At 65.4% G+C, this 56,760-nt stretch carries 54 protein-coding genes (1 of these 54 only partly in view); 26 read left to right on the top strand and 28 right to left on the bottom strand.

The genetic code is table 11. From position 1 onward, the window contains the following. A protein-coding gene (gene dnaA, locus V5F77_RS16390) for a chromosomal replication initiator protein DnaA (RefSeq protein WP_429006465.1) crosses the window boundary here: on the bottom strand, nt 1-102 show its start. 1,326 nt of this gene lie to the left of the window's left edge; 102 of the gene's 1,428 nt are visible here — the first part of the coding sequence; its start codon is at nt 100-102; its stop codon lies off the left edge, out of view. Nucleotides 103-1,286: 1,184 nt separating this feature from the next. Further along, on the bottom strand, nt 1,287-1,553 hold the full coding sequence (gene rpsT, locus V5F77_RS16385; protein WP_429006431.1) for a 30S ribosomal protein S20: 267 nt from the start codon (nt 1,551-1,553) through the stop codon (nt 1,287-1,289). A gap of 332 nt (nt 1,554-1,885) precedes the next feature. On the opposite strand from rpsT, the gene V5F77_RS16380 reads away from it, so the two are divergent. The 9 genes from V5F77_RS16380 to V5F77_RS16340 all read left to right on the top strand — a co-directional run bounded on the left by V5F77_RS16380 (nt 1,886) and on the right by V5F77_RS16340 (nt 10,582). Next, a complete protein-coding gene (locus V5F77_RS16380; RefSeq protein ID WP_429006430.1) occupies nt 1,886-2,260 on the top strand; it encodes a hypothetical protein in 375 nt (124 codons plus the stop codon). Between the two features lie 169 nt (nt 2,261-2,429). Then, nucleotides 2,430-3,422, top strand: a complete 993-nt coding sequence (locus V5F77_RS16375) for a complex I NDUFA9 subunit family protein (protein WP_429006429.1) — start codon at nt 2,430-2,432, stop codon at nt 3,420-3,422. A 52-nt stretch (nt 3,423-3,474) separates the two neighbouring features. Then, nucleotides 3,475-4,179: a phosphoribosylanthranilate isomerase gene (locus V5F77_RS16370; protein ID WP_429006428.1), complete on the top strand. Its 705-nt coding sequence runs from the start codon at nt 3,475-3,477 to the stop codon at nt 4,177-4,179. Beyond that, nucleotides 4,176-5,387: a tryptophan synthase subunit beta gene (gene trpB / locus V5F77_RS16365; protein WP_429006427.1), complete on the top strand. Its 1,212-nt coding sequence runs from the start codon at nt 4,176-4,178 to the stop codon at nt 5,385-5,387. The genes V5F77_RS16370 and trpB overlap by 4 nt, the downstream gene beginning before the upstream one ends. Then, nucleotides 5,384-5,740, top strand: coding sequence for a hypothetical protein (locus tag V5F77_RS16360; RefSeq protein ID WP_429006426.1), 357 nt, complete (start codon nt 5,384-5,386; stop codon nt 5,738-5,740). Before trpB ends, V5F77_RS16360 begins: the two co-directional genes overlap by 4 nt. Nucleotides 5,741-5,819: 79 nt before the next feature. Next, nucleotides 5,820-6,659, top strand: a complete 840-nt coding sequence (gene trpA, locus V5F77_RS16355; RefSeq protein WP_429006425.1) for a tryptophan synthase subunit alpha — start codon at nt 5,820-5,822, stop codon at nt 6,657-6,659. Between the two features lie 157 nt (nt 6,660-6,816). Next, nucleotides 6,817-7,902 carry a linear amide C-N hydrolase gene (locus tag V5F77_RS16350; protein WP_429006424.1) on the top strand — a complete coding sequence of 362 codons (1,086 nt, stop codon included), beginning with the start codon at nt 6,817-6,819 and terminating at the stop codon, nt 7,900-7,902. Between the two features lie 407 nt (nt 7,903-8,309). Continuing rightward, a complete protein-coding gene (accD, locus tag V5F77_RS16345; protein WP_429006423.1) occupies nt 8,310-9,203 on the top strand; it encodes an acetyl-CoA carboxylase, carboxyltransferase subunit beta in 894 nt (297 codons plus the stop codon). Between the two features lie 53 nt (nt 9,204-9,256). Then, nucleotides 9,257-10,582: a bifunctional folylpolyglutamate synthase/dihydrofolate synthase gene (locus V5F77_RS16340; protein WP_429006422.1), complete on the top strand. Its 1,326-nt coding sequence runs from the start codon at nt 9,257-9,259 to the stop codon at nt 10,580-10,582. 95 nt (nt 10,583-10,677) lie between these two features. Here the strand turns inward: V5F77_RS16340 and V5F77_RS16335 are convergent, their stop codons facing one another. Continuing rightward, on the bottom strand, nt 10,678-10,872 hold the full coding sequence (locus V5F77_RS16335) for a CsbD family protein (protein WP_429006421.1): 195 nt from the start codon (nt 10,870-10,872) through the stop codon (nt 10,678-10,680). Between the two features lie 217 nt (nt 10,873-11,089). Here V5F77_RS16335 and ilvD point away from each other — a divergent pair, with 217 nt between their 5' ends. Continuing rightward, nucleotides 11,090-12,943, top strand: coding sequence for a dihydroxy-acid dehydratase (ilvD, locus tag V5F77_RS16330; RefSeq protein WP_429006420.1), 1,854 nt, complete (start codon nt 11,090-11,092; stop codon nt 12,941-12,943). 383 nt (nt 12,944-13,326) lie between these two features. Here the strand turns inward: ilvD and V5F77_RS16325 are convergent, their stop codons facing one another. Next, a complete protein-coding gene (locus V5F77_RS16325) occupies nt 13,327-13,800 on the bottom strand; it encodes a CVNH domain-containing protein (protein ID WP_429006419.1) in 474 nt (157 codons plus the stop codon). 958 nt (nt 13,801-14,758) lie between these two features. Here V5F77_RS16325 and V5F77_RS16320 point away from each other — a divergent pair. Then, on the top strand, nt 14,759-15,094 hold the full coding sequence (locus V5F77_RS16320) for an STY0301 family protein (protein ID WP_429006418.1): 336 nt from the start codon (nt 14,759-14,761) through the stop codon (nt 15,092-15,094). A gap of 11 nt (nt 15,095-15,105) precedes the next feature. Here the strand turns inward: V5F77_RS16320 and V5F77_RS16315 are convergent, their stop codons facing one another. From V5F77_RS16315 to phnF, 6 genes are all read right to left on the bottom strand, one after another. Continuing rightward, entirely contained in the window at nt 15,106-16,365 is a 1,260-nt protein-coding gene (locus V5F77_RS16315) for a glycosyltransferase (RefSeq protein ID WP_429006417.1), read from the bottom strand. Continuing rightward, on the bottom strand, nt 16,362-17,285 hold the full coding sequence (locus V5F77_RS16310; RefSeq protein ID WP_429006416.1) for a phytoene/squalene synthase family protein: 924 nt from the start codon (nt 17,283-17,285) through the stop codon (nt 16,362-16,364). The genes V5F77_RS16315 and V5F77_RS16310 overlap by 4 nt, the downstream gene beginning before the upstream one ends. Next, complete coding sequence (locus V5F77_RS16305; protein ID WP_429006415.1) at nt 17,282-18,817, bottom strand: phytoene desaturase; 1,536 nt, start codon at nt 18,815-18,817, stop codon at nt 17,282-17,284. Before V5F77_RS16305 ends, V5F77_RS16310 begins: the two co-directional genes overlap by 4 nt. A gap of 137 nt (nt 18,818-18,954) precedes the next feature. Further along, complete coding sequence (crtY, locus tag V5F77_RS16300; RefSeq protein ID WP_429006414.1) at nt 18,955-20,094, bottom strand: lycopene beta-cyclase CrtY; 1,140 nt, start codon at nt 20,092-20,094, stop codon at nt 18,955-18,957. Nucleotides 20,095-20,173: 79 nt separating this feature from the next. Then, the gene (locus tag V5F77_RS16295; RefSeq protein ID WP_429006413.1) at nt 20,174-20,785 is read right to left on the bottom strand and encodes a pyridoxamine 5'-phosphate oxidase family protein; all 612 of its coding nucleotides are present in this window, start codon (nt 20,783-20,785) and stop codon (nt 20,174-20,176) included. 6 nt (nt 20,786-20,791) lie between these two features. Continuing rightward, complete coding sequence (gene phnF / locus V5F77_RS16290) at nt 20,792-21,556, bottom strand: phosphonate metabolism transcriptional regulator PhnF (RefSeq protein ID WP_429006412.1); 765 nt, start codon at nt 21,554-21,556, stop codon at nt 20,792-20,794. A 150-nt stretch (nt 21,557-21,706) separates the two neighbouring features. Between phnF and phnG the strand changes: the two genes are divergently transcribed. From phnG to phnN, 9 genes are all read left to right on the top strand, one after another. Next, nucleotides 21,707-22,162, top strand: coding sequence for a phosphonate C-P lyase system protein PhnG (phnG, locus tag V5F77_RS16285; protein WP_429006411.1), 456 nt, complete (start codon nt 21,707-21,709; stop codon nt 22,160-22,162). Then, nucleotides 22,162-22,761, top strand: coding sequence for a phosphonate C-P lyase system protein PhnH (gene phnH, locus V5F77_RS16280; protein ID WP_429006410.1), 600 nt, complete (start codon nt 22,162-22,164; stop codon nt 22,759-22,761). Before phnG ends, phnH begins: the two co-directional genes overlap by 1 nt. A 3-nt stretch (nt 22,762-22,764) precedes the next feature. Beyond that, nucleotides 22,765-23,898 (top strand): carbon-phosphorus lyase complex subunit PhnI, encoded by a 1,134-nt coding sequence (locus tag V5F77_RS16275; protein WP_429006409.1) that lies wholly within the window; start codon nt 22,765-22,767, stop codon nt 23,896-23,898. 5 nt (nt 23,899-23,903) lie between these two features. After that, nucleotides 23,904-24,803, top strand: a complete 900-nt coding sequence (locus V5F77_RS16270; protein ID WP_429006464.1) for an alpha-D-ribose 1-methylphosphonate 5-phosphate C-P-lyase PhnJ — start codon at nt 23,904-23,906, stop codon at nt 24,801-24,803. Next, nucleotides 24,800-25,276 carry a GNAT family N-acetyltransferase gene (locus V5F77_RS16265; RefSeq protein ID WP_429006408.1) on the top strand — a complete coding sequence of 159 codons (477 nt, stop codon included), beginning with the start codon at nt 24,800-24,802 and terminating at the stop codon, nt 25,274-25,276. Before V5F77_RS16270 ends, V5F77_RS16265 begins: the two co-directional genes overlap by 4 nt. Beyond that, complete coding sequence (gene phnK / locus V5F77_RS16260; RefSeq protein ID WP_429006407.1) at nt 25,273-26,064, top strand: phosphonate C-P lyase system protein PhnK; 792 nt, start codon at nt 25,273-25,275, stop codon at nt 26,062-26,064. The genes V5F77_RS16265 and phnK overlap by 4 nt, the downstream gene beginning before the upstream one ends. Nucleotides 26,065-26,072: 8 nt before the next feature. Next, entirely contained in the window at nt 26,073-26,822 is a 750-nt protein-coding gene (phnL, locus tag V5F77_RS16255; RefSeq protein ID WP_429006406.1) for a phosphonate C-P lyase system protein PhnL, read from the top strand. A gap of 68 nt (nt 26,823-26,890) precedes the next feature. Next, nucleotides 26,891-28,051 carry an alpha-D-ribose 1-methylphosphonate 5-triphosphate diphosphatase gene (locus tag V5F77_RS16250; protein ID WP_429006405.1) on the top strand — a complete coding sequence of 387 codons (1,161 nt, stop codon included), beginning with the start codon at nt 26,891-26,893 and terminating at the stop codon, nt 28,049-28,051. Next, nucleotides 28,048-28,635 (top strand): phosphonate metabolism protein/1,5-bisphosphokinase (PRPP-forming) PhnN, encoded by a 588-nt coding sequence (phnN, locus tag V5F77_RS16245; protein ID WP_429006404.1) that lies wholly within the window; start codon nt 28,048-28,050, stop codon nt 28,633-28,635. Before V5F77_RS16250 ends, phnN begins: the two co-directional genes overlap by 4 nt. An 8-nt stretch (nt 28,636-28,643) precedes the next feature. Here the strand turns inward: phnN and sciP are convergent, their stop codons facing one another. The 4 genes from sciP to V5F77_RS16225 all read right to left on the bottom strand — a co-directional run bounded on the left by sciP (nt 28,644) and on the right by V5F77_RS16225 (nt 33,898). Beyond that, nucleotides 28,644-28,919: a CtrA inhibitor SciP gene (gene sciP, locus V5F77_RS16240; RefSeq protein ID WP_348847339.1), complete on the bottom strand. Its 276-nt coding sequence runs from the start codon at nt 28,917-28,919 to the stop codon at nt 28,644-28,646. 327 nt (nt 28,920-29,246) lie between these two features. After that, the gene (glyS, locus tag V5F77_RS16235) at nt 29,247-31,481 is read right to left on the bottom strand and encodes a glycine--tRNA ligase subunit beta (RefSeq protein ID WP_429006403.1); all 2,235 of its coding nucleotides are present in this window, start codon (nt 31,479-31,481) and stop codon (nt 29,247-29,249) included. 129 nt (nt 31,482-31,610) lie between these two features. Next, the gene (locus V5F77_RS16230) at nt 31,611-32,924 is read right to left on the bottom strand and encodes an MFS transporter (RefSeq protein WP_429006402.1); all 1,314 of its coding nucleotides are present in this window, start codon (nt 32,922-32,924) and stop codon (nt 31,611-31,613) included. Between the two features lie 38 nt (nt 32,925-32,962). Next, the gene (locus V5F77_RS16225; protein ID WP_429006463.1) at nt 32,963-33,898 is read right to left on the bottom strand and encodes a glycine--tRNA ligase subunit alpha; all 936 of its coding nucleotides are present in this window, start codon (nt 33,896-33,898) and stop codon (nt 32,963-32,965) included. A gap of 259 nt (nt 33,899-34,157) precedes the next feature. On the opposite strand from V5F77_RS16225, the gene V5F77_RS16220 reads away from it, so the two are divergent. Beyond that, nucleotides 34,158-34,571: a hypothetical protein gene (locus V5F77_RS16220; protein WP_429006401.1), complete on the top strand. Its 414-nt coding sequence runs from the start codon at nt 34,158-34,160 to the stop codon at nt 34,569-34,571. A gap of 206 nt (nt 34,572-34,777) precedes the next feature. Here the strand turns inward: V5F77_RS16220 and V5F77_RS16215 are convergent, their stop codons facing one another. From V5F77_RS16215 to V5F77_RS16200, 4 genes are all read right to left on the bottom strand, one after another. Further along, nucleotides 34,778-35,869, bottom strand: coding sequence for a TRAP transporter substrate-binding protein (locus V5F77_RS16215; RefSeq protein ID WP_429006400.1), 1,092 nt, complete (start codon nt 35,867-35,869; stop codon nt 34,778-34,780). Between the two features lie 157 nt (nt 35,870-36,026). Further along, the gene (locus V5F77_RS16210; protein ID WP_429006399.1) at nt 36,027-37,151 is read right to left on the bottom strand and encodes an Mrp/NBP35 family ATP-binding protein; all 1,125 of its coding nucleotides are present in this window, start codon (nt 37,149-37,151) and stop codon (nt 36,027-36,029) included. Nucleotides 37,152-37,303: 152 nt separating this feature from the next. After that, nucleotides 37,304-38,005 carry a uracil-DNA glycosylase family protein gene (locus V5F77_RS16205; RefSeq protein WP_429006398.1) on the bottom strand — a complete coding sequence of 234 codons (702 nt, stop codon included), beginning with the start codon at nt 38,003-38,005 and terminating at the stop codon, nt 37,304-37,306. 116 nt (nt 38,006-38,121) lie between these two features. Beyond that, nucleotides 38,122-38,607 carry a thermonuclease family protein gene (locus V5F77_RS16200; protein WP_429006462.1) on the bottom strand — a complete coding sequence of 162 codons (486 nt, stop codon included), beginning with the start codon at nt 38,605-38,607 and terminating at the stop codon, nt 38,122-38,124. A gap of 143 nt (nt 38,608-38,750) precedes the next feature. Here V5F77_RS16200 and V5F77_RS16195 point away from each other — a divergent pair, with 143 nt between their 5' ends. After that, a complete protein-coding gene (locus V5F77_RS16195) occupies nt 38,751-39,908 on the top strand; it encodes a sensor histidine kinase (protein ID WP_429006397.1) in 1,158 nt (385 codons plus the stop codon). 42 nt (nt 39,909-39,950) lie between these two features. Here the strand turns inward: V5F77_RS16195 and cobT are convergent, their stop codons facing one another. From cobT to V5F77_RS16150, 9 genes are all read right to left on the bottom strand, one after another. Then, a complete protein-coding gene (cobT, locus tag V5F77_RS16190; protein WP_429006396.1) occupies nt 39,951-40,976 on the bottom strand; it encodes a nicotinate-nucleotide--dimethylbenzimidazole phosphoribosyltransferase in 1,026 nt (341 codons plus the stop codon). Between the two features lie 43 nt (nt 40,977-41,019). Next, entirely contained in the window at nt 41,020-44,226 is a 3,207-nt protein-coding gene (locus tag V5F77_RS16185; protein WP_429006395.1) for an efflux RND transporter permease subunit, read from the bottom strand. A 12-nt stretch (nt 44,227-44,238) separates the two neighbouring features. Next, on the bottom strand, nt 44,239-45,432 hold the full coding sequence (locus V5F77_RS16180) for an efflux RND transporter periplasmic adaptor subunit (protein ID WP_429006394.1): 1,194 nt from the start codon (nt 45,430-45,432) through the stop codon (nt 44,239-44,241). Nucleotides 45,433-45,571: 139 nt separating this feature from the next. Further along, nucleotides 45,572-47,140, bottom strand: coding sequence for a murein biosynthesis integral membrane protein MurJ (gene murJ, locus V5F77_RS16175; RefSeq protein WP_429006393.1), 1,569 nt, complete (start codon nt 47,138-47,140; stop codon nt 45,572-45,574). 193 nt (nt 47,141-47,333) lie between these two features. Beyond that, complete coding sequence (locus V5F77_RS16170) at nt 47,334-48,488, bottom strand: DegT/DnrJ/EryC1/StrS family aminotransferase (RefSeq protein ID WP_429006392.1); 1,155 nt, start codon at nt 48,486-48,488, stop codon at nt 47,334-47,336. 23 nt (nt 48,489-48,511) lie between these two features. Then, complete coding sequence (locus tag V5F77_RS16165; RefSeq protein ID WP_429006391.1) at nt 48,512-49,504, bottom strand: Gfo/Idh/MocA family oxidoreductase; 993 nt, start codon at nt 49,502-49,504, stop codon at nt 48,512-48,514. 249 nt (nt 49,505-49,753) lie between these two features. Beyond that, the gene (locus tag V5F77_RS16160) at nt 49,754-50,383 is read right to left on the bottom strand and encodes an outer membrane protein (RefSeq protein ID WP_429006390.1); all 630 of its coding nucleotides are present in this window, start codon (nt 50,381-50,383) and stop codon (nt 49,754-49,756) included. Between the two features lie 210 nt (nt 50,384-50,593). Continuing rightward, nucleotides 50,594-51,292, bottom strand: coding sequence for an outer membrane protein (locus V5F77_RS16155; protein WP_429006389.1), 699 nt, complete (start codon nt 51,290-51,292; stop codon nt 50,594-50,596). Between the two features lie 206 nt (nt 51,293-51,498). After that, nucleotides 51,499-52,107, bottom strand: a complete 609-nt coding sequence (locus tag V5F77_RS16150; RefSeq protein WP_429006388.1) for an outer membrane protein — start codon at nt 52,105-52,107, stop codon at nt 51,499-51,501. Between the two features lie 192 nt (nt 52,108-52,299). Between V5F77_RS16150 and uvrC the strand changes: the two genes are divergently transcribed. From uvrC to V5F77_RS16130, 4 genes are all read left to right on the top strand, one after another. Further along, nucleotides 52,300-54,384 carry an excinuclease ABC subunit UvrC gene (uvrC, locus tag V5F77_RS16145; protein WP_429006387.1) on the top strand — a complete coding sequence of 695 codons (2,085 nt, stop codon included), beginning with the start codon at nt 52,300-52,302 and terminating at the stop codon, nt 54,382-54,384. A 90-nt stretch (nt 54,385-54,474) separates the two neighbouring features. Beyond that, a complete protein-coding gene (gene pgsA / locus V5F77_RS16140; protein ID WP_429006386.1) occupies nt 54,475-55,113 on the top strand; it encodes a CDP-diacylglycerol--glycerol-3-phosphate 3-phosphatidyltransferase in 639 nt (212 codons plus the stop codon). Further along, a complete protein-coding gene (moaD, locus tag V5F77_RS16135) occupies nt 55,110-55,361 on the top strand; it encodes a molybdopterin converting factor subunit 1 (RefSeq protein ID WP_429006385.1) in 252 nt (83 codons plus the stop codon). Before pgsA ends, moaD begins: the two co-directional genes overlap by 4 nt. Nucleotides 55,362-55,365: 4 nt before the next feature. Continuing rightward, nucleotides 55,366-55,881 (top strand): molybdenum cofactor biosynthesis protein MoaE, encoded by a 516-nt coding sequence (locus V5F77_RS16130; protein ID WP_429006384.1) that lies wholly within the window; start codon nt 55,366-55,368, stop codon nt 55,879-55,881. Nucleotides 55,882-55,935: 54 nt separating this feature from the next. Here the strand turns inward: V5F77_RS16130 and V5F77_RS16125 are convergent. Then, a partial coding sequence (locus V5F77_RS16125) for a cation:dicarboxylate symporter family transporter (protein ID WP_429006383.1) occupies nt 55,936-56,760 on the bottom strand: 825 nt, incomplete at its 5' end.

Genomic DNA, 56,760 nt, shown 5'->3' with positions numbered 1-56,760 from the left:
AAACCAGCTGGTATAGGATTCCTCGCCGATCTCTTCGCGCAGGCGCTGGCGAACCCGGTCCCATTGCTGTGCGCAGAAATCGGCCGCCGAAGGCGCCGTCATAGTGGGGCGAAACTGCGCGACATCAACGGATTCCGGTTTCAACATGAGGGTCTCTCCCGCCCGGGGCGGTTCCCTGGTTGCGACGCAGAGAGCGTTCGCGCCGAGGACGGCGCGTCTCCAAGTCCAAGTGAGTGCAAAGGTGAAGAGTGAAGCGACGAAAGAAGGCTACGCCTCGCCGTCCGTCATGAGGGCGCCCGGCTCGCCGGGGCTCCCTCGGCGCGATCGCGAAGTCGTTCATCCCGGTCACGGCTCACAGCCCCGAAAGGCAGCATGCGACAGAAACGACGAGCGTCTTCGCTAGATCTAGCGCCTGTAAGAGAAGTCATGGCCGCCCCATTTGCCGCTGGCCCAAACACCAACGGACTTTTAAACAGATAGAATAGTTTTTTGCTTGTTTCGCTGTCTTGGATCAAATTCCAAGGATCTAAGACAGATGTTCCCAAACATCAGGATAATACGCCGGTAAAATGTACACGCAGCACGAGAGGGGAGGTGAGACGCTAACGCACATAATACACCCTCCCTCCATCCACGAAGAGTCGTGAAACTGCTGCTCTATTGATGATTTCCTCGGGATGTCCCTCAGAGGTGAGATTGAACATACACAGGGCATGGGGACGGTGCAACGGCTTTCCCGGTCGCATCCGAATCCGGTGGAAAGCGGGTGACAAGTGGATTTCCCTCTACGGTTTAGTTCAGCCGGCAAACCTCTGACTCGACTGCAAGATTCCCAAACGACAGGGCCGCAGGCCCCAGTCCTAGGACTTCAGTCAAGATGTATTACCGTACCTCAACCCACACCTGCCGGAAGGCTCCTTCTAAGCTTGGCCCGTAACCCTTTCAAGCTCATCAGTTTTTCCTGAGCGGTGGGAAATGTAGGCAACTTGCAGCCTGGAAGTGCTGCTGCTTGACCTGGGGAGGCTTAGGGGCTAGCGGCCCAATCCTGGAAGAATCATCACCCGGCGGGAAATGACGCTCATCGATCTTCGCCGGCTAAACCAAGGAATCTGGGGGCTTTTGGTGCGGACCGGTTGAAGGCACGCGGCCCGAGGACCGCATTTTCAGCCGCACGTTCAATGGTGCATGGATACTTCAAATTTCGAAATAAAAAAGCCCGGCAAAGCCGGGCCTTCTTTCGCTAAGCTTAGCCATGACGCGTGCACCGCGGCATCGCCAGCTTTAGATCACGCACTCAGCTTGCTGACGCGGGTCGCAAGGCGGGAAACCTTGCGAGACGCCGTGTTCTTATGAAGAACACCTTTGGTGACAGCACGCATGATTTCCGGCTCAGCTGCCTTGAAGGCCGCGCTTGCGGCCGTGGCATCGCCGGTGGCGAGCGCATCTTCAAGCTTGCGCAGGAACGTACGAACGCGCGAGCGGCGGTTCCGGTTAACCTCGGTGCGCCGCTCGATCTTCCGCGCCGCCTTCTTGGCGGAGGGCGTATTGGCCATCGGCCGTCCTCTATCACGTTATCGCACGCCAAACATAGCCAATAGGCCCGTCTGCACTGCGTCTGAATGGCTGAACACGCCGGCAACCTCGGTCGCCAGCGAAGTGTTGGCGCTTATAGGAGCAGGAAGCAGCGCAGTCAACTGTCTCCGACGCAATGACGGCGCATTGTGCAGATGAGCGCCCCACTTCATCGCAACATTCTCAAAAATGCGCGTTCTCGTCTGGTCAGGCTTGCGCCGCGCTCCGTGGTCCACAAAATACGCGCCGATGGCGCAAGCGCACCGAACAATCGTGCGGGCCGCCGCATCGTCATCGTTCCGGAGGAAAAATCATGGCCGCATTCACCCCGATCTATCCCACCCGCAAGTTCCCGCCGGAGCATGCGGTCTCCGATCTCCTCGGCAAAGTGGACGCATTTCTAAAGGCCGACCAATATCGCGAGCTTTCGGAAGCGTTTGTCGCCTTCCATGCGGCAAATCCCGGGCTCAACTTCTTCGTCGAGGAAGCTCTGCCCGCCCACGTGGCCGACCACGTCCTGAGCAAAACCGGCGCTGCTTCCGCCTTTACCACCTTCACCCTGCAGAATCCCAATTGGGCGGTAGACCTGCAGCGTGCAGCGTTCGACCCGAAGGCATTCTCCGACCAGATCGTCGCCATTGAGGAGACGGTTGCGGCTCTCGTCGCCGCCGCAAAAAAGCCGGCCTGACCGAACGGACGGACCCCCGTGCGGATCGCTCAAGGCGGCGGTCTGCACCGGGGTGGACGATCCGCCCCGCGACGCCGAGGCAACTGGACGGCGCCCGGCACAATCGCGTATGTCACGCACAAACCTACAGGATAGGTCGCGGCGAGCGCGCGAGCCGGAGGAAGTGGGCATGAGCGAAGTGACGGTGGCCGATCGGCCCGTGACGGACAGCCTGGTGACGGTGTTCGGCGGATCCGGCTTTCTCGGCCGTTATGTGGTGCGCGCCCTTGCCCGCAGAGGTTATCGCATCCGCGTGGCCGTGCGCCGCCCGGACCTTGCCAACTTCCTTTTGCCCTATGGCTATGTCGGCCAGATTCAACTCGTGCAGGCGAACGTGCGTTTCGGCGAATCGGTGAGGCGAGCGGCCGAGGGTTCCGACATTGTTGTCAGTCTCGTGGGCGTCCTTGCCCCGCGTGGCCGCCAGAGCTTCGATGCCGTTCATGTCTATGGTGCACGCGCGGTTGCAACCGCAGCTGCCGAAGTCGGCGCACGCGTGGTTCACGTCTCCGCCATCGGCGCCGATTCGACAGCCGCCGCCGGTTATGCGCGCACCAAGGGTCTGGGCGAAGAGGTGGTTCGCGCGGCGGTCCCAGACAGCATCATCCTGCGCCCGTCGCTGTTGTTCGGCCCCGAAGATAACTTCTTCAATCGTTTCGCGGCCATGACGCGCTTCGCCTTCGCGCTGCCGCTGATCGGCGGCGGCAAGACCCGCTTCCAGCCGGTGTTCGTGGCCGATGTCGCCGCGGCAGTGGAGCGCGCAGTGGACGGGAAGGCCAAGGCCGGCACCACCTACGAACTCGGCGGTCCCGAGGTGCGTACGTTCCGGGAGCTGATGGAGCTGCTGCAGCGCGAGATCGGCAGCCACCGACTGCTTATGGACCTGCCCTTCGGAGCGGCCGATCTGCTCGCCCGCATTCTCGGATGGGTGCCGGGCGGCAGCAGCCTGCTCACGCGCGACCAGGTGGCGATGCTGCATTTCGACAATGTGGTGTCGGATGCCGCAGTTTCAGAACACCGCACGATCCAGGACCTCGGCATTCTACCCGCCGCCATGGCGAGCGTGCTGCCGAGCTATCTTTGGCGATTCCGCAAGGCGGGCCAGTTCACCCGCATCGAGACCTGAGCCAAAGCAGAAACGAGACAGGGTGCGGCGCGCCGCACCCGATGGTGATGAAATGGGCGCGTTGGTTACGGGTGGTTCCAAGCCGAGCATCGAAGTGAAGATCTGCGGCGTCACCAGCGCCGCCGCGCTTGACGCCGCGCTGCAAGCCGGGGCCGATCTTGTCGGCTTCGTCCATTTCGCCAAAAGCCCGCGCCATCTTTCTTTCGATGCCGCAGCCGCCCTCTCCGCGCAGGTGAACGGCCGCGCCCTCAAGGTGGCGCTGCTCGTCGATCCGGACGACGCGCTGGTGCGCGATACCTTGGAAGCGATGAAGCCCGACATCCTGCAACTGCACGGTCGCGAGACCCCTGAACGGGTTGCAGCCATCCGCGCGGCGTTCGGACTGCCGGTAATGAAAGCGCTCAGCATCGCCCGCGCCACGGACCTGGACATCGTACCGGCCTATGCCGCGGTTTCCGACCGCTTGTTGTTCGACGCCAAGCCCGCCCCTGACGACTTGTTACCGGGCGGCAACGGCCGCCCGTTCGACTGGTCTCTGCTGGCCGGCCTTGACCCCGGTCGCCCGATCATGCTTTCGGGTGGTCTAGACCCCGATAATGTGGCGCAGGCAATCGCCCGCACCCGTGTCGACGGCGTCGATGTTTCCTCGGGCGTTGAAAGCGCGCCGGGTGTCAAGTCGGCGGAAAAGATCTTTGCCTTCGTCCGCGCCGCGCGCGCGGCGTCCCTTGCCTCCAAGGTGGAAAGCCAAGCCCAGTGACTGCGTTGAACTCCTATCGCACCGGCCCGGACGATCGCGGTCATTTCGGCATCCATGGGGGACGCTTCGTCGCCGAGACCCTCATGCCAGCGGTGCTCGAGCTGGAGCGCGCCTACGAGGCCGCCAAGGCCGACCCAGCCTTTCGCACGGAGATGGATGGTTACCTCACCCATTATGTGGGCCGCCCCTCCCCGCTCTATTTCGCCGAACGTCTCACCGAGTATCTCGGCGGCGCGAAAATCTATCTGAAGCGTGAAGAGCTGAATCACACCGGCTCCCACAAGGTGAACAACGTTCTCGGCCAGATCCTGCTCGCCCGTCGCATGGGCAAAAAGCGCATCATCGCCGAGACTGGAGCCGGCCAGCACGGGGTGGCTACGGCGACGCTTTGTGCGCGCTTCGGGTTGGAATGCGTCGTCTATATGGGCGCGGTGGATGTCGAGCGGCAAAAGCCGAACGTGTTCCGCATGAATATGCTGGGCGCCACCGTCGTGCCGGTTCAATCCGGCACGCGCACGCTGAAGGACGCCATGAACGAGGCGCTGCGCGATTGGGTCACCAACGTGCATGACACCTTCTATTGCATCGGCACCGTGGCTGGCCCTCATCCCTATCCAGCGATGGTGCGCGATTTTCAGTCCATCATCGGCACCGAGGCGCGCGCGCAGATCCTCGAGATGGAGGGCCGGCTGCCCAATTCACTGGTTGCGGCTGTGGGCGGCGGCTCCAATGCCATCGGTCTGTTCCATGCCTTCCTCGACGATCCCGAAGTGGAAATTTTCGGCGTCGAGGCTGCAGGGCGCGGCATTCCCAGCGGTGAGCATGCGGCGGCGATCCTCGGCGGACGGCCGGGCGTGCTGCACGGCAACCGCACCTATCTGATCATGGACGACGACGGCCAGATCAAGGATGCGCATTCCATCTCCGCCGGCCTCGATTATCCCGGCATCGGCCCCGAGCATTCCTGGCTGCACGACGTGGGCCGCGTGAAATACATCCCTTGCACAGATCAGGAGGCGCTCGATGCCTTCGTGCTCCTGTCGAAGCAGGAAGGCATCATCCCAGCGCTGGAAAGCGCGCATGCCATCGCCAAGGCGACGGAAATCGCGCCCACCAAGCCGAAGGATCATGTCATGATCATCAATCTGTCGGGCCGCGGCGACAAGGACATCTTTTCCGTGGCTGAACATCTGGGGGGCCAGATATGAAATTTGCAACTGCTTGCGCGAAGGCTCTGAGCCTTGCTCTTCCGCTCTCTCTCGCCGCTCCGGCCGTCCTGCCCGCACTCGCGGAGCCGGCCGGCTTGAACCTGACCACCGGCGCGGTGGTCACTGATCCGTCGGGCGCCTTCATCAGCGTGCAGGTGGCCAACAGCGGCACCATCATGTTGAACCAAATCGTCGTGACCTGCGATTTCTTCTCCAAGAGCAAGAAGAAGCTCGGCACGTCGTCCACGACGCTGTTTTCCACCTTCCCCGGCATCACGGGGTCGGATCAGGTGCGCCTGATGGGCGCCACCAGCGCCGTCTCTGCGACCTGCGCCATCACCAGCCCGAACTGAGCGGGTTTCCCCCTTAGCCTCCCGGCCGCCGGCGGCCGATCCTCCTTCCGTTCCGGGGGAGACAGAATAAAGACGGACCATGACCACCCGCATCACCGCCCGCTTCGCCGATCTTGCCGCCGAGGGCCGTCCCGGCCTCGTCACCTTCATCACAGCGGGCGATCCCGATGCCGCAACCTCGCTGGCGGTGCTGAAAGCCCTGCCTGCGGCCGGCGCGGACCTGATCGAGCTGGGCGTGCCGTTCACCGATCCCATGGCGGATGGCCCTGCCATCCAGGCGGCCGGTTTGCGGGCGCTCAAGGGCGGGCAGACCCTCGCCAAGACGCTCGGCATGGTCCGTGCGTTCCGCGAAGGCGACCACAAGACCCCTGTCGTTCTTATGGGCTATTTCAATCCCATCTATGTCTACGGCGTCCCGCGCTTTCTTGAGGATGCTAAGGCAGCGGGCGTGGATGGCCTGATCGTGGTTGATCTGCCGCCGGAGGAGGATGACGAGCTATGTCTTCCGGCGCTCGCTGCCGGGCTCGACTTCATCCGCCTTGCAACGCCGACCACGGACGACAAGCGCCTGCCGGCTGTGCTCGCTCACACGGCAGGCTTTGTCTATTACGTTTCAATCACCGGCATCACGGGCTCCGCGACGCCGGACGCTGATCTGGTCTCCGCAGCCGTAGCCCGCATCAAGGGTCACACCGACCTGCCGGTGGCAGTGGGCTTCGGGGTGAAAACCCCGGCCCAGGCGGCCGCCATCGCGGCAGGTGCGGATGCGGTGGTGGTGGGTTCGGCGCTGGTCGATGTCGTACGCGCCTCGCTGGACGAGAACGGCGCCGCTACCCCCGGCACGGTCGCCGATGTGGAGGCATTGGTTCGCGAGCTTGCCGGCGCGGTGCGTGGTGTGCGCCGCCGGACCGCTGAATAGGCATCAGTCAGTCGGATCGCGTCCACGCCGCAGGAGGCCGATAGCAATACCGTGATCGAGCCGCCGGGTTCTTCATACGCCCGGATCTTGATCCACCTCATGGCGCTGGCGGCCCATACCATTCAATGCTCTTCCCAATCCGAATGGGAGGATCGATATGGCCCGCTCGCGCACCACCCGCTTCATTGCCGCTCTGCTCGCGGGCGCCTCACTGGCAGCAGCTCCCGCCAGCGCCTGCACGCGCGCGCTTTATACCGGCGCGGACGGCATGGTCATCACCGGCCGGTCTATGGACTGGGCCGAGGATATGCGCACCAATCTTTGGGTGTTTCCCAAGGGGATGGCGCGCGACGGTGCGGCTGGCCCCACCGCGCCAAAATGGGTCTCCAAATACGGCAGCCTCATTGCCTCAAGCTATGATGTCGGCACCGCTGACGGCATCAATGAGGCGGGTCTGGTGGTGAACCTGCTGTATCTCGACAAATCCGACTACGGGCAGGACACCGGCAAGCCGCCCATGTCCATCTCCCTTTGGGCGCAGTATGTGCTGGACATGTTCGGCACCGTCTCGGACGCGGTTGCGGCGTTGGAGAAGGAGCCATTCCACATCGTCGCGCCGGTACTGCCCAATGGCGTGCCGGCGCAGCTCCACCTTGCGCTTTCCGATGCCAGCGGAGATTCAGCGATTTTCGAGTATATCGGCGGGAAGCTCGTCATTCACCACGGCAAGCAGTATCAGGTGATGACCAACTCCCCGACCTTCGATCAGCAATTGGCGCTCAACGCCTATTGGGAGGAGATCGGCGGGCTGACCTTCCTGCCTGGCACCAACCGCGCCTCCGATCGCTTCGCCCGCGCCTCATTCCTGATCCACGCGGTGCCGAAGCAGGCCGATCCGCGCTTCATCTCGGCGGTGCCGGGGCAGAGCTTCGCCAATCAAGCCGCGCTCAGCGTGCTTGGGGTGATGCGCAGCGTCGGCGTGCCGCTCGGCATTACCACGCCGAACCAGCCCAACATTTCCTCTTCCCTCTGGCGCTCGGTCGCGGACCAAAAGAACAAGGTCTATTTTTTCGATTCTTCCACCAGCCCAAATGCGTTCTGGGTCCCACTCGCGGATCTGGACCTGAAGGAGGGCGCGCCCGTAAAGAAACTCACCCTGGAAGGTGGGCGGATTTATTCCGGTAATGCGGCGGCCGAGTTTGCCGTCGCCAAGCCTTTCATTTTCTTACCCGCCACACCGTAGCTGAACAAACGATACTCTCTGAAAATTAACGGTACAAAAAATATCCATAAAGCAGGAAAAATCGAAATTTTCCATATCAGTCAGGCAATTTTTATATATTAAAATCAAATAATTCCACAAATAACTATCTAAAAATGATGTTGATATTATAAATTTGCCAGAATTGAATCAAAAATTCAGATTGTCAGCTTAGGATACTTCGTAAAAATAAAATCTCGTACATATTCTATTTCCCTTACGGAATAATTGGACCTTGCCGTGGTTTCGCCACCATGGGCGCCCAAGCCCTAAGGCTGGGATGAGGCGATGATGGCTACGCGCCGGCGTTTGCGCGGCGCTGCACAACCGCACTTCCGTTACCGCGCGCTCGGTATTACATGGAGCACGCCACAGCCGGAGCATCCTCCTTGAATTGGATTTCCAACGTCGTCCGCCCGAAGATCCGAGATTTCCTGGCGCGCCGGGAGGTACCAGAGAATCTGTGGGTGAAGTGTCCGGAAACCGGGCAGATGGTGTTCCACAAGGATCTGGAAGCCAATCTGTATGTGATCCCGGGCTCCGGCTATCACATGCGAATGGATGCGGTGCGCCGCTTGAAGGCCACCTTCGACGACGGGGCCTATGAAGAAGTTGCCCTCCCCGAGGTCGCCATCGATCCGCTGAAGTTCCGCGACGAGCGGCGCTATGCCGACCGACTGAAGGATGCCCGCACCAAGACCGGCATGCAGGATGCCGTAAAGGTTGCGACCGGCCTGCTGCAAGCGCTCCCGGTCACAATCGCGGTGCAAGATTTCGGTTTCATGGGCGGCTCGCTCGGCATGGCCGCAGGCGAGGCTGTGGTGAAAGGTCTGCAGACAGCGGCCGAGAAGGGCACGCCCTTTATCATGTTCGCCGCCTCGGGCGGCGCGCGCATGCAGGAAGGCATCCTCTCCCTCATGCAGATGCCGCGCACCACGGTCGCGATCCAGGAATTACGTGAGGCCAAGAAGCCGTACATCGTGGTTCTCACCAACCCCACCACAGGCGGCGTTACAGCCTCCTACGCCATGCTGGGCGACATTCAGATCTCAGAGCCCGGCGCCCTGATCGGCTTTGCCGGGCCGCGAGTGATCGAGCAGACCATCCGCGAGAAGCTGCCAGACGGCTTCCAGCGCGCCGAATATCTGCGCGAGCACGGCATGATCGACATGGTGGTGCATCGTCACCAGATGCGAGAGACACTGGGACGGATCTGCCGCATCCTGGTAAAGGCGCCGGCCGCCCCCCCCCAAGGGCGCCTGCCGCGTCCTGCCGCCGCTTGATGCCCGCCCGATCTTTCCGCCGCGCGGCCGCAGCCGCGCAGGGGTAGCTTCCAATGTCCCTCCCCCGCCCCGCCGGCGGACCCGACGCAATCCTGGAGCGCCTTGCGGCACTCCATCCCCAGCGGATTGATCTTTCGCTGGACCGGGTCCACCGCCTCCTTGCCGCCCTCGACCACCCCGAGCTGCGCCTGCCGCCGGTCATCCATGTGGCCGGCACCAATGGCAAGGGATCCACCATCGCCTTCCTGCGCGCGGCGCTGGAGGCGGCGGGCAAGCGTGTGCACGTCTATACCTCGCCCCATTTGGTGCGCTTCAATGAACGCATCCGCCTTGCCGGCGTCCTGGTCAGCGATGGGGCCCTTTCGGACGCGCTCGACAAGGTCGAGAGCGCCAATGCCGGCCAGCCCATCACGCTGTTCGAGATCACCACGGCGGCAGCTTTCGTATTGTTCGCCCAGGTGGCCGCCGATGTGTTGCTGCTCGAGGTCGGTCTCGGTGGTCGCCTGGACGCCACGAATGTCGTCGATGCACCCTTGGCCAGCGTCATCACACCATTGTCCATCGACCATGTGGATTTTCTCGGCCCGACACTCGAGCAGATCGCGGGAGAAAAAGCCGGCATCATTAAGCGCCGGTCGCCGGTGATCGTCGCGGCGCAGCCGGATGAAGCCCTCGACGTGATCGAGCGCGCAGCGGCTCGCAACCTCGCGCCAGTGTTCGTGCGCGGCCAGCATTGGACGGTCCATGAGGAAGCAGGCCGCCTGGTCTATTCCGACGAGGCCGGGTTGCTGGATCTGCCGCGGCCGCGCCTCATGGGCGCGCATCAGATCGACAATGCGGGACTTGCGGTCGCAACCTTGCGGGCATTGCCGCAATTGGGCATCCCTGCCGCCGCCCTCGAATCCGGCCTCAAGGCGGCAGAATGGCCGGCACGGCTGCAGCGCCTCGCCCCGGGCCCGCTCGCCGCGCGCGCCCCGGCGGACGTGGAAGTCTGGTTGGACGGCGGACACAATGCCGCCGGCGGCGCGGCGCTGGCGAGCGCCCTGGCCGAACTGGAAGAGCGCTATGCCCGACCTCTGATCATGGTGGTTGGCATGCTCGGCTCCAAGGACATCGCCGCCTTCCTCGCGCCGTTCGCCGGACTCGTTCGCGAAGTCATCGCCGTGCCAGTGCCGGGCGAGCACAAGGGCCTCGCTCCGGACGAGGTCGCAGCCGCTGCCGCCACGCTTGGCATGTCCAGTTCGGTGGCACGCGATGTGGGGACGGCCCTGGACAGCCTCGCAGCTTTCCCATTGGTGCCGCCGCCACGTGTGCTGATCGCCGGTTCGCTCTATCTGGCAGGCGCCGTGCTGCAAGAGAACGCCACCGCTCTCACCTGATTTTTCACGCCGAGACCACCCTATCTCGTCGTGTCACAAAAATGTGGGCGGCCGGACGACATCGCCCGACCGCCCGCGGTCATTCAAACAAAAGCTCAGAGGTTGCGGTTGACGGTGCCCTTCACCGCATCCTTAGCCTTGCCCACGGCCTGCTGGCCTTCACCCTTGATTTCCTGCACCTTGCCCTCGACCTGAAGGCGATCATTGCCGACCGCCTTGCCAATGCCCTGCTTGGCATTGCCGATGGCTTCGTTTGCGGTGCCCTTGATCTTGTCGCCAGTGCTACCCATGAGATATTCCCTTCGTCTCGGTGAGCTTGCATAGACAACGGCCAGGGAGGCCTTACGTTCCCTCGGTCCGGAAAAAGCAGGCATTGATGCCCTGGGCGCATGGCCTATCGGGCAGCTCCTGCACGGAAACGATTCCGTTCAGCCTAAATTCGCTCTAAGAGAACCGTCACAATGTTGCGCAGGTTACCCCTGTCGCTGATATAAAAGGTAAGAGGACATGCCCGCCTATCGTTCCCGCACCTCCACCCACGGCCGCAATATGGCCGGCGCCCGGGGCCTGTGGCGCGCCACTGGCATGAAGGACGGCGATTTCGGCAAGCCCATCATCGCAGTGGTCAATTCCTTCACCCAGTTCGTCCCCGGCCATGTTCACCTGAAGGATCTCGGCCAGTTGGTGGCGCGGGAGATCGAAAAGGCGGGCGGTGTTGCAAAGGAATTCAACACCATCGCGGTGGATGACGGCATCGCCATGGGCCATGACGGCATGCTCTATTCACTGCCCTCGCGCGAGATCATCGCCGACAGCGTGGAATATATGGTCAACGCGCACTGCGCCGACGCCATGGTGTGCATCTCCAATTGCGACAAGATCACGCCCGGCATGCTGATGGCCGCCATGCGCCTCAACATCCCCGCGGTGTTCGTCTCCGGCGGCCCCATGGAGGCCGGCAAGGTGATCCTCTCCACCGGCGAGCGGAAGGTGGATCTGATCGACGCGATGGTCGCGGCCGCGGATTCTCGCGTGTCCGACGAAGATGTGAAGGTGATGGAGCGGTCCGCATGCCCCACCTGCGGGTCCTGCTCGGGCATGTTCACGGCGAATTCCATGAACTGTCTCACGGAGGCCCTCGGTCTCGCCCTGCCGGGCAATGGCTCGGTGCTGGCGACCCATGCCGACCGCGAGCGCCTGTTCGTGGAAGCCGGCCACCTGATCGTCGATCTCGCCCGCCGCTATTACGAGCAGGACGACGAGCGCGTGCTGCCGCGCAAGATCGCGACCTTCAAGGCATTCGAGAATGCCATGACGCTGGATATCTCCATGGGCGGCTCCACCAATACGGTGCTGCACCTGCTCGCCGCGGCCAATGAGGGCGAGGTGCCGTTCACCATGGCCGACATAGACCGCCTCTCGCGGGGCGTTCCGGTGCTGTGCAAGGTCGCGCCCGCCGTCGCCAATATCCATATGGAAGACGTGCACCGCGCCGGCGGCATCATGGCCATCCTCGGCGAACTCGACCGCGCCGGCCTGCTTCATTCCGACCAGGGCACGGTGCATGCGCCGACCCTCGGCGATGCCCTGGATCGCTGGGATGTGAAGCGCACCAGCTCGGAGAGTGTGCAGACCTTCTATCGCGCTGCCCCCGGCGGCGTACCGACCCAGGTCGCCTTCAGCCAGGCGCGCCGCTGGGACGACCTCGATACCGACCGGGAAAGCGGCGTGATCCGCGATGCTGCTCATGCCTATTCGAAGGATGGCGGCCTTGCGGTGCTGTACGGCAACATCGCGGAAGAAGGCTCGATCGTGAAAACGGCGGGAGTCGATGCCGCCTCGCTCACCTTCTCCGGTCCCGCGCGCATCTTCGAGAGCCAGGACGCGGCTGTGGAGGCAATCCTCGCCTCGCAGCGCATTGTCGCCGGCGATATCGTACTGATCCGCTATGAGGGGCCGCGCGGCGGACCCGGCATGCAGGAGATGCTCTATCCGACCTCCTATCTGAAGTCGAAGGGCCTCGGAAAGGTTTGCGCGCTAGTCACCGACGGGCGTTTCTCGGGAGGCTCCTCGGGCCTGTCCATCGGCCACGTCTCCCCGGAAGCGGCCGAGGGCGGTGCCATCGGGCTTGTGGAAGAAGGCGATATCATCGAGATCGACATCCCCAACCGCCGCATTCATCTGGCGGTTTCGGACGAGGTGCTCGCCCATCGCCGCGCCGCCATGGAAGCGAAGGGCGATGCCGCCTGGAAGCCGGCGACGCGGACCCGCGTGGTCTCCCAGGCGCTCCAGGCCTATGCGGCGCTCACCACCTCCGCCGCGCGCGGCGCCGTTCGCGACGTGAAGGCCCTGCGCCGCTGAGCAGCCGCCGCGCCTGATCCCCTCTCGCCCCCGGTCCCCCTCTCCCACTTGCGGGGGAGGGTCAGGGAGGGATGCGACCGGCACGGCGGACCTGTTCATCTTCGGAGCGCGGCATTCACCTCCCCTCACCCCAACCCTCTCCCCCTCGGGGAGAGGGGGAACGGGCGGGATTTCCACCGTCATCGGTGCCAGGCCTTGGCCCTCACCTCTCCCCGGGGGGCGAGGTCGACCGCGCAGCGGGCGGGTGAGGGGGCGAGCCGCACGGAACAGATTCGCAGCGGTCGCTACAGAGGCCCGCCGGCTGAGCTCTCGCCTCTATCCTCTCTCCCTGGGGGAGAGGGGGCATTCATGCTCATGGAATGAGTGTCGAGTCCCGATGCCCCTCACCGGCAAGTGAGCCGCCCGTCTATATTGGCGATATCACGACCAGCGCTGCACCAGCTTGCCGCAGTCGTGGCATCCACCCAGCGCCCGCGCGAATCCTGGCAGCTTGCCTTCAGCCAGCCCGCCACCATCCGGACCTCCCGGCACGTGGCCATATAGGAGCCGGACGGAATCTTTTCGCCATAGCTGGATGACGCGGACGGGCCGCCAAATCCGGCGGAGGCCGCCTTGCAGACGAGACGCCCATTCTCGTTCGCGATGTCGCTGCCGAGCGAGCACCAGCCCGGAACCGTGCTTGCCTCGGCCCAGCCACCATATCCGTTCTGGCAGGTCGCCTTTAGCCATCCAGCCTCCTCACGCACATTCACGCAGGTCGCAAGATAGCTGCCCTGCCGAACCTGTGCGGCGGCCGGCCCCGCAACACAGGCGACGAGCAAGAACGCGGCAGAGAAAAGCCTTCCAAACATCGGCATGTTCGCTCCTGTATCGTGAGCACATGCCGATCAGCTCGCACCACAAGCTGATCGGGTCATGCGTGCGTCGGATTTAGCGGCAGGCGAACTGCCCATTTATGTTGGCGATATCCCGGCCTCTGCAAAAATTCGGGAAAATGCTGGTTTCGCGCCACCGCCCACGTTCATCCCGGCAGAGGGCGTTCAAGGTGCCGCCGGCCATGTTGATGTCCCGGCACGAGGCCATATAGGAGCCCTGTGGCAGCGGCGACGGCCCGCGGCCGCCCGGGTTGTACCCGGGGCCGGGATTGTAGCCAGGTCCAGGAGGGTAGCCGGGGCCAGGGTTATAGCCAGGTCCGGGGTTGCGACCGGGGCCTGGTGGGTAACCAGGGCCGCCACCATTCCTCACTTGGCAGGTGAGCGTCCCATTCGAATTGGCGATGTCGGAGCCCGGCACGCACCCCGGCAACATGAGGAACGCGGGAACAGAAACGCCAAGTTGGTTGCGACAGAAAGCCGTGAGCATCCCGTTGGAGACACGCGCCTTTTGGCAGGTGTACAGATAGCTCCCCGGCGGCGCCTGCTGGGCCTCGGCGAGAGTGGAAAGAGCCGTAAGGCATAGCAGCCCGGCCGCGATACCTAAAAACTTCGCACGCACCCGCATGATACGTCACACTCCAATCAATCGACCTGATAATCTACAGAAGGTGCCACCGTGCCGCTGGTGAGCGACTCTCGCCCACCTCTCCAGCAACCGCACCCCGCTGGTGTGCTTTGACACCATATTTCGAAGCTGCGGCAGAGTGATTTCCATATTCCCTGCACAATATTACACCGGCCTGACAAGGCGCTTAAAAATCCCTCGGGTGGCGCACAGGGCGCTGACCATGGCGCGAGGGTGAGTTCACGCATATAAGGCGCATCATGCTTGCCAACGGCCATTTCCGGCAGCGCGCGGGCCGGACAGGAGCGGGCATTGATGTGGCGCACGTGTCTTTCCCTCGCGATCCTGGTGAGCGCGAGCGGCGCGGCTTTGAGCGCCGTGGAATGTCCCTCGCACCTGCACAGCCAAACGCTAGGAGCGGTCTCGGTGTTCGATGGCCCGCCCGAGGAGATGGTCGACCTCGCCCCTGAGCAAACCGGCAAGCGCGACACTTGGAGCGGCCTCGACCGGACCGGCCGGCCGGCATTTCTGATTTGCCGATACAAGGGCACGAGGGAGATTAGGGAATTCGCGCTTCCCGCCGGCACCAAGGCCTGCGCCGGTATCCGAACGGCCGACGATAGCGGCTATAAGCGCATGAGATGCGAATAGGGGCACGGATCTCAGCCGCGCAGTGACTCGACCGCCCCGAGGATCAGGTCCGCCGCTTCGGTCACACCGCCGCTCTGCGCGATCTCGCCCTGGATGCGCCGCGCGGCGATGGCGTAGGCAGGATCCGATAGGACCAGCTCCAGCGCTTCCTGCACCCGCGCCGCCGAAGCTTTCTTGGCGGGGAAGATGCGCGCGACACCGCAATAGACCAGGCGCGCGGAAATCCCCGGCTGCTCGAACGCAATCGGCATGGCGACCAGCGGCACCCCGAAGGAAAGTGCATCCATCACGGTGTTGAACCCCGCATGGATCACTGCCGCCTTGCAATGGGCGAGCACCTGCCTTTGTGGCACGAAGGCCCGCACGATGGGATCGCCCGGCAGCGCACGTGCCGCCTCATCGCTCAACAGCCCGCCATGGGCGAGCACAAGGCGCACGTTCAACTTCTGCGCCGCCATTGCCACCGCCTGGAACAGATCCGCCCGCGCGCCCTGCAACGTGCCAAGGGAACAGAACACCAGCGGACGCCCGTCGCCGTGGAGGTCAAAATCGAGGACCGCCTCGGCTTCCGATGTGCGGAACGGGCCGCAATAGTGGAAGGCGGCGGGCAGTTCGGCGCGCGGGAAGTCGAGACCCTTCACGCACTGCGCGACCTGAAGCAGAGGCGAAAATCCTTGGTCCGCCAACGGGTCGAGGTCGAACGACGCCGCATGGCGCGCCACCACCTTGGCCATGGGCTTCATAAGGAAATCGGTCACCCGCCAGCCGCCTTCGCTCCACCAGCGGCCCTTGTCGGTGGGATCATAGGGCCAGTCCACGAACGGCGGCGGTAGGCCGATTTCGCGATTGAGCGGCAATGCGGTGGCGGTGGAGACGAAGGGCAGTTTGAGATGCCGTGCCACCAGCGCACCGGCGGCTTCCGTCTGGTCCGCGATCACCGCATCGATTCCTTCGGCGCGGAAGGCAGCGGGGAGATCGCGACAAAGCATGTCGGTAATATCGGCGGTGTCGCGGATCACGCCGAGCAGGCCGAGCGGCCCGGTGGGGTTGGCGAGCTTATGGAGATGCGCCTTGAGCGCGCCCTTCGGATGACTTTCCAACCCTACAGCGCAGAAACCCACCGGTGTCCCGCGCACCATCTCGGCTGCGTCCGCCATGTGGAAGAATGTGACGCGATGGCCACGGGCGACGAGATCGCGCGACAGAGCCACCAGCGGATTGAAATGCCCCGAGAGCGGTGGGGCGACCACTGCGAAATGAAGGGACGTCATGCCGGACGAGTCCAGAGCGTCGCGGAGCGCGGCGCGGTGGGGGATGCGAGGCGAGATAGAGCAGCCTGCACCGCGCCTGAGGCCGCGAACGCAATCTTCTCACCCTTGGTGGTGGAACGCCGCTCATCCCAGGCAAGTGGGCCTGCCGCGCGCACCTTGGTTCCGATGGCGCGATACACCGCCCGTGCGGTCGTGATCGCGCAGGCAGAACGGAACGGCAGCGCTCGCACGCCGATCAAGGCGGACTCATAATAAGGTTCGGCCAGATCCAGCAGCCGCGCCACCACATCCGCCACCTTCTGGCGGTTGGCCGGCAGCGCCACGGCGTCGGGTTCGACACCGACGGCGCGCAGCCACTCGGCCGGCAGATACACCCGGCCGATGCCGGCATCTTCCACCACGTCGCGGGAGATATTGGTGAGCTGAAACGCAAGGCCGAGGTCGCAGGCGCGGTGCAGCACCTCCTCCTCGCGCGCGCCCATGATAAGCGCCATCATCACCCCGACCACGCCCGCCACATGATAGCAATAGGAGAGCGTGTCCTTGATCGTCTCGTATTTGCGGTCTTCCACATCCATGCGGAAGCCCTCAAGGAGGTCGAGGGGATAGCGCTCGGGAATCGCATTGCGGCGGATCACCTCGGCAAAGGCGGCAAAGGCTGGGTGGGTGGTCGGCAGTCCGCGATAGGCCCGGTGGGTCTCCTCATAAAGCCCGTCGAGACGCGCTTGCGCGCTCATGCTCTCCGCCACCCGGCCATGGCCGAGAACCTGCCCATCCACCACGTCGTCGCAATGGCGGCACCAAGCGTAGAGCATGACGGCGTCCGCACGTGTGCGCGGGTCGAACAGCTTGGCGGCAGCCGCGAAGCTCTTGGAGCCCTTCGCGATGGCTGCTTCGCTGGCGGTGAGGACTTCACTCACGCCTTGCTCCTGTCCATGGAGATGGAGGGGAAATCGGCAATGATCAGGCCTGCCGTCGCCTTTGCCGAACCGACCACGCCTGGAACCCCGGCGCCCGGATGGGTACCGGCGCCGACGATATAGAGATTGGGAATCTTGTCATCGCGATTGTGCGGGCGGAACCACGCCGATTGGGTCAGCAGAGGCTCTACGGAGAATGCCGATCCCATGTGCGCGTTGAGTTCGTCGCGGAAGCCGAAGGGGGTGAGGATGCGGCTCGTCACCAGATCCTCCTTGAGGCCCGGCAGGAGGCGCGCTTCCAGATAATCAAGGATGCGGTCACGATATTTCGGGCCTTCAACATCCCAATCGATCTGCGCCTTGCCGAGATGGGGCACGGGCGAGAGCACGTAGAAGCCGGTGCAGCCTTCCGGCGCAAGGCTTGGATCGCTCACCGTTGGCGCGTGCAGATAGAGCGAGAAATCCTCCGGCAGATCGGGACCGGCGAAGATGTCGTCGATCAGTCCGCGATAGCGAGGCCCGAACAGCACGGTATGGTGCTGGAGGTGCGGATAGGTGCGTTTCGTGCCGAAGTAGATCACGAACAGCGACATGGAGTGGCGCATCTTGCCAAGCCTTTTGCCCTCGGCCTTGCCGCGCGGCGTATTGCGCAGCAGCTTGGCATAGGTGTGCACCACGTCTGCATTGGAGGCGACGAGATCGAATTTCGTCACGCTGCCGTCGGCCATGCGCACGCCGGTGGCACGGCCATTCTCAACCAATATCTCATCGACGGGCGCGGACAGGCGCAGCGTGCCGCCGAGATCCTCGAACAGGCGCACCATGCCCTGCACCAGCGCGCCGGTGCCGCCGCGTGGGAAGAACACGCCCCATTTGCGCTCCAAAGCGTGGATCAGCGCGTAGATGGAGGAGGTGGCGAACGGGTTGCCGCCGACCAGTAAGGAATGAAACGAGAAGGCCTCGCGCAATTGCTCATCCTTGATGAAGCGCGACACCATGGAATAGACGCTCTTCCAGGCCTCCAGCCGCATCAACTGGGGCGCCGCGCGGATCATGTCCTTGAAGGACAGGAATGGCACTGCGCCAAGCTTGAGATAGCCCTCCTCAAACACCGCCTTCGAATAGGCGAGGAAGCGTCGGTAACCCTCGACATCGACCGGGGACTTGGCGGCGATCTGCCGGTCCAGCCCCTCTTGGTCGTTCACATAGTCGAACTGATAGCCGTCGCTCCATAGCAACCGATAGAACGGCGAGATGGATATCAGCTCCACATAATCGGAGAGCTTGCGCCCGGCGATGGCGAACAGCTCTTCGAGGGCACTCGGATCGGTGATGACGGTCGGCCCGCCGTCGAACACAAAGCCCTGATCCTCATAGACATAGGCACGGCCACCGGGCTTATCGCGCTTCTCGTAGAGCGTGGTGTCGAAACCTGCGGCCTGCAATCGGATCGCCAGCGAGAGACCGCCGAAGCCTGAGCCGATGACCGCCGCCTTGCGGTGGCCGTTGGGGTGCGTCTTCGTCAGCATCATGGCACGCGGGATCCGTGTTTCACTTCGCCGATTTCACGCGGCGGCTTCTCACTCGGTGGAACCGTTTCGCGCCTGCGATACAGCATCTTGTGGAGAATTGCATATCGCAGCTTTGGGAGGAGGCGGGCGCGGCCGGCTCAAGTGCGCTCCGGCAGACAACGCAGCGCCGCGCCGAGCGGCACCGGCGGGCGGCCGGTGAGAATGCGCGCCTTGTCGGCCAGGGTCAGGCGCCCGGCGTAGAAGCGGGCGATCAAGGGTTCCGGAAGGCCATAGAAACGCTGAAGAATGGTATAGCGCTGGTCGGGCGCGGCGGCGCGGAACAGCATGCGGTTGAGCAGGCGGAAATAGCCGCGCCGCTCCCAGGTGGCGAAGGCATGTTGCCGCACCCGCTCGGCAAGCGCCGGGCCGGAGATATCCGGGCTTTCTGCAACCATGTCCGCCAGCGCCATGGCATCGGGCAGCGAATAACCTGTGGTGGGGTGGAACAGCGCCGCACGCAGCCCGCTGCGCACCACGCCTTGCGTCCCGGCGTTCCAGAAGGCGGCAAGATTTCCGCCGAGCGCGATGGGCAAGACCCCCTCTTCTTCGCGGATCACCTCCTCCACGTGCCATCCCTGGGCGTGCGCATAGGCCAGGATGCGGGCGCGCAGCGCACCGGGATCGAGACCGGGGCCGTCGGCATAATAGGTGTCCTCGATCAGCACCGTATCGGCGGTGAAAGGCAGCAAATAGACGAAGCGATACCCGTCGAGCTGGGACACGGTGGCGTCCATGATGACCGGGCCGCTCAGCCCGTGAGGCGCGGCAAGGCGTACCTCCAGGCCGAGGAATTTTTGATAGCCGAGGTCCAGGTGGGCGCTCTCTCCCGGCCCGCGACCGTCCACCACCGCACGGGCGTGAATTGTCTCTCCGCCCTTCAGAACCACATGGTCGGCATGCAGCACCGCCACCCTTGCGTTGGTGCGCAGCGCCGAACCGAGCGCCGCATGGGCGATCGCTTCCAGCTTGTGGGATGCGATGGAAGCATAGGCCCCCTCCAACGCACGGCGGCGTGCGGGGAAGCGGACGCTGTGGCCGCGCCACCGCGCGGTAAGCAGGGGGGCGAGAAACTCAAATTGAGCCGGGGTTACGTCGGTCTCGTGGAACGACCAGGTATGGTTGCCGCCGATGCGCGGGCCTGCCTCCAGAATGGCGAGCCTTAGATCCGGCCGGGCCTGCCTGAGCCTCAGGGCGAGCAGCACGTTGGCAAGGCCGCCGCCCACCAGAACCATGTCCATCGCTCATCGGCCTCCGCGCGTCGCCCCAGGCATGGCTCCCACGTCCGGGCGGCCTAGACAAGCGTGTGGGCGCGTTCGCTTAGTACAGCACCGATTTGTAGCGCTGAAGCATCTCTTCCTGCGTCTCGGCAGGCGCTTCAAGGCGGGCGTGGTCCTTGAGCATCTCCCCCATGGTTGGCAGCGCCGAGCGCGCAACCTTGGCTTCCGCGCTCCAGAGAGCCGACCGCATGAGCGATTTGGCGCAGTGCAGATAGGCTGATTGCACGTGAACCCGCAGAACGCTCGCCGGCACTTTCCCAGCCACCGCAAAGCGCGCGTTCAACTCTGCACTGGCATGGATTTCCGCCCGCCCGTTGACACGCAAGGTCTCGTCCACGCCGGGAATGAGAAAGAGCAAGCCGACACCGGGGCGCTCGAGAATATTTTCGAGGCTGTCGAGGCGGTTGTTGCCCGGCCGATCGGGCAGCAACAGGGTGGTGTCATCCTCTACCACGACAAAACCGGGATGGTCGCCGCACGGCGACACATCCATGAAGCCGTCCGAGCCGCCGCTCGCCAGCAGGACGAACGGGCTCAGCGCAATGAAATCGCGGCAATGGCGGTCCAGAAGGTGGATTTCCTTAGCCACCGAGCGGCCATGCGCGGGCTTGTAGAGCTGACGCAGCGCTTCGCGGCTTTCGACTTTGGACATGAGCCCTCAGGGTTTGATGACGAGTTGCACGCGGTCAGCTGCGAAGCTGGAGCGGCCCCATTGCAGGGGCGTGCCATTGGCCTCCACATCCACCCGCTCGACCACCATCACAGCGCGTCCCGGACTCAGCGACAGACGTTCCTGCTCGCTTTCATTTGCCGGCCGGGCAGACAGGCGAGTCTCGCGACGTCGAAAATCGAGGATGCCGAGCGTAGCCAGCGCGCGCGTCAGAGATCCGGTGGCGGCATAGACAAGGTCGAGGTCGCGGCAGCGCGCTTCGGGGAAATAGGCCCGCCCGCACGAGATGGGCACCCCGTCCGCCTCGTGGATTGTCTCTATGGCGAGCACGGGCGTCCCTTCGGGGATCTCCAGGGCCTGCGCCACCTCGCGGTTTGCCGGTTCGACCACCGCGCCGAGACACCGCCCGAAGGGCTCGCGCCCGTTGGCGGAAACGATCTCGGAGAAACGAGTCCGCGTACCGATGGGATACCGGAGCGGCGGCTCCTTGACGAATGTGCCGCGCCCCGCCGTCGCCTCGATCATTCCCCGCTCGGACAGCACGGCAAGCGCGCGCCGCACCGTGTGACGGTTGACGCCGAACCGCAGTGCGAGATCGGCCTCCACGGGCAGGCGCGCGCCGGCGGGAAACAGCCCGGCATTTATCTCGCCCTGCAGTCGCTCCGCGATTTGCTTCCATAAGGCGATACCCGAGCCGCGCTTCACATCGGCATCGTCCACTTCCGTCATTCCAGCGTGACCTAGTTCGTCCATGGTCGTGACCGTTCCCATCATTTTTGCGCGCGCTTTGCCAGCGTGTCTTGCCTATTTGTATATTTGATTATACAAATTCCGTCCAGTGACATCACACGGTACCTCCCAAAGGCGGATAGCGCAGCAATCTTGCCCCTGAGGACAAGCGCAATGCATGAAAATCCCGACCCAAATGCCCGCCGGATAGAGGTGATGCGCCTCCTGTCCCGCGCAACCCAGGAGGAATTGGAGGCCGCGATCGAGCGATTCGCTCCTCTTCCGCCATTGCGCGAGCTGCGAACCCCAGATGTCGGCCTCGCCATGCTGCGCGGGCGCGTCGGCGGCGACGGTTCGCCCTTCAACCTCGGCGAAGCGACGGTGACCCGCGCGGCGGTGCAACTGGAAGCGGGTGCCACGGGGGTCTCCTATATGCTCGGACGCGAACCGGAGCGCGCCCGCGCCGCCGCCATCCTCGATGCACTATGGCAGGACGAGGCGCTGCGTGGCGCAGTCGAACAGGCCCTTTCCCCTGTACGCCACCGCCTTGACGATGAAGTGACGCAAGGGGCTGCGAAGACCGAAGCCACGAAGGTGAATTTCTTCACCATGGTCCGTGGAGAAGATTGATGCCGGCGACCGCACTGGCTTCCGGCTTCGCAGATGCCCCCCGCGAGGCCCAAGACGTGTTCAAGGCCGTGATGTGGGCGCTGGCCCGCCCCGGCCGCGCGATCCCGCTTGTGAGCCGCCTTTCCCCGCCCGCGCCGCTCTCTCCGGAGATGGCCGCTATCGCCCTGGCCTTGCTGGATTACGAGACCCCGCTCTGGCTCGACCCATCCCTGGCCGCTGCGCCGGCAGCGGCGGCATTCCTGCGCTTTCACACCTCCGCCCCTCTGGTGCATACGCCTGCTGCCGCGCGCTTCGCGCTGATCGCGGACGGTGCAGCCATGCCGGCCTTTTCGCAATTCGCACTGGGCGAGCCGGATTATCCGGACCGGTCGACCACCTTGGTGGTCCAGGTGGAGTCTCTTGGCGAAGGGCCGATCCTGCTGGAAGGACCGGGGATCGAGACCAGTGTGGGCTTTGCCGCCGCGCCTTTGCCGGTGGACTTCGCCGACCGGCTCGCCGCCAACCGGCAGATCTTCCCGCTGGGTGTTGACCTCATCCTCGTCGCGCCAGGAGCCATTCTTGGCCTCCCGCGTTCGGCGCGCGTCATCGCGGAGGCCTGAGCCATGTATGTTGCCGTCAAGGGCGGTGAAGCCGCCATCCGCAACGCCCACGCGCTGCTCGCCGAGACTCGGCGCGGCAATCCCGGCGTGCCCGAAATCGGCATCGACCAGATTTCCCAACAACTCACTTTGGCCGTCGATCGGATCATGGCCGAGGGTTGCCTCTATGACCGCGACCTTGCCGCCCTCGCGCTTAAGCAGGCGCGTGGCGACATGATCGAGGCCATCTTCCTGGTGCGCGCCTTCCGCACCACCTTGCCCCGTTTCGGCTATGCGCAGCCGGTGGAAACCGGCCCCATGCGGGTGCGCCGGAGGGTTTCCGCCACCTTCAAGGATCTGCCCGGCGGGCAGGTGCTCGGCCCCACCTTCGACTATACCCACCGGCTGCTGGATCCGACCCTTGCGACCTTCGCGGCCGCGCCGGCAGATGAGGCCGGCGCGAAACCGGTGGCGCCCTCGGTGACGCCCCCCGTGCCGCCGGTGGCCATGGCGCGCGTCACCGACCTGCTGGGCGACGAGGGCCTGATCGAGGCGTCGCCTCCCGACGACGGCACCGAGCCCGGCGACATCACCCGCGAGCCGCTGACCTTCCCCGCCGACCGTTCGGTGCGGCTGCAGAATCTGGCACGGGGCGATGAAGGCTTCCTGCTGGCACTCGGCTATTCCACCCAGCGCGGCTATGCCCGCACCCATCCCTTCGTCGGCGAAGTGCGTATGGGCGAGGTGGAGGTGAGCATGTTCGTCGAGGAACTCGGCTTTGTCGTTCCCCTTGGCGAAATCACCCTCACCGAATGCCAGATGGTAACGCAGTTCCATGGTTCAGCGCAGGTGCCGCCGCAATTCACACGCGGTTATGGCCTTGTGTTCGGCCAGAGCGAGCGCAAGGCCATGTCCATGGCCCTGGTGGAACGGGCGCTGCGTTACGCTGAATTGGGCGAGGAGAAATCCGCCCCCGCCCAGGATGCGGAATTCGTGCTGTCCCATTCGGACAATGTGCAAGCGACCGGCTTCGTCGAGCATCTGAAGCTGCCGCATTATGTGGATTTCCAGGCCGAGCTGGATCTGGTGCGCCGGATGCGCGCCGCGCACGCTTCGGACGAGAGCACGCAGGCTGAACATGCGGAGGCGGCGGAATGAGCCAGATGCCGGCCATCACCTATAATTTCGCGTATCTCGACGAACAGACCAAGCGGATGATCCGCCGGGCGATCCTGAAGGCCATCGCCATTCCCGGCTATCAGGTGCCATTCGCCAGCCGCGAAATGCCAATGCCCTACGGCTGGGGCACCGGCGGTGTGCAGGTGACGGCTTCCATCCTCGGGCCGGACGATGTGCTGAAGGTCATCGACCAGGGCTCGGACGACACTACCAACGCCGTTGCCATCCGCAGCTTCTTTCAGAGCACGGCCGGGGTCGCAACCACCACCCGCACTGAGGATGCCACCATCATCCAGACCCGCCACCGCGTGCCGGAAACGCCGCTGCACGAAGGACAGGTATTGGTCTATCAGGTGCCGATCCCCGAGCCGCTGCGCTTCCTCGAACCGCGCGAGAGCGAGACCCGCAAGCTGCATGGCCTCGCCGATTACGGGCTGATGCATGTGAAGCTCTATGAGGACATCGCCCGCCACGGCCATATCGCGACCACCTATGCCTATCCGGTCGCGGTCGCCGGCCGCTATGTGATGGACCCCTCCCCGATCCCGAAGTTCGACAATCCCAAGCTCAACGACAGCCCGGCGCTTCAGCTCTTCGGTGCCGGGCGTGAGCAGCGCATCTATGCCATTCCGCCGCACACGCGCGTGGTATCGCTGGATTTCAAGGACCATCCCTTCACGGTCCAGCATTTCGCCAAGCCGTGCGCGCTCTGCGGGGCGAGGGGCGTCTATCTCGACGAGGTGGTGCTCGACGATAAAGGCGGGCGCATGTTCGTGTGTTCCGACACAGATTATTGCGCTGACCGGCGGGACACCGGCCATGTGGGCGAACTGGGCGTGCCCGTTGACGTCGGATCGGCGCGCGCGGCGGAGGATGCCACGTGAGCCTTACCCTCGCCCCCACCCTGACCATCCGCCACGCGGGAGAGGCAGACCTTCCGGCGGTGCTGGCGCTTTATGCCCAGCCGGGCATGGACGACGGCGCCATGCTGCCGCTTGATGAAGCCCAAGTGCTGTTCCGCCGCTTCGCCCAATATCCCGATTACAAGCTCTATGTCGCCGAGGCCGGCGGCACGGTGGTCGGCACCTTCGCGCTGCTCATCATGGACAATCTCGGCCACCTCGGCGCGCCCTCTGCGATCGTGGAGGACGTGCTGGTGGATCCCGGCATGCAAGGCGCCGGGATCGGCCGCGAGATGATGCGGGTCGCCATGGCGCACGCGGCGCAAAAGGGCTGCTACAAGCTGGTGCTCTCCTCCAACCAGAAGCGCGAGCGCGCCCACGTCTTCTACGAGCAGCTTGGCTTCCAACGCCACGGCGTCAGCTTCCATATCGAGCTTGCGGGAGAGGATGCATGAGCCAGTTTGCGGACCAGGATCAGCCGCTCCTATCGGCGCGCGGGCTGACCAAATTCTACGGCGCCCGGCTCGGCTGTCGTGACGTTGATCTCGATGTCCACGCAGGCGAGGTGGTGGCCATCGTCGGGGAATCCGGCTCGGGCAAATCCACTCTGCTCGGCCTCCTCTCCACCGAGCTTGCGCCCAGCGCCGGAGCGGTTTCTTACCGCATGCGGGATGGCGTGCTGCGCGATCTCGCCGCTCTCTCAGAAGCCGAGCGCCGGCTGCTGCTGCGCACCGATTGGGGCTTCGTGCGCCAGCATGCCGAACAGGGGCTGCGCATGGCGGTCTCGGCGGGCGGCAATGTGGGCGAACGGCTAATGGCGGTCGGCTGGCGTCATTACGGGGAGATTCGCGACGAGGCCGGCGATTGGCTCGACCGGGTGGAAATCGCCCGCGATCGCATGGACGACGATCCCCGCACCTTCTCCGGCGGCATGCGCCAGCGGCTTCAGATCGCTCGCAATCTCGTCACCCGCCCGCGCCTCGTGTTCATGGACGAACCAACCGGCGGGCTAGATGTGTCGGTGCAGGCACGTCTGCTGGATCTGGTGCGCTCGCTGGTGGCCGACCTCGGCCTCGCAGTGGTGATCGTGACCCATGACCTTGCAGTCGCCCGACTGCTCTCCCACCGCATCCTGGTGATGCGCCACGGCCAGGTGATCGAAGAAGGGCTGACCGACCAGGTACTCGACGATCCACGTGAGCCTTACACCCAGCTCCTCGTTTCTTCGGTGTTGGCGGCATAGGGATGCACATGAACACCCATATTTCCCCCACAGCTCACGGCGAACAATTCGCCGCCCCCGCCCTGCCCCTGCTTAAGGTCAGCGGCCTCTCCAAGGCCTTCACCCTGCACTTGCGCGACGGCATGCGCCTGCCGGTGGTGGAAGGCGTGAGCTTCGAGGTGCACGCCGGCACCTGCGTCGCCCTCGGCGGCCCCTCCGGCGCTGGCAAAAGCTCGATCCTGAAGATGGTATTCGGCAATTACCGCACAGATGCGGGATCCATCCTGATCGCAGACGGCACCGCGCAGGTGGATGTCGCGCGGGCCGCGCCCCGGCGGATGCTGCGCCTGCGGCGCGACCGCATCGGCTATGTCAGCCAATTCCTGCGGGTCATTCCACGCGTCTCCACCCTTGATGTTGTGGCCGAGCCGCTGCGCACCGAGGGCGTGGACGCCGAGACCGCCCAGGCGCGAGCCCGCACTTTGCTCGCCCGCCTCAATCTGCCCGAAAGGCTGTGGGGCCTGCCGCCGGCGACCTTTTCCGGCGGCGAGCAGCAGCGGGTGAACATCGCCCGCGGCTTCATCGGCGCGCAGGAACTGCTGCTGCTGGACGAACCCACCGCATCCCTCGATGCCGCCAACCGCGCCGTTGTGATCGAACTGATCCGCGAGAAGAAGGCCGCCGGCATCGGCATGCTCGGCATCTTCCACGATGGAGAGGTGCGCGAGGCAATCGCCGATCAGGTGGTGGACGTCTCCGGATTCTCCGCCGCGCACTGAAGCGCGGCTTCCCTCCCTTCGGCCGCCGAGGTGGTGCGCCGCAATAAGACTTTTGAAAAAGGCCTGCCATGTCCGAGCCCCGCCCCTCCGGTTCCGAGATCGTTTTCGCCAACGCCCAGGTCGTCCTGGCCGACGAGATTCTCAACGGCCATATCCGGGTGCGCGACGGGCGCATCCTTGACATCGGCACAGGCGCAATACCCTCAGGCGCGGAGGATCTGGAAGGCGACTACCTTCTGCCCGGCCTCGTAGAGCTGCACACGGACCATGTGGAAGGCCATCTCGCGCCCCGGCCCAAGGTGCGCTGGAACCCGGTCGCGGCCGTGCTGGCCCATGATGCGCAGATCGCGGCCTCGGGCATCACCACCGTGTTCGATTCCCTGCGGGTGTGGCCCGACCGCAGAGCCGTCGGTATGGACGGCGACGCGCCCATGCTCGCCACGGCCCTCGCCGAGGCACGTTCCGCCGGGGCCCTGCGCGCCGATCATCTCATCCATCTGCGCTGCGAGGTGGCGACCGATACGGTAGTCGAGGAGGCGCAGGCCATCATGGAGGCCCATGACGTGCGTCTCATCTCGTTGATGGACCACACGCCCGGCCAGCGCCAGTTTGCCACCATCGAGCAGTTCCGCAGCTATTATAAGAAGAAGAGCGGCATCACCGACGAAGAGATGGACCTCATCGTCGCCGCGCGCCTTGAATTTCATTCCCGTTTCTCGCGCGAAAATCGCGCCAGCCTCGTCGCCATCGCACGCGATCGGGGCATCGTGCTCGCCTCGCATGACGATGGCACCGATGCCCATGTGGAGGAGGCCATCGGCGATGGCGTTGCCATCGCCGAATTCCCCACCACGCATGATGCGGCGCGCCTCTCGCATGCTGCCGGCATCCGCGTGCTGATGGGGGCGCCCAATCTGGTGCGCGGTGGCTCGCACACGGGCAACGTCTCGGCTCAATCCCTGGCGCAGGCGGGCTTGCTCGACATCCTGTCCTCGGATTATGTGCCTTCAAGCCTGTTGTGGGCCGCCTTCGATTTGACCCAGCGCGAAAGCCAGATCACCTTGCCGCGAGCCGTTTCCATGGTCACCCGCACGCCCGCAGCCGCTGCGGGGTTGACGGACCGTGGCGAAATCGCACCTGGTAAGCGGGCCGACCTCATCCGCGTGCGGCTTGCCGGGGAACTGCCGGTTGCAACTGCCGTGTGGCGCGAAGGACGGCGCGTGGCATGAGCCTGAACGAGCACGCTGTCCTAAAACATGCCCTTCCCATCGGCCCGGGTCCATTGGTCCTGGTGGTCGGCCCCTCCGGGGCCGGCAAGGACACGCTGCTGGATATCGCCCGCGCCCATCTCGCGGTGAATGGCCGGGTGCATTTTGCCCGCCGGCTTGTCACCCGTCCGGCGGGTTCGGGTGAGGCGCACGGCACCTTGAGCCTTGATGAGTTCGCCGCCCGGTACGATGAATTCGCCCTGTCCTGGCAGGCACACGGGCTGTCCTATGCCCTGGGGCCGGAGGTCACCGCGCAGATTCGAGCCGGCGATGTCGTGGTCGCCAATGGCTCGCGTGCAACATTGCCGCTGGCACGCCAGCGTTTTTCACGCCTGTTCGTGGTGCATGTGACGGCACCCGTGGCGGTGCGCGCCGCACGCCTTGCCGCCCGCGGCCGCGAGGCGGAGGAAGACATCCGCGAGCGTCTGGAGCGAGCACCGCAGATCGATCTGCAGCCGGACCTCGTTCTTGAAAATGTCGGCCCGCCCGAGGTCTGCGGCGCACGCCTCGCGGACTTCATCGCAACGCTCACGCCGCAGACCTGATTGCCGCTCTAATTGCGATAATGCTGGATGCGCGTGGTGCGCAGGCCGGGTAGCCCGTGCTGGTCGATGGAGGCCTGCCACGACAGGAACTCGTCCACCGTAAGCGTATAGCGCTTACACGCCTCTTCCAGACTGATGAGCCCGCCGCGCACCGCCGCCACCACCTCCGCCTTGCGCCGTATCACCCAGCGTCGGGTGTCCGGCGGCGGCAGATCCGCGATGGTCAGCGGGCTCCCGTCGGGCCCAATCACGTATTTCACCCTAGGCCGATAGGCATCGGTCATCGCTACGCTCACCCATTACTCAACCCAACCCTGGGTGACCGTGACAGGCGGCGATGAAGATTTCCCTAAAGGACAATAAGAATATGTTATTTACTTCTATTAACGCCGATTAAAACCTATAACTTATGTGTAAATGCCAAAGTCATACCAGCGCAGACGCCATTATTACGCACGACAACTAGAGGCGAAAACACAGGCTTCTCTTAAGACGGGAAGACGAATCGAAACAATGCCGCTAACGCACAACCGCCGCGCTGCTGCATTACGCAGGGCGCGGCGGCATTCGATGGTATTGGGGGGATGACCCGAACCCAACAGGCTGGGGAATTACCCCTCGATCCGGTCAAAATCGGCGATTGCACGCGTTGAGGCGCGGATTTCATCCAGCAGCTTGAGGCGGTTGATGCGCAATTGCGGCTCGCTCGCGTTCACTGTCACCGCCTCGAAGAAGGTGTCGACCGGCCCGCGCAGGTGGGCGAGAGCGGCCATGGCGGCGCCGTAATCCTCCCGCGCCACCGCCTCCACCACCTGCGGCTTCACCGTTTCGATCATCGCTGCGAGACGCTCCTCCGCGGGCTCCACAAGGAATCGGGCGTCGGCAGGCCCTTCGTAGCGCTCGCCGTCCTTCTTTTCTTCAATGCGCAGGATGTTGACCGCGCGGCGATAGCCGGCGAGCAGGGTCTTGCCGTCCTCGGTCTCCAGGAAGCGCTGCAATGCCTCCACGCGGCGCACGATGAGGAGCAGATCGTCTTGGTTTTCGAGGCCGAATACCGCGTCCACCAGATCGTGGCGAGCACCGCGCTCGCGCATGTGCACTTTCAGGCGCTCGGCAAAGAAACCCAGCAAGTCGTGCGCCACGTCGCCGGACAAGGTCTGCCCCTCGGCCCTCTCTGTGGTCTGCGCATCCGCGCCGGGCGCCAGCTTCAGGAGTCGCCGGGCGAGGCCCTGCAGCATGTCGCTGACCACCTTGTCGGCCAGCGCGCCGACGCGGAATACGTCATGGGGGTGGCTCGCGTAATTCGCCTCGCCCAAAATCGGCCGGGTGGCCGAGACGAGCAGCGGCAACAGCGGCAGGCTGAGGTCATTTTCGAGCACGATGCGGATCACACCCAAAGCCGCCCGGCGCAATGCATAAGGGTCCTTGGAGCCCGTCGGCTTCTCGTCGATGACCCAGAAGCCCACCAGCGTGTCGATCTTGTCGGCCAGCGCCACCGCGATGGACACCGGCGCGGTCGGCACGCGATCCGATGGGCCTTGCGGCTTGTAATGGTCTTCGCTGGCGGTCGCGATCTCCGCCGGTAGACCCTCGCCTTCGGCATAATAGCGGCCCATGAGGCCTTGAAGTTCCGGGAATTCGCCGACCACTTCGGTCAGCAGGTCCGCCTTGGCCACCCGCGCGGCACGCTCCGCCAGCGTGGGATCGGCGCCGACCTGCGGCGCGATCTCCTGCGCGAGGCGGGCGATACGGGCGATGCGGGCACCCTGGCTGCCGAGCCTTTCATGGAAGGTGACGGAATCGAACTTGCCGAGCCGGCCTTCCAGGGTCCCCCTGCGGTCGGTATCCCAGAAGAATTTCGCATCCGAGAGCCGGGCCCGGATCACCCGGCCGTTGCCAGCCACGATCTGGACCCCGCCATCGCTCGCGGCGATGTTGGAAATCAGGATGAAGCGGTTGGCGAGGCACCCGGTCTTCGGGTCCTTCAGCACGAAGCACTTCTGGTTGGCGCGGATGGTGGCGCGGATCACCTCGTCGGGGATCGAGAGGAATTCCTCCTCGAACGCGCCGATGAGCACCACCGGCCATTCGACCAGCCCCGCCACTTCCTCCAGCAGCGCCTCATCCTCGACCAGGTCGAGCCCATGCACCAACGCCAGATCCTTGGCATCGGCAAGGATGATATCCTTGCGCCGGTCGCGGTCGGCGACCACTTTGGCGGCTTCAAGCTTGGACAGCCAATCCTCCAGCCGACGCACCTTGATGGGGGCCGGCGCCAGGAAGCGGTGGCCGTAGGTGATGTCCGAGGAGACGATGCCGTCGATCTCGAAGTGCACCACCTCGGGATCTTCCACCTCGGTGCCGAAGGTGCACAGGATGGAATGCAGCGGACGCACCCAGCGCAAGCTGCCCGAGCCCCAGCGCATGGACTTCGGCCAAGGGAAGCTGCGCACGATCTGCGGTACGATCTCGGCGATCACCTCGGTCGTCGGCCGGCCCGGCCGCTCCACCACCGCGACGTAGAAGTCGCCCTTCTTGGGATCGCTCTGGATGCTGGCCTGATCGATGGAGGACAGGCCGGCGCTTTTCAGGAAGCCCTGGATCGCCCCCTCCGGCGCGCCGACGCGCGGCCCCTTCTTCTCTTCGCGGGTGTCGCTCTGGCGGCCCGGCAGGCCGTGGACGGCAAGGGCGAGGCGGCGCGGTGTCACAAAAGCCTTCGCGCCTTCGTACAGCAGACCGCGCTCCACCAAAGCGTCGGTGACGAGCTTGCGCAGCGTCTCCGCCGCTTGCGCCTGCATGCGGGCCGGGATTTCCTCGGAGAAGAGTTCAAGAAGCAGGTCGGGCATGGGATCGGTTCTGTGAACCTCCGCGCGGGAGGGCGCGGCGCCGGTGACGCCGCAGGGTGGAGGGTTACGATGTGCCTAGAGCGTTTCGGCGCGCCCGTCGAGGGCCGAGGGCGCTCAGATCGGTCGCGCTCAGGGCAGCGGCTGGCGTGCCCTGTCGGTGATGGTGAGCGCCGCCACCAACGAGACCGCGGCGGCGGCTATCAAGTAGAGCGCCGGCCCCATGTCGTCGTGCAGCCGGTTCACCAGATAGACCGCGATCATCGGCGCGGTGCCGCCGGCGAGGCCCACCGCGATGTTGTAGCCCACCGACATGGCCGAGCAGCGGGTCTCTTTGCGAAACATCTCCGCGAGCACCACCGGCATCGGCCCGGCATAGCCGGCCACCAGCACCGCAAACGCAATCTGCGCCGTCAGCACCTCGCCGGGGGTGCCGCTGGACAGCATGCGGAACAGCGGCCAGGCGGCGAGCAGCAGCGCGCCCAGCGCCGCCACCATCACCACCTTGCGGCCGACCACGTCGGTCAGCGCCGCGAACACCGGGCACAGCACCAGCAGCACCAGCATGGAGAGGGTGTTGATCTCCAGCGACAGGCGCTCGGACATATGGTCCACCACCCGCATGTAGGTGGTGAGGTAGACGAACAGCATGTAGAAGCCGACGCCCAGCATGGCGTTCAGCGCGACGGCGCGGGCGATGTTGCGGCCATCGCGCACGAACGCCTGCACCAAAGGGGGCTCCTCGAATTTGGCCGCCGGGGCCTCCAGCTCCTGCGTGTTCCGCCGCAGGCTGAGGGTGGTCAGGCCGAGTGCGATCCCCAGCAGGAACGGCACCCGCCAACCCCAGGCGATCAGCGCCTCGGGCGTCAGCACGGCCGCGGTGAGCGCCGCCACCGCCGAACCCAGCAGGATGCCACCGGTGGCGCCGGTGCAGGAGAAGCTGGTGAGAAAGCCGCGCCAGCGCACGCTGGAATTTTCCGCCAGGAAGATCGCCGAGGTGGTGTATTCGCCACCGATGGAGATGCCTTGCAGCAGCCGCATCACCAGAAGCAGGCACGGCGCCAACACGCCGGCGGTGGCATAGGTGGGCAAAAGGCCGATGGTGACCGTGGACACACACATCAGCGCCACTGAGATCAACAGCGCGTGGCGCCGGCCGTAGCGGTCGCCGATATGGCCGAAGATCACCCCGCCCAGCGGGCGCATCAAGAACGAGGCGGCGAAGATGCCGAACGCCGCGATCAGCCCTACGAAGGTGTCGCTGTCGGGAAAGAAGTTTTTCGCGAACACCGAGGCGAGGAAGCCATAAGCGGCGAAATCATACCATTCCAGCGTGTTGCCCAGGGTGCCGGCGAGAATGACCTTGGTGGACATCCCCGGCCTGTCGGCGCCGCCGCGCGCTTCTGCGAACGAACCCACGGACGAGGGAGCGGCGGGAGCGGTCATGGCGAGGCCTTTGCGGGACGGGGCTGATCGGGAAGGGTCTAGCCGGCGGAGGACACGCCGCCGGCCTCGGTCTTCAGCCAGGCCGCGCCGCAGCCCTTGGCGAGTTCGCGCACCCGCAGGATATAGCTCTGCCGCTCGGTCACCGAGATGACGCCGCGCGCGTCCAGCAGGTTGAACACGTGCGAGGCCTTGATGCACTGGTCATAGGCCGGCTGGGCCATCAGATGCTGCTCGCCCCGATCCCCGTCGGCGAGATATTTCGCGCAGGCGGCTTCCGCCATCTTGAACTGCTCGAACAGCATGGCGGTGTCCGCATATTCGAAATTATGGCGCGAATATTCCTTCTCCGCCTGAAGGAACACGTCGCCATAGGTGGTCTTCTCGGCGCCCTCGCGGCCGTTGAAATTGAGGTCGTAAACGTTCTCCACGCCTTGCACATACATGGCGAGGCGCTCCAGGCCATAGGTGAGCTCGCCCGAGACCGGCGCGCATTCAAAGCCCGCAACCTGTTGGAAATACGTGAATTGGGACACCTCCATCCCGTCGCACCAGCATTCCCAGCCAAGGCCCCAGGCGCCGAGCGTCGGGCTCTCCCAATCGTCCTCGACGAAGCGCACGTCATGCAGGCCCGTGTCGATGCCGATGGCGGCCAGCGAGCGCAGGTAGAGGTCTTGGAGATTGTCCGGCGACGGCTTCAGGATCACCTGGAACTGGTAATAATGCTGCAGCCGATTGGGGTTCTCGCCATAGCGCCCATCCTTGGGCCGGCGCGAGGGCTGCACATAGGCGGCGCGCCAATGCTTTGGGCCGAGCGCCCGCAAGGTGGTCGCGGGGTGGAAGGTGCCGGCGCCCACTTCCATGTCATAGGGCTGCAGCACCACGCAGCCCTGGTCCGCCCAGAAGCGCTGGAGAGCCAGCAGCAGGCCTTGGAAGGAACGGTCGGGCCGCATGTGGGGCGGAAGCGCGGGATCGATCATGGCATCGTTCTGACTGCGGCGGCGTGCGAGACGCGATCGGCAGCCGTGCCACCTCTCGCCCCGCAACGCGGCCTCTGGCACGCAAGGCGCTCCCCTGGGAACGCGCGCGGACACTAGGCGGCTGCCGGAGCGAGATCAAGCGGAGGCAAACGGTTCCAGCCTAAAGCCGCGCCTGCGCTCAAACTTTGTGTGATTGAACCAACCTTTGGTGCGGACGTTGGGTGCGCAGTGGGAGTTCACTTAAGGAGAACCAAACATGCGTAAATTCACTCTGGCCACGGCAGCGTTCCTGGCCCTTTCGACCATCGGCGCCTCCGCCCAGATGAGCGGCACCACTGCCGGCCAGGACCCTCATAAGGGTCCGGCACAGGAAGGCGGCCGCACGCAGGCGACCCCGGGCGTGACCCCCAAGTCGGGGGCGACCCCGATGGATGCCGCCTCCACCCCCACCCCGCGGTCGGGCACCAGTGCTGGAAATCCGCAGGCCGGCCCCGCCCAGGAAGGCGGCCGCGCCCAGGCGACACCGGGCGGCAGCAGCACCAGCGGAGGGGTGATCGACAGCACCGGTTCGATTACGCCGCGCAGCGGAACGGCGGCGGGGCAGGATCCGCATAAGGGCCCCGCGCAGGAGGGTGGTCGCACCCAGGCGACCCCTGGCGCCACGCGCTAAGCCCTGCCCCGCGAATGTTTCATGTGAAACATCCGATCGGCGGAGAAGAACCGGTGTTTCAAGGCATGAATTCGCGGAAGTTCGCGGCATGAAACCGCAAATTCAGTAGAAGTTCAGCATGAAGACGTTTCGCACAGACGAAGACGCCCGGACTGCATCGGCAGTCCGGGCGTTTTTCGTGTCACACCAGGATCGGTGCGGAAGGATCAACCACGGGTACGGGCGCGCACCATGTAATCGTCATAGGTGTATTCCACGATCTGCCACCACAGGTATTCCTCGTTGCGGAACGCCTTGGCGTGGTCGTGGACCTTCTTGAAGTCGGGGTTCTTGGCGCCGATTTCCTCGTAGAGTTCCTGGGCGGCCTTGTAGCAGGCGTCCATCATCTCGTTGGGGAAGCGGCGGAGCTGGGCGCCGGCCTTGACGAGGCTCTGAACCGCCTTGGGGTTCTTCGCGTCGTAATTGGCCAGCATGTCGCCGTTCGCCTGGGCGGCGGCGGTCTTCAGGATGGCCTGGTAGTTCTTGGGAAGCGAATTCCAGTTTTCCATATTGTAGAAGAAGGTCAGCGAGGCGCAGCCTTCCCACCAGCCGGGATAATAATAATATTGCGCGACCTTCTGGAGGCCGAGCTTCTCGTCGTCATACGGGCCGACCCATTCGGCGGCGTCGATGGTGCCCTTTTCCAGCGCGGGATAGATGTCGCCGCCGGCGAGCTGCTGCGGCACGACGCCGAGCTTGGCCATGATCTGACCGGCGATGCCGGCGATGCGCATCTTCAGGCCCTGCAGATCCTGAACGGTCTTGATTTCCTTACGGAACCAGCCGCCCATCTGGCCGCCGGTGTTGCCGCCGGGAAGCATGTAGACGTTATACTTCTTGTAGAATTCGTTCAGCAGCTCAAGGCCGCCGCCGTGGTAGAACCACGCGTTGATCATGCGGGCGTTGAGGCCGAAGGGAAACGCCGAGCCGAAGGCGAAGGTGGGATCCTTGCCGACGTAGTAATAAGAGGCCGTGTGGCACATCTCGACGGTCTTGTTCTGCGTGGCGTCGAGCGCCTGCAGGCCGGGCACGATTTCGCCGGCGGCGAAGACCTGGATCTGAAACTTGCCGTCGGTCGCTTCGGACACCGACTTCGCCATCAGTTCGGCGGCGCCGTAGATGGTGTCGAGGGATTTGGGGAAGGACGAGGTGCAGCGCCACTTCACTTCGGGCAGCGTCTGGGCGATGGCCGGCATGGCGATGGCGGTGGAAGCAGCGACACCTGCGCCAGCGGCGGTGAGGAACTCACGGCGTTTCATAGATTGGACTCCCTGAAATTCTTTTATGACCACCTGCCTAGAACCAATGGGGCGCGGGGTCATCCGCGACTTTCTTCTAACGGATACCGCCCCGCCTTGGCGACCGGCCAAGCTAATAAATTTCACCGACGTGGGCGGGATATCTCGCCGATGTGATCTATTCGATCACGATTTTCGGCGCCTTGCGCGCGCCGGCGCTGGTGCGGTCCATGGAGGCGCGCACATTGCGGGCGATCTCGCGATAGGTCTCCGCCTGCGGGCTCTGCGGGTCGCTGACCAGGATCGGCAGGCCGGCGTCGGACATCTCGCGAATGCGCATGTGCAGGGGGATCGCGCCGAGGAAGGGCACGTTCATCTTCTTGGCTTCGTCCCGTGCGCCGCCATGGCCGAAAATGTCCGAGCGCTCGCCGCAATGGGGGCACAGGAAATAGGACATGTTCTCGACCACGCCGAGGATCGGCACGTTCACGCGGTTGAACATGGCGATGCCGCGCCGGGCGTCGATCAGCGCCAGATCCTGGGGCGTGGAGACGATGACCGCGCCGGCCAGATTCACCTGCTGGGCCATGGTGAGCTGGGCATCGCCGGTGCCGGGCGGCATATCCACCACCAGCACGTCGATCGGCCCCCATTTCACCTCGCGCAGCATCTGCGAGAGGGCCGACATCACCATCGGCCCGCGCCAGATCATGGGGGTGTCCTCCTCCACCATGAAGCCGATGGACATGAGCTGGAGGCCGAAATTCTCCAGCGGCAGCATGGTGCGCCCGTCCACCAGCTCCGGCTTGCCGTGCACGCCGGAAAGCCGCGGCACCGAGGGGCCGTAGATGTCCGCGTCGAGCAGGCCGACCTTGAGCCCGAGATCGCGCAGGCCCAGCGCCAGATTGATGGCGACGGTGGATTTTCCCACCCCGCCCTTGCCGGACGCGACCGCGATGATCGCGCCGACGCCGGGCACCTCGATGGCGCGGGCGGGCGCGCCGCCGGGTGCTCCGTGGCCGTGTCCGGGCCCGGCGGGGGCGGACGCGCCCATCTTGCGCTCGGCGGTGAGCGCAACCATAGCGGATGCTACCCCCGGCAATGTCTTCACCGCGTCCTCGGCGGCAATGCGCACGCTCTCCCAGGCGCGCGCCTGCGCCGCGTCCACATTGATGGAGAGATAGACCTTGCCGGAAGTAACGACGACGCCCGACAGGGCCGGCGAGGCGGACAACGGCACGCCGTCAGGGGTGCGAACCTGAGCAAGCTTTGCCCGAACCTCGGCTTCCGTCACGTCGGACATTCGGCGTCTCCTTCATGGACCGACACCCGCGAACCGGGTGGCCGCCGCATAATCACGTCGGGGCGGTAACGCATCAGGTGGCGGGAGGCAAGGCTCGGCACAAGGTGGCGCCGCCGGAAAGATGCCGCGCGGCCTGGAACATCGGCCATGCCTCAGCCCGTCGACAGGGCGCGGCGGATATCGGCCCGAAGCTCCGGCAGCACCTCGGCCTCGAACCAGGGGTGGCGCTTCAGCCAGCCGGTGTTGCGCCAGGAGGGATGGGGCAAGGCATAGAGGCGCGGGCACACCGCCGCCGCCCGCACCGCGCGCCAGTTCTCCACCGTCTGCGTCAGGCTGGAGCCGAGCAGATCGCCGAGGCCGAGGCGGCGAAAATGATAGGCCTGCGCGGGCCGGCCGATGGTGAGCACGATTTCGAACTGCGGCAAGGCGGCGAACAGCCGATCATGCCACAGGCCGGCGCATTCGCGGCGGGGTGAGAGATCGCCGCCGGCCGCATCCTGGCCGGGAAAGCAGAAGCCCATGGGGGCGATGGCGACGCGGGAGACGTCGTAGAATTCTTCCTTGCTCACGCCCATCCAGGCGCGCAGCCGGTCGCCGGAGGCATCGGTGAACGGCAGGCCGGAGAGATGCACCTTGGTGCCCGGCGCCTGGCTCGCCACCAGGATGCGCGCGGTCGACGACACGCGCAGCACCGGGCGCGGCACATGGGGCAGCGGCGCGCCCAGCGGCGCGTCCACGCACGTCCGGCAGGCGGAAATGGCCGCCACCAGCGCATCAAGCCCCTCGCCGGCATCCGGCGCGGGGCGCACCTCGGCGCGCGTGCGGATCTCCGTCCCGGCTTCAGTCTTTGTCATCGACGCGCTACGGCCCATCGTGAAAGCGTCTCATCACAAAATGCGTCTCATCGTAACCGACAGGCCGCCTCCGGGCGGCGGTTTCACATGGGGACGCAAGCCGGCCGGCGAAAGGGTCAGCGCGGATGGGCGGCGCGCCAGTCGGCCGGGCGCTGAAACGGACCGCCCCAGATCCCGAGGCCCTGCCGGTGCGCCGCGTCCTGCTCCGCCTTGTAGGCCGGGCCGGACAGGGCCAGCGCCAATCCCTCCTCAACCATCACGCGGGCCACGTCGCGGCCGCGCGCCGTGCAGGTGCCGATGCGCCGGCCATAGGCGTCGGTGCCGCGCAGGCGACAGGTGACCAGCGGCACGTCGAGCAGCCGCTCCAGCCGGTGGAGCGCCTCGGCCCCGCACGGCCATTGCCCCGGCTTCGGCCCGCACGCCTGCGCCAGTTCCGGCGCATCGATGCCGTCCAGCCGCACGCGCAGGTCAAGAATGCGCAGCGTGTCGCCGTCGACCGCGAAGGCCGGGCCGGCGATCTCGTCCTCACGCGTCAACAAGGCCGCGAGGGCGGCGAGACCGACCAGGAGGGCAGCGGCGGTGATGAGATCGCGCAGGCGCATGCGCTGCAAAACGCGATTCCCGTGCGCATGGTCAATGGGGCGCCGCCGCGTTAATCTTTCGTTAACCCTCCTCACGCAGGAGTCATCATGAAACCTCCCGCCGGCAGACTCACCTGCCTGCGGGTGCGCGGAAGGTTCGGGCCATGGAACGCCTCTTCGGCTCTGGCGCTCGCCCCGCCCCCGCCCCGCCCGGGGCCGGGACCCCGACGGGATTCCGCAAGGTTCAGCATGACATGCCGCAGGCGGCGCGTGATCTGCAGGCCGCCCAACGCGGGGCGCGGCGCGCCGCGTGGCGGCTGGCGGCTGCGGGCGCTGCCGCGCTGGTGCTCGCGGTGCTCGCGGCCTTCCTCCAGCCCGCGGCCCTGTTCCTGGCCGCCGCCGCCCTCCCCGCGCTCTATGCCGCCCGGCAGGCCCTGCGCCTGCGGCTGATGCTGCGCGCCGGCGCGCGGGCGCTCGCGGTGCTGGAGGAAACGGTGGCGCAGGCCGAGCGGGCGATCGCCGATGCCCACGCCGAAAGCGCGGCGAAATCGCGCTTCCTGGCCGAGATGAGCCACGAATTGCGCACCCCGCTGAACGCGGTGATCGGCTTTTCCGAAATGATGGCCGACGAGGTGCTCGGCGCCCATGCGGTCGCGACCTATGGCGATTATGCCCGCGACATCCACACCTCGGGGCGGCATCTGCTGGCGCTCGCCGACGACATATTGGACGTGGCGCGGATCGAGACCGGCCACCGCACCTTGCTGGAAACCGCCGTGTGCCTCGATGCGCTGGCGGCGGACTGCGCCCACATGATGCGCCTTTCCGCCCATGGCAAGGCCATGCGGCTCGCTCTGGTGGTTCCCCCTTCGGCGCCGCGCCTGTGGGCGGACGAGCGGGCGCTGCGGCAGATTACGCTCAACCTGCTCGCCAATGCCGTGAAGTTCACGCCCCCCGGCGGGGTCGTGAACCTCCACGTGGGCGTGGGCGAAACCGGCGCGCCATTCTTGGCCATCGAGGACACCGGGCCGGGCATCGGCGCGAGCGAGCTTCCCCTGAAGCTGTCGGCGCACAACCGGGAGAGCCGGCTCGATCTCGCGACCGGTCGCGGCGCCGGGCTGGGGCTCGCCATCGCGCGCGGCCTCGCGGCGCTGCACGGGGCGAGCCTCTCCCTGGAGCGCAGGCCGGCGGGCGGGACGCGCGCGCAGGTCACCTTCCCCCCCTCCCGCGCGCTGCCGGCGGCGCAGGAGGAGGCGCGGGACGGGGATGAGGCGGAACGGCTTTCGATGGTGGAGACCGCGCTGGCCCCGGCCGCCGAATAGCGGCCGGGCGCGCGCGCCCTCTCGAAGACCGGGCTTCCGCTCTCAGTCCTTGTCGGAGACGCCGGCCTCGGCGAAGGTCGCCATGCCCCGGTGACAAGCCACCGCCGCCTTGACGATGCCCACCGCCAGCGCCCCGCCCGAGCCTTCGCCGAGCCGCATGCCAAGATCGAGCAACGGCTCCAGGCCCAGCTTTTCCAGCAATTGCCGGTGCGCCCGCTCGGCCGACACATGGCCGGCGAGGCAATGGTCGAGGGCGGTCGGGTCCATGGCGTGGAGCACGGCGGCGGCGGCGGTGACCACATAGCCGTCGAGAATCACCGGCACCCGTTCATGGCGGGCGGAGATGATGGCGCCGGCGATGGCGGCCAGTTCGCGCCCGCCGAGGCGGCGCAGCACTTCCAGCGGATCGCCCAGGGCGGCACGATGCAATTCCACCGCATCGCGCACCGCCGCGATCTTGCGGGCGAGCACCTCGCCCGACGCACCGGTGCCCGCGCCGACCCATTCCTCCGCCGTGCCACCGTATAGGCCATGGCAGATGGCGGCGGCGACGGTGGTGTTGCCGATGCCCATCTCGCCCAGCACCAGCACGTCGGCGCCGCCGGCGATGGCCTGCATGCCGAACGCCATGGTCGCCGCGCAGGCGCGCTCGTCCAGCGCCGCCTCCTGGGTGATGTCGCCGGTGGGCAGGTCGAGCGCGAGATCGAACACCCGCAGCCCGGCATCGAACGTCGCGCAGATCTGGTTCACCGCCGCCTTGCCGGCGGTGAAGGTGTCCAGCATCTGCTTGGTGACGGAATTGGGATAGGGCGAGACGCCCCGCTCGGTCACGCCATGGGTGCCGGCGAACACCGCCACCATGGGCCGGTCGGCGGTGGGCATGGCCTTGCCCTGCCACGCCGCCAGATGGATGGCGATGTCCTCCAGCCGGCCGAGCGCCCCGGGCGGCTTCACCAATTCGCCCTGGAGGGCGCGGGCATCGGCGCGGGCGGTCTCGTCCGGGCCGGGCAAGGTGGCCATCAGGTGGCGGATGTCGTCGAAGGGAAGGCCAGTCTCGACCGGTTGCATGAGGCTCTCGTGAAATGACGCGCGGCTTCTGCCGCGCGCCTTTCTATTCCGCCGGAGCGGGATGGTCACCTGTCGGATGCGGTCCGGCGGGATGATCGTCCTTGCCGTCCTTGGAGCGCTTGGCGCCGAGGGCGGCGAGCCAGCGGGCCGTCACGTAGAACACCGGCGTGAAGAGCAGGCCGAACAGCGTCACGCCGATCATGCCGGAGAACACCGCCGTGCCCAGCGCCTGGCGCAATTCCGCACCCGCGCCGACCGCCCACACCAAGGGCACCACGCCGAGGATGAAGGCGAGCGAGGTCATGACGATGGGACGAAGCCGCAGCCGTGCCGCTTCCACCGCCGCCTCCTGGCGACCATGGCCCTGATCCTCCAATTGCTTGGCGAATTCGACGATCAGGATCGCGTTCTTCGCCGCAAGGCCGATCAGCACGATGAAGCCGACCTGGGTCAGGATGTTGTTATCCTGACCTCGCAGGATCACGCCGATCAGCGCCGCGACCAGGCACATGGGCACGATGAGAATGACCGCCAAGGGCAAGGTCAGGCTCTCATATTGTGCCGCGAGCACCAGGAACACGAACACCACGCCGAGCGCGAACGCGAAGATGGCGGTGTTGCCGGCCCTCTGCTGCTGATAGGCGAGCGCGGTCCATTCATAGGAGAAGCCTTGCGGCAGAACCTGCGCCGCGAGCTTCTGCATGATCTCCATCGCCTGGCCCTGGGAATAGCCGGGCGCCGGGCTGCCGTCGAGTTCGGCCGCGGGATACAGATTGTAGCGCGGCACGCGATACGGCCCGGAAATGTCCGAGATGGTGGTGAACGCGCCGATCGGCACCGTATCGCCATTGGCGTTGCGCACCCGGATGGCGAGAATGTCCTTCGGGTCGAGGCGGTAGGGCGCGTCGGCCTGGACCTGCACGCGGAAGGTCCGCGAGAACAGGTTGAAGTCGTTCACATAGCTGGACCCGATATAGGTCTGCAGCGCCGCGAAGACATTCCCGACATCCACCTGCAGGAGCTGGGCCTTGGCGCGGTCGATGTCGAGATACATCTGCGGCGTCGAGGTCTCGAACAGCGAGTACACCTGCATCAGGCCGGGCGTCTTGGCGGCCGCGCCCATCATGGCATAGACCGCGCCCTGCAGCGCCGGATAGCCGGCGCCGACGCGGTCCTCCACCATCATGCGGAAGCCGCCGGCATTGCCGATGCCGTTGACCGGCGGCGGCTGCACGACGATGAGCAGCGCCTCCTGGATCGAGGCCAGCTTGCGGAACAAGGTGCCCTGCACCGCGGTCGCGGTGCGGGTGGGGTCGCCGCCGCGCTGCGAGAACGGCTCCAGGATCACGAACATGGCGCCCGCGTTCGGAGCATTGGTGAAGGTCGCGCCCGAGAAGCCGGCGATGTTGATGATGTGGCCGACGCCGGGCGTGCCGATCACCTGATCGGCGGCCTTCTTCATCACCGCCTCGGTGCGCTGCATGGAGGCGCCGGGCGGCAATTGCACCGCGACGATCAGATAGCCGCGATCCTGCTGCGGGATGAAGCCCTGGGGCGTCGTCACGAACAGATAGCCACCGAACGCGACGATGCCGACATAGACGATCAGCACCAAAGCGACGATGCGCACCAGCCGCCGGGTCATCCAGGCATAGCCGTTGCCCAGGCCCTCGAACATGCGGTTGAAGAGGCGGAAGAAGCCGACCAGGGGCCGCGCATACCAGGCGACCGGAGCGTCTGCATGCGCATGCGGCCGAAGCAACAGCGCGCACATGGCGGGCGAGAGGGTCAGCGAGACCAGCAGCGAGATCAGCGTCGAACCGGCGATGGTCAGCGCGAACTGGCGATAGAACTGGCCGGAAATGCCGGTGATGAAGGCGGTGGGAATGAACACCGCCGAGAGCACCAGCGAGATCGCCACCAGCGCCCCGCCCACCTCGTCCATGGTCTTGTAGGCGGCATCGCGCGGACTGAGCCCCGCCTCGATATTGCGCTCCACATTCTCCACCACCACGATCGCGTCATCCACCACGATGCCGATCGCCAGCACCAGGCCGAACAGCGACAGATTGTTCAGCGAGAAGCCGAACAACGTCATGACGAAGAAGGTGCCAACCAGAGAAATCGGGATCGCCAGGATCGGGATGATCGCGGCGCGCCAGGTCTGGAGGAACAGGATCACCACCAGCACCACCAGCACCACCGCCTCGGCGATGGTGTGGATCACCGCCTCGACCGATTGCTGAATGAATTCGGTGGGGTTGTAATAGATGGCGTATTTCAGGCCCGAGGGCAGTTCCTTGCCCAGCTCGGCCATCTTCGCCACCACCGCATTGCCGGTGGAAAGGGCGTTGGAGCCGGGGCGCTGGAACACGCCGAGCGAGATCGCCGTGTCGCGATCCAGGAACGAGGTCGAGGAATAATCCTGCGCGGTGATTTCCACGCGGGCCACATCCTTCAGCCGTACCAAGGCGGTGTTGGTCTGCTTGATGACCACATTGCCGAACTGGGTGGGGTCGGACAGACGCCCGAGCGTGCGCACCGCAATCTGGAACGCGCGCTGGTCCGGCACCGGAGGCTGGTTGAGCACGCCGGACGCCACCTGCACGTTCTGCGCCTGCAAGGCCGTGACCACGTCGCCCGCCGTCAGGTTCAGTTCCTGCAGCCGCGCGGGATTGAGCCACACCTGCATGGCGTAGTCGCGCGCGCCGAACACGGTGATGGAACCGACGCCGTCGATGCGCGTCAGAACGTCCTTGATCTGGACGTTCGCGACATTGGAGATGAACAGCGGATCGCGCGAGCCGTCGGGAGAATACAGGCTCACCACCAGCATCAGGTCCGGCGAGCTCTTCGCCGTCACGATGCCGATCTGCTGCACTTCCGACGGCAGGCGCGGCTGGGCGATGGCGACGCGGTTCTGCACCTGGACCTGGGCGATGTCGAGATTGGTGCCGAGGTCGAAGGTCACGGAGATGGAGAAGCGCCCGTCAGCGGAGGAATTGGAGGAGATATAGAGCATGCCCTCCACGCCGTTGATCTGCTGCTCGATGGGCGTGACCACGGTCTCGGCCACGGTCTCCGAGCTGGCGCCGGGATATTGGCCGGTCACGGTGATCACCGGCGGGGCAATCTCGGGATATTGGGCGACCGGAAGACGCAGATAGGACACGGCGCCGAGAATCAGCACCACCACCGAGACGACGGAGGCGAAGATCGGCCGGTCGATGAAGAAATGGGAGAAGCGCATGGGGTCTTCTCCTCACTTCGCCGTGGCGGTGCTTGAACCTGGATTTGCAGCCGTCGGCGTGGCTCCGGCCGCGGCCGGCGCTTCCTGCGGCGTCACCTTGACGCCCGGACGGACACGCATGAGGCCATTCACCACCACCCGGTCTTCGGCGGAGAGGCCCGACTTCACGACGCGCGCGGTGCCTTCAAGCTGGCCGATCTCGACGAACTTCTGCTGCACCACATTGTCGGGACCGACGACGTACACGAACTTGCGCAATTGCTCGCTGCCAATGGCCACGTCCGGGACCGTCAGCGCCTCATACGGCGCCCCCGCGGGAAGCTGGATGCGGGCGAACATGCCCGGCCGGAACAAATCGTTCTTGTTGTCGAACACGGCGCGGCCCCGAATGGTGCCGGTGGCCCGATCCACCACATTGTTCAGGAAGTCCATCTTGCCGACATGGGAAAACGTCTTGTCGTCGATCAGCTTCAGCCTCACCGGGCCGCCGGTCAGGGCCTTGCCGTCGTTCAGGCGCTGGTAGCGCAGCAAGGAGGCCTCGTCGAAGGTGAATTCGAACCGGATCGGGTCGGTGGAAACGATGATCGCCAGGAGCGAGGGCGCGGAGCCCGTGCCACCAAGCACGTAATTGCCGATCGAAACCCGGCGGTCGCCGATGCGGCCCGCAACCGGGGCCCGCAATTCCGTGAAATCGAGATCGAGCTTCGCCGAGGCGACGGCAGCTTCCTGCGCCTGGACGGTCGCGGCGGCGGTGCGCTCGGTCTGCGTGCGCTGGTCGAACGTCTGCTTGGAGATGGCGGTCGAATTCTTGTCCTGAAGCAGCGTGCGCGCGCGCTCCAGATCGGTCTGGGCGAATTCGAGATTTGCATTGGCGACCGCAAGGTTCGCCTGCGCCGAATCCAGCGCGATCTTGAACGGGCGCTGGTCGATGGTGAACAGCAGGTCGCCCGCATTCACCAACTGGCCGTCGGTGAAGTGAATCTGCGAGAGATAGCCGGACACGCGCGCATGCACGTTCACTTCGTTGATCGCCACGAAGCGTCCGACATATTCGTCATAATCGGTGATGGTCTGCGCCTTGGGCGTGGCGACGGTCACGGCCGGCGGCGGGGGCGCAGCCTGCTGCTGCTGCGGCTGGCCACAGCCCGCGAGAACAAGGCCAAAAGAAAAAAGCGCGGCGAGCGGAAGGCGGGCCGATACGGACATGAAATCTGCTCCGACAGACGCCACGCGCGGCGCCTCTTGATTGTCAGGGTGATGGGCGGCGCCTTCCGCAATCGACGAGCCTGCATCACCAGCGATGGTCGAATAGCACAGCAATGTGCAATGCAAAACGCTTTAAACGTCAATCCGCAGGCGATGCGGGCGGGGCGGCCGCCGCGGCGCGCCGCCGGGCCAGCGCACCCAGGAAGCGGCGACCCAACGTTGCCCATACGGCAAGCCCATAAGCGAGCCCGCCCGCTCCCACCACCAGGATGAAGATCACTTCCTCGCGAGCGAACGACCAGCCGGCCGTGAGCTTTGCCGCCAAAGGGCCGGCGCCGAGCAGGACGGCCGCGAGCACCGCGCCGCAAACCGCGAGCCGCACCAGATTGCCGGCCAATGCCCCATCTCCCACCGGCAGGCCCCGCCGCCACGCGAACCAGATGAGCAGGGCGAGGTTGATCCACCCGCCGAGCGCGGTGGCGAGCGCCAGCCCCACCTGCGCCAGCGATCCCATAAGGGCGAATTTCAGCGCCACGTTGATCGCAACCGCCAGCAGCGCCGCCTTCATGGGGGTCGCGGTATCGCCCCGAGCGTGGAACGGCGCGATGAAGGCGCGCACCACCACGAAGGCGATCAGCCCGATGCCATAGGCCTGCAAGGTGGCCGCCGCCTCCGCCGCATCGCCGCGGGTGAAGGCGCCGCGCGCGAACAGGGCGCGCATGGTGAGATCGGGAATCAACAGCGCCGCCACCACGAACGGCAGCGCCAGCAGCACAGCCAGTTCAATGGAGCGGGCCTGGGCATGGGCGGCCCCCGCATCGTCCCCCACCGCGAGGCGGCGCGACATTTCCGGCAGCAGGACGGTGCCGATGGCAATGCCCACCACGCCGATGGGCAATTGATTGATGCGGTCCGCATAATAAAGCGCCGACAGCGCGCCGGTGGGCAGGAAGGTGGCGATGATGGTGTCGGCGAACAAGGCGATCTGCACCCCCGCCGAGCCGATGATGGCGGGACCAAGCGCCTTGAGAAACTGGCGCGTGCCGGGATCGAGCCGGGGCCGGCCGAAGCGCAGGCCTATGCCGGTGCGCTCGGCATCCCACCCCACCAGCAGCACCTGCCCCACGCCCGAAATCAGCACGCCCCAGGCCGCCGCATGCCCGGCGGTGGGAAACGCGGCGGCACCGAGCAGCATGCCGACCATGCACACATTGAGCAGGATCGGCGATGCCGCCGCCATGGCGAAGCGATCCGAGGCATTGAGCGCACCGGAGATCAGGGTCGCAACCGAAATCAGCGCCAGATAGGGAAAGGTGATGCGCGTCAGCGTGATGGCAAGCGCGAATCGCTCGGGATCGTCGACAAGGCCCGGCGCCAGCAGGCCGACGAACTGGGGCGTGAACGCCAGCGCGCCCGCCAGCAGCACGCCGTGCACCAGGGCCATGGCAGTGAGGATCTCGTCCGCGAACGCACGGGCGGTCGCCACCCCGCCCTGCTCCTTCAGCCGCGCATAGGTCGGCACGAAGGCCGCGTTGAAGGCCCCCTCGGCGAAGATGGCGCGAAAATGATTGGGCAGGCGGAAGGCGACCAGGAATGCATCCGCCACCGGCCCCGCGCCCAGCACGGCCGCCATCACCACGTCGCGGACAAAGCCGGCGAGGCGCGAGAGGAGCGTCAGCCCGCCGACGGAAAGGATATTGCGGAACATGGACCGGCTTTTCGGATCAGGCGAAAGGGCTTCTCGGACGCAGGTTCTCAGCGAAGGGCTTCCGGGCACGGTTTGGGCGAAACCGCGCCGACGCGAGCGCCCGGCGCATCGAATCGCCGTGCCAGCATAGGCTAAAGCCACGCCCTGCCCCACAGGCACCGATCCCTTGACCGGTGCCTGGACGGCGGCCCTGTCAGTCCGCCAGGGCGCGCCGCACCGCCGCGACGATGCGGTCCTGCGTCGCCTCGTCGAGATAGGCATGCATGGGCAGGCTGATGACCTCTTCGCACAAGGTCTCGGCCACCGGCAGGATGGCGCCGGCCGCCGGATAGGCGCCATAAGCCGGCTGCAGGTGCATGGGAATGCGATAATAGACGGCGGTCGGGATGCCTTCCGCCTTCAGCGCCTCGGCCAGGGTGTCGCGACGGCCGGGGGCGAGGCGGATGGTGTATTGCGCCCACACCGAGCTGGCGCGCGGATCCACGAACGGCACGGTCGCGACGTCGGCGAGCAGGGCATTGTAGCGCGCGGCCACCTTCTCGCGGGCTTCGATCTCTTCCTCGAAGATGGCGAGCTTCTGCAGCAGCACCGCGGCCTGGATGGTATCGAGCCGCGCGGTCATGCCGATGCGCACGTTCTGATATTTGTCCACGCCCTGGCCATGCTCGCGCAGGCTCTTGAGCACCGTCACCAGCTCCGCGTCATCGGTGAAGATGGCGCCGCCGTCGCCGTAGGCGCCGAGCGGCTTGGCGGGAAAGAAGGAGGTGGCTGCGGCATCGCCGATGCTGCCGGTGCGCTTGTTGTTCCAGGTGCCGCCGAAGCCCTGGGCGGTATCGGCCAGCACCTTCAGCCCATGCCGCTCGGCAATCGGCAGCAGCGCGTCATAATCGGCCGGCTGGCCGAACAGATCGACCGGAATCACCACCTTGGGGATCAGGCCCTGGTCCTTGGCGACATCGATCGCCAGTTCCAGGCTCTCCGGGTCCATGTTGAACGTGTCTTCCCGCACATCCACGAACACCGGCGTCGCGCCGACCCACGGCACCACCTCGGCGGTGGCGCAGAAGGTGAAGGCGGGGCAGAACACGGCATCGCCGGCCTTCACGTCCCAGGCCATCAGCAGCAGCGCCAGCGCATCGGTACCGCTGGAGCAGGTGACCGCGTATTTGGAGCCGGCAAACGCGGCGAGCCGCTCTTCCAGCAGGCTGACCTCCGGACCGTTGATGAAGCGACAGCTGTTCAGCACGGCCTGCACGGCCTGATCGATCTGCGCGCCGATGCGCTGGCGCTGGGCGGCAAGGTCGATGAAGGGAATCGGTGCCATCTGGGCCTTCACGTGAGACGTCATGAGTTATCCTTGGGCGGAGCCGATCAGCCTGCGGCGCGGCGGCGGGCTGTGCGCGCATTGGCTTCGGCGCGCTCGGTCAGGCAGGCGATGGCGATTTCCAGGCTCGCGACACCCTCTTCGCCGGTGACCGGCGGCGGATTGCCCGTGCGCACCGCCTGGAGGAAATTCTCCAGTTCGGTCCGCAGGGGCTCGGAATAGGCCACCGGCAGATGGCGCATGGAATAGGCGCCGTCGGGCCGGTAGTCGAAGCATTCGGTCACCTGGCGGGTCAAGAGGTCGCCGATGACGTATTTCTTGCGCGTCGCCACATGCACCGTACGCGCCTTGAAGGGCGTGAGCCAATTGGTGTTGATGTGCGCCAGCACGCCGGAGGCGGTGCGGAACTGCAGCAGCGCGATGTCCTCGCGCTCGGCCATGGCGCTGGAGGTCTGGGGCTGCACCTCGACGATATCGGATTCGGTGAACCAGCGAATCAGATCGATGTCATGCACCGCAAGGTCGATGACGACGCCGACATTGGACATGCGCGGGGGAAACGGTCCGACCCGGGTGATGGCAATCGACAGCAGGTCTTCCCCGCGGATCGCCTCCTTCACCGTCTGCACCGCCGGGTTGAAGCGCTCCACATGGCCGACCATCAGTGTCACGCCCCGCGCTTTGGCGGCGGCGATGATCTCGCGGCCCTGCTCGGCGGTGGAGGCGACCGGCTTTTCCACCAGTACCGACGTACCGGCATTGATGATGTCCAGCGCGATCGGATGGTGGAGATGGGTCGGCGCGGCGACGACGATGGCGTCGAGGCCGAGTTCCAGCAGCGCATGATGGTCCGGTGCCACCTGGCAGCCGAGGAAGCCGGCGACGCGGCCGGCCTGCCCGGCATCGGGATCGGCAATGGCCACCAGTTCGGCGCCCGGAAGTTGGGACAGCACGCGGGCATGGTTCGATCCCATGATGCCGATGCCGGTAACGCCAACGCGGATGCGGCGCTGCCCCAGGGGAGCTCTATCCTGAGCCATAGGAGGCCTCTTTCTTTATCGCTTCGTCCGGCTCGTATCACGGGAGGCCCGCCGGATGCGAGCCGGACGGGTGCAATGCGGGGTCGGAGACGTTCAACAATTGCGTCGGCGTATTACCACCTTCGCTGCAATGCGGAATTACCCCAGCGGTAATTTGATCCACCTGCCCGCCGGCGCCCGCATCGCATTGGACATGAAAAAGGGGATGCCGCGAACGCGCATCCCCTTCAAAGCTCAGGCCTTCCCGCGTCAGAACTTGTAGTTCACGCCGAGGCGGGCGGTGCTCGATGTGACACCGGCGTCGCCGATGTTGTCGTAGGTCTTGGTCCCGAGGTCTGTGTAGAGATACTCGGCGCGCGCGGTCCAATTGTTGGTCATCGCATATTCGAGGCCCGCGCCCACGGTCCAGCCCACATGGGTATTGGAATCGCTGAAGCCAAAATCGGTGATGGTGTTCTTGCCGTAAGCCAGGCCGCCGGTGACATAGGGCAACACGCGGTCGAAGGCATAGCCGAGGCGCGCCCGCACGGTGCCGAAATAGTCCAGCTTGCTGCTGAGGCCGAGGGTGCTGCTGGAGATGTCGCTGCCCTGGAGATCGGCTTCCACACCGATCAACACGTTGTTCACGAATTGATAATTGTACCCGACCTGTCCGCCGCCGGACCAGCCGGAGGGATCGAGGCCATAGAAATCGGCGGCGTCCTTGCCCTTGCCCCAGCTGTAGCCGGCGTTCGCGCCGATATAGAAGCCGGTCCAGGAGAATATGGGAGGGGCGGCGGGCGCAACTACGGCGGGGGCCGGCCGGCTCAGGTCCGCGGCCATCGCCGGACCCCCGAACAGGGCGCCCGCGACGAAGCCAGGAAGGAGAAGCCACTTCATGAAACTCACCTCGACACTTTACCGTCAGGCTGGATCCTGGCGGGAGAGGGGGGCATGGACATGGCCCCCGCGCGGCGAAGACGTGGCAGACGCGGGGTGTCACGATGACCCGGACTCAACGGCCGGTTTCGTCCGGAGTTCCAAAATGTCGGCAAAGAAAAAGCCCCGGGCTCACGCCCGGGGCTCTGCTCAAGACTGAGCGTTCTGAAATCAGAACTTGTAGTTCACGCCCACGCGGACGGTGTTCACGTCCAGGTCGGTGTTGATCTGACCGAGGGTCGTGGGGATCGAGTAGGTCTTGCCGTCGAGGTTGGCATAGAGATATTCGATCTTGGCGGTGATGTTGTTGGTGAAGGCGTATTCCACGCCGCCGCCGATGGTCCAGCCCCAGGTGGTGTTCGAGGTGTCGACGCCGTAGACGTTGCCGAAGTCGGTACGACCCCAAGCAGCACCACCGGTGATGTACGGCAGCCAACGATCCATGGCATAACCGGCGCGAGCGCGGATGGTGCCGAAGGTCTTCAGATTGCCACCGATGTTGCCAGCCACGAGGGGGCTGAGAACCACGAGGCTCTGGTTGGAGATGTCGGCCCACTGCACGTCAGCCTCAACACCGAGCACGATGTTGTTGGCGAACTGGTAGTTGTAGCCGACCTGACCGCCGCCCATGAAGCCGTTGGCGTCACCGACGTTGTAGCTGTAGGACGGGGAGCCGTAGAACGGCGACACATTGAACGAATTGCTCGCCCAACCCCAGCCGACGTTGCCGCCGAGGTAGAAACCGGTCCAGGAGAAAACCGGGATGACCGCCACGGCCTTCACGGGATACTTGGTGGCGAGATCAGCCGCAGAGGCGGCGCCGCCGAGGAGGGCCAGGGCAGAGACCCCGGCGAGAGCGCGCTTCAACATTGTTACACCCTTCATTACGATGCGAAATCAGAATGGCCGGAACATACAGCGAGTCCGCCGCCCCGTCTGTCACTCTGGAGCAACACCGCCCCAAGAAAACAGGGCGGGATTGTGACCAGGAGACTACATCAGAACACAATTGGCAATCAAGTGGCAGCAAACGTACTCCCACCGCCAATAGGGCTCTAATTTCCCAGCTTAAGATTTTAGAAACGATAGTTCACACCGGCACGCACAACATTACCGTCATACCCAACCGAGGCCGGTCCGAACAGGGATGAGTACGTAGAACTACCAAGATCCACGTATAGATATTCCGCACGGGCACTCCAGTTACGGTCAAGCGCGAATTCTGCGCCCGCGCCGATCGTCCAACCGGTGTGCGTCTGCGTATTGCTCAGCCCGGCAACTTCGAATTGCCCCTGACCATAAGCCAGGCCCGCAGTTGCGTAGGCCATGACACGGTCAAACGCGAAACCCAGCCGGGCGCGAACGGTTCCGAAATAATCGACACTAAATGCGCCGGCGCTGATTCCGGACCAGTCGAAGTCGGTTTCGAGGCCCGCCACGAGGGGCGATCCGGCAAATTGCAGGTTGTAGCCGCCTTGCAGCCCGCCCATGAAGCCGTCGGGACTCTGATTGCCGGCGCTGCCCCAGCCATATCCGGCGTTGGCGCCGATGTAGAATCCGGTCCAGGAAAACGGCGCGGCCGGAGCCGCGTACCCGTAGCTGCCATATCGTGTCATGTCGGCGGCGCCGGCTGGTGCCGCCAGGCTGACCATGGCGGCGATACCCGCCAACAAGCGTCTGGTCATCCTTCGATCCTCCTTCCAACGACACGGCCGAAGCCGCGCCCTGCAGAAGGCTTAACGCGCAAATGGCAAACGAAGTCTGGCCGCCCGTGCAATGCGGCATTCATAACCGCGACACGGTAAATGAAGGGTAAATTGCCGCCCGGCCCGCTGCTGCCCCTGGCCCCGGCGACCCCTTATCCCTAACTTGCAGCCATGACCGCGCGCCCGCCCCTCGACCAGCCCGAAGACGGCTTCGACCTCCAGGACTCCGAAGACGAAGCCCCGCTGCTGCTGGAATCTCAAGCGGAAGACGAGGTTCCCGCCGGCACCCTCGCGACCGGACGCGAGTCGATCGCGCGCGCCGCCAAGCACGCGCCCTCCGGGCCCGGCGTCTATCGCATGATCGCCGCAGACGGCACCGTGCTTTATGTCGGCAAGGCCAAGAGCATCAAGAAAAGGGTACTCAGCTACACCCGCCTGGTCGGCCACACCAATCGCATCGCCCGCATGATCGCGGCAACCGTCTCCATGGAGTTCGTCTCCACCCGCACCGAATCCGAGGCGCTGCTGCTGGAGGCCAATCTGGTCAAGCAGTTGAAGCCGCGCTTCAACGTGCTGCTGCGCGACGACAAATCCTTTCCCTACATCGTCATCACGGCGGATCATCCGGCGCCCCAGATCCTCAAGCATCGCGGCGCGCGCAGCCGGCCGGGGGATTATTACGGCCCGTTCGCCAGCGTCTGGGCGGTGGATCGCACCATCAATGCGCTTCAGCGGGCGTTCCTGCTGCGGTCCTGCTCGGACAGCTATTATGAGAATCGCACCCGCCCCTGCCTGCTGTTCCAGATCAAGCGCTGCTCCGGTCCCTGCACCGGCGAAGTGAGCCATTCCGATTACGCCGAGCTGGTGCGCGAGGCGCGGGCCTTTCTCACCGGACGGTCGCGGGCGGTGAAGGAGGAGCTGGCGCGCGAGATGGAGGCGGCCTCCGAGACCCTGGAATTCGAGCGCGCGGCGCGCCTGCGCGACCGCCTCGCCGCATTGTCCGCCGTGCAAGGCAGCCAAGGCATCAATCCGCGCTCGGTGGAGGAGGCGGACGTGTTCGCCTGCTATCAGCAGGGTGGCGCCACCTGTATCGAGGTGTTCTTCTTCCGCACCGGCCAGAACTGGGGCAACCGCGCCTATTATCCGCGCGCCGACAAATCGCTGGACGAGCGCGAGGTGCTCGGCGCCTTCATCGCCCAATTCTACGAGGACAAGCCCTGCCCGCGCCTGATCCTGCTGAGCCACGCGGTGGAGGAGCAGGCGCTCATCGCGGAGGCGCTCAGCGAGAAGACCGGCTCGCGGGTGGAGATTGCAACGCCCCAGCGCGGCGAGAAGCTCGATCTGGTCAGCCACGCCCTGCAGAACGCCCGCGAGGCGCTGGGCCGCAAGCTCGCGGAAACCGCGACCCAGGCGAAACTGCTGGAAGGCGTGCAGGAAGCCTTCGCTCTCAAGAAGCCGCCCCAGCGCATCGAGGTCTATGACAATTCCCACATCATGGGCACCAATGCGGTGGGCGGCATGATCGTGGCGGGGCCGGAAGGTTTCCGCAAAAGCCAGTATCGCAAGTTCAACATCAAATCGACGGACATCACGCCGGGCGACGATTTCGGCATGATGCGCGAGGTGCTGCGTCGTCGCTTCGCCCGCCTGGTGAAGGAAGCACCGCGCCCCGGCGGCCCGCCGGCTATCGAAGAGGTGACCCGCCCCGTGCCGGAAGAGGTTGCGGTGCAGATGGCGCTCGCCGGGGAAACGGAGGAGACGGCGCCGGTCCTTCCCGACGAGGCGGACGCGGTCTCGCCCTGGCCGGATCTCGTGTTGATCGACGGCGGCCTCGGCCAGCTCAATGCCGCCCGCGCGATTCTTGAGGAACTCGGCATCACCGACGTACCGTTGGTGGGCATCGCCAAGGGGCTCGACCGGGAGGCGGGACGCGAGCAATTCTTCCTTCCCGGCCGGCAGCCGTTTCGCCTGGAACCTCGGGACCCCGTGCTTTATTTCGTGCAGCGCCTGCGCGACGAAGCGCACCGTTTCGCCATCGGCTCGCATCGCGCACGGCGCAAAAAGGACATTACGGATGCCGGCCTTCAGGCCATTCCCGGCGTCGGGCCCACACGAAAGCGCGCATTGCTGCACCATTTCGGCACGTTGAAGGCGATCGAACGCGCCTCGCTCGCGGATTTGGAGCAGGTCCCCGGAATCAACGCCTCGACCGCGCAGGCGATATACGGCTATTTCCATACCCAGCCGGGACGCTGAACCGCGCGCCGGCAGGGACGCACGCCTCGACCCGGCCTGCTTTCCGGGGCATGGTGCCACCCACACGAACCAAGAACGAGCCGCATCAACATGGCCGAGGCCCAAACCAGACCGAGCGTGCGGCCCCGCGGCAGCAAGGAGCGCGGGCTGATCCTGTCGCTGCCGAACCTGCTCACCTATTCGCGCTGCGCGGCGGTGCCGCTGGTGGCTGCCTGCATGTTCTGGGCCGATATCCTGCATGGCGGCCTGTGGTTGCGCTGGGTCGCGCTCGGCCTGTTCGCCGCCGCCGCCGTGACCGATTTCTTCGACGGCTATCTGGCCCGCGCCTGGTCGCAGCAATCGGCCATCGGCCGGATGCTGGATCCCATCGCCGATAAGCTTCTGGTATCCATATGCCTGCTGGTACTCGCGTCCGACGGCACCATTCGGGGCTGGTCGCTGTGGGCGGCCATCGTGATCTTGTGCCGCGAGATCCTGGTCAGCGGCTTGCGCGAATTCCTGGCCGAGCTGCAGGTCAGTGTGCCGGTGTCGCGGCTCGCCAAATGGAAGACCACCCTGCAACTCATCGCCATGGGCTTTCTGCTCGCGGGGCCCGCAGGCGACCTTGTCATTCCCGGCGTCACCTTTATCGGCCTCGCCCTGCTCTGGGTTTCGGCCGTGCTGACGCTCTATACCGGCTATGATTATTTCCGTGCGGGGGCGCGGCATCTGGTGGAGGACGAGCAGTGAAGATCCTCTATTTCGCCTGGCTGCGGGAGCGCGTCGGCCGCGCGGAGGAGGAGATTTCCCTGCCCGCCGACATCCTCACCGTGTCCGACCTCACGCACTACCTCGCCACCCGCGACGCGGCCCACGCCCATGCTTTTGCTAATCCCGGGGTGGTCCGCGCGGCCCTCGACCGGCGCCATGTGAAGGGCGATGCTACCCTGGCCGGCGCGCGGGAAGTCGCGTTCTTTCCGCCCATGACCGGGGGCTGATGGCATGACCGCGCAGGATGCCGCTCCCGATGCCTTCGGCGTGCGCGTTCAGGCCGAGCCGTTCGATGCCTCGGCCGAGGCCGAGGCGATGACGCGCGGCCGCGTCGACATCGGCGCGGTGGTGACCTTCGCCGGCCTGTGCCGGGCCGATCTCGCGGCCGATGGCACCACCCTCACCGCCCTCACGCTGGAGCATTATCCCGGCATGGCGGAAGAGGAGATGAGCCGCCTGATCGCGGAGGCCCGCGCGCGCTGGCCGCTGCTCGGCGCGCGCATCGTGCATCGTCACGGCCGCTTGGTGCCGGGCGATCCGATCGTTCTGGTGGTCACCGCCTCTCCCCATCGCGGCGCCGCCTTCGAGGCCGCCGAATTCCTCATGGACTGGCTCAAGACCCACGCGCCATTCTGGAAGAAGGAAGACCGCGCCGGTGCCGGCGGCTGGGTCGAGGCCAAGGAAACGGACGATCTTGCCGCCGCCAAATGGACCTCCCGCAAACCGGCGCCAAGCGCGGACCGTTGATCGCACGCCGGTGTCTCGGGAAACCGCCGCACGCGGCGCCGGCTGCTGAAGCCGTCAGGCTCCGGATGCCTGCGGGTCCGGCGCGGCCTCGCCACGGCCGTCGAGCACGGCGGTGAGGCGGTCGGTATCCAGTTCGCCCTCCCAGCGCGCGACCACGAGGGTCGCCACCGCATTGCCGATGAAATTGGTGAGCGATCGGCACTCCGCCATGAAGCGATCGACACCGAGGATCAGGGCCATGCCGGCGATCGGAATCTCGGGCACCACCGCCAGCGTCGCGGCAAGGGTGATGAAGCCGCCACCGGCCACCGCCCCCGCGCCCTTGGAGGTGAGCATCGCCACGCCGAGGATTATCAACTCGTGCTCGAACGTCAGCGGCGTATTGGTGGCCTGAGCGATGAACAAGGTCGCGAGCGCCATATAGATGTTGGTGCCGTCGAGGTTGAAGGAATAGCCGGTGGGCACCACCAGCGCCACGACGGGCCCGGAGGCGCCGGCATGTTCAAGCTTGCGCATGAGTTGCGGCAGCACGCTTTCCGAGGATGACGTGCCGAGCACGATCATCAGCTCCTCACGGATATAGAAGAGCAGGCGGAAAATATTGAAGCCCACCAGCCGGGCAATGGTGCCGAGCACCACCACCACGAACAGGACCGCGGTCAGATAGAAGGTGGCGATCAGTTCCAGCAAATTGCCGATGGAGCCGACGCCGTAGGCGCCGATCGTGAAGGCCATGGATCCGAACGCGCCGACAGGCGCCGCCCGCATCACGATGGCGACGATGCCGAAGACCAGCGCCTCGGCTTGGCGGATCGCCCCGAGGATCGGCGCGCCCTTTGGCCCGAGCGCATTCAGCGCAAACCCCGTGAGCAGCGAGAT

The sequence above is a fragment of the Roseixanthobacter psychrophilus genome, assembly GCF_043195195.1.
GTDB lineage: Bacteria > Pseudomonadota > Alphaproteobacteria > Rhizobiales > Xanthobacteraceae > NCEH01.
Note: the sequence above shows the minus strand (reverse complement) of the source record. Positions and strands in the feature narration are given on the sequence as shown.

Coding starts and splice junctions, on each gene's coding strand:
- V5F77_RS16275 (WP_429006409.1), top strand. CDS start 22,765: ATGTATGTTGCCGTCAAGGGCGGTGAAGCCGCCATCCGCAACGCCCAC.
- V5F77_RS16320 (WP_429006418.1), top strand. CDS start 14,759: ATGTGGCGCACGTGTCTTTCCCTCGCGATCCTGGTGAGCGCGAGCGGC.
- cobT (WP_429006396.1), bottom strand. CDS start 40,976: ATGCAACCGGTCGAGACTGGCCTTCCCTTCGACGACATCCGCCACCTG.
- V5F77_RS16295 (WP_429006413.1), bottom strand. CDS start 20,785: ATGTCCAAAGTCGAAAGCCGCGAAGCGCTGCGTCAGCTCTACAAGCCC.
- V5F77_RS16230 (WP_429006402.1), bottom strand. CDS start 32,924: ATGACCGCTCCCGCCGCTCCCTCGTCCGTGGGTTCGTTCGCAGAAGCG.
- phnK (WP_429006407.1), top strand. CDS start 25,273: ATGAGCCAGTTTGCGGACCAGGATCAGCCGCTCCTATCGGCGCGCGGG.
- V5F77_RS16360 (WP_429006426.1), top strand. CDS start 5,384: ATGAAATTTGCAACTGCTTGCGCGAAGGCTCTGAGCCTTGCTCTTCCG.
- V5F77_RS16205 (WP_429006398.1), bottom strand. CDS start 38,005: ATGACAAAGACTGAAGCCGGGACGGAGATCCGCACGCGCGCCGAGGTG.
- V5F77_RS16215 (WP_429006400.1), bottom strand. CDS start 35,869: ATGAAACGCCGTGAGTTCCTCACCGCCGCTGGCGCAGGTGTCGCTGCT.
- V5F77_RS16150 (WP_429006388.1), bottom strand. CDS start 52,107: ATGACCAGACGCTTGTTGGCGGGTATCGCCGCCATGGTCAGCCTGGCG.
- V5F77_RS16315 (WP_429006417.1), bottom strand. CDS start 16,365: ATGACGTCCCTTCATTTCGCAGTGGTCGCCCCACCGCTCTCGGGGCAT.
- uvrC (WP_429006387.1), top strand. CDS start 52,300: ATGACCGCGCGCCCGCCCCTCGACCAGCCCGAAGACGGCTTCGACCTC.
- V5F77_RS16185 (WP_429006395.1), bottom strand. CDS start 44,226: ATGCGCTTCTCCCATTTCTTCATCGACCGGCCGATCTTCGCCTCCGTC.
- V5F77_RS16340 (WP_429006422.1), top strand. CDS start 9,257: ATGTCCCTCCCCCGCCCCGCCGGCGGACCCGACGCAATCCTGGAGCGC.
- V5F77_RS16180 (WP_429006394.1), bottom strand. CDS start 45,432: ATGTCCGTATCGGCCCGCCTTCCGCTCGCCGCGCTTTTTTCTTTTGGC.
- glyS (WP_429006403.1), bottom strand. CDS start 31,481: ATGCCCGACCTGCTTCTTGAACTCTTCTCCGAGGAAATCCCGGCCCGC.
- V5F77_RS16165 (WP_429006391.1), bottom strand. CDS start 49,504: ATGGCTCAGGATAGAGCTCCCCTGGGGCAGCGCCGCATCCGCGTTGGC.
- V5F77_RS16160 (WP_429006390.1), bottom strand. CDS start 50,383: ATGAAGTGGCTTCTCCTTCCTGGCTTCGTCGCGGGCGCCCTGTTCGGG.
- V5F77_RS16200 (WP_429006462.1), bottom strand. CDS start 38,607: ATGCGCCTGCGCGATCTCATCACCGCCGCTGCCCTCCTGGTCGGTCTC.
- V5F77_RS16195 (WP_429006397.1), top strand. CDS start 38,751: ATGGAACGCCTCTTCGGCTCTGGCGCTCGCCCCGCCCCCGCCCCGCCC.
- V5F77_RS16370 (WP_429006428.1), top strand. CDS start 3,475: ATGGGCGCGTTGGTTACGGGTGGTTCCAAGCCGAGCATCGAAGTGAAG.
- V5F77_RS16130 (WP_429006384.1), top strand. CDS start 55,366: ATGACCGCGCAGGATGCCGCTCCCGATGCCTTCGGCGTGCGCGTTCAG.
- crtY (WP_429006414.1), bottom strand. CDS start 20,094: ATGGACATGGTTCTGGTGGGCGGCGGCCTTGCCAACGTGCTGCTCGCC.
- V5F77_RS16155 (WP_429006389.1), bottom strand. CDS start 51,292: ATGTTGAAGCGCGCTCTCGCCGGGGTCTCTGCCCTGGCCCTCCTCGGC.
- phnL (WP_429006406.1), top strand. CDS start 26,073: ATGAACACCCATATTTCCCCCACAGCTCACGGCGAACAATTCGCCGCC.
- ilvD (WP_429006420.1), top strand. CDS start 11,090: ATGCCCGCCTATCGTTCCCGCACCTCCACCCACGGCCGCAATATGGCC.
- murJ (WP_429006393.1), bottom strand. CDS start 47,140: ATGTTCCGCAATATCCTTTCCGTCGGCGGGCTGACGCTCCTCTCGCGC.
- phnF (WP_429006412.1), bottom strand. CDS start 21,556: ATGGACGAACTAGGTCACGCTGGAATGACGGAAGTGGACGATGCCGAT.
- V5F77_RS16220 (WP_429006401.1), top strand. CDS start 34,158: ATGCGTAAATTCACTCTGGCCACGGCAGCGTTCCTGGCCCTTTCGACC.
- V5F77_RS16380 (WP_429006430.1), top strand. CDS start 1,886: ATGGCCGCATTCACCCCGATCTATCCCACCCGCAAGTTCCCGCCGGAG.
- sciP (WP_348847339.1), bottom strand. CDS start 28,919: ATGACCGATGCCTATCGGCCTAGGGTGAAATACGTGATTGGGCCCGAC.
- V5F77_RS16250 (WP_429006405.1), top strand. CDS start 26,891: ATGTCCGAGCCCCGCCCCTCCGGTTCCGAGATCGTTTTCGCCAACGCC.
- V5F77_RS16325 (WP_429006419.1), bottom strand. CDS start 13,800: ATGCCGATGTTTGGAAGGCTTTTCTCTGCCGCGTTCTTGCTCGTCGCC.
- pgsA (WP_429006386.1), top strand. CDS start 54,475: ATGGCCGAGGCCCAAACCAGACCGAGCGTGCGGCCCCGCGGCAGCAAG.
- trpA (WP_429006425.1), top strand. CDS start 5,820: ATGACCACCCGCATCACCGCCCGCTTCGCCGATCTTGCCGCCGAGGGC.
- V5F77_RS16210 (WP_429006399.1), bottom strand. CDS start 37,151: ATGTCCGACGTGACGGAAGCCGAGGTTCGGGCAAAGCTTGCTCAGGTT.
- phnH (WP_429006410.1), top strand. CDS start 22,162: ATGCCGGCGACCGCACTGGCTTCCGGCTTCGCAGATGCCCCCCGCGAG.
- phnN (WP_429006404.1), top strand. CDS start 28,048: ATGAGCCTGAACGAGCACGCTGTCCTAAAACATGCCCTTCCCATCGGC.
- V5F77_RS16305 (WP_429006415.1), bottom strand. CDS start 18,817: ATGATGCTGACGAAGACGCACCCCAACGGCCACCGCAAGGCGGCGGTC.
- phnG (WP_429006411.1), top strand. CDS start 21,707: ATGCATGAAAATCCCGACCCAAATGCCCGCCGGATAGAGGTGATGCGC.
- rpsT (WP_429006431.1), bottom strand. CDS start 1,553: ATGGCCAATACGCCCTCCGCCAAGAAGGCGGCGCGGAAGATCGAGCGG.
- V5F77_RS16170 (WP_429006392.1), bottom strand. CDS start 48,488: ATGACGTCTCACGTGAAGGCCCAGATGGCACCGATTCCCTTCATCGAC.
- V5F77_RS16335 (WP_429006421.1), bottom strand. CDS start 10,872: ATGGGTAGCACTGGCGACAAGATCAAGGGCACCGCAAACGAAGCCATC.
- V5F77_RS16270 (WP_429006464.1), top strand. CDS start 23,904: ATGCCGGCCATCACCTATAATTTCGCGTATCTCGACGAACAGACCAAG.
- V5F77_RS16375 (WP_429006429.1), top strand. CDS start 2,430: ATGAGCGAAGTGACGGTGGCCGATCGGCCCGTGACGGACAGCCTGGTG.
- V5F77_RS16350 (WP_429006424.1), top strand. CDS start 6,817: ATGGCCCGCTCGCGCACCACCCGCTTCATTGCCGCTCTGCTCGCGGGC.